General features: G+C 47.1%; 51 protein-coding genes and 1 tRNA gene (2 of these 52 only partly in view). 9 read left to right on the plus strand and 43 right to left on the minus strand.

What is annotated here, in order from left to right:
* From KNQ04_RS01150 to KNQ04_RS01290, 29 genes are all read right to left on the minus strand, one after another.
* Positions 1 to 1,976: the 5' portion of a DUF5057 domain-containing protein gene (locus KNQ04_RS01150; protein WP_214846746.1), read on the minus strand. It extends 1,627 nt beyond the left edge of the window; only the first 1,976 of its 3,603 coding nucleotides appear in the window; it begins with the start codon at positions 1,974 to 1,976; its stop codon lies off the left edge, out of view.
* A 73-nt stretch (positions 1,977 to 2,049) separates the two neighbouring features.
* Complete coding sequence (locus KNQ04_RS01155) at positions 2,050 to 3,300, minus strand: bifunctional folylpolyglutamate synthase/dihydrofolate synthase (protein WP_214846747.1); 1,251 nt, start codon at positions 3,298 to 3,300, stop codon at positions 2,050 to 2,052.
* 56 nt (positions 3,301 to 3,356) lie between these two features.
* Positions 3,357 to 5,993 (minus strand): valine--tRNA ligase, encoded by a 2,637-nt coding sequence (locus KNQ04_RS01160; RefSeq protein ID WP_214846749.1) that lies wholly within the window; start codon positions 5,991 to 5,993, stop codon positions 3,357 to 3,359.
* Between the two features lie 334 nt (positions 5,994 to 6,327).
* Positions 6,328 to 7,638 carry a glutamate-1-semialdehyde 2,1-aminomutase gene (gene hemL / locus KNQ04_RS01165; RefSeq protein ID WP_214846751.1) on the minus strand — a complete coding sequence of 437 codons (1,311 nt, stop codon included), beginning with the start codon at positions 7,636 to 7,638 and terminating at the stop codon, positions 6,328 to 6,330.
* Positions 7,635 to 8,624, minus strand: a complete 990-nt coding sequence (gene hemB / locus KNQ04_RS01170; protein ID WP_214846753.1) for a porphobilinogen synthase — start codon at positions 8,622 to 8,624, stop codon at positions 7,635 to 7,637. Before hemB ends, hemL begins: the two co-directional genes overlap by 4 nt.
* A complete protein-coding gene (locus KNQ04_RS01175; protein WP_214846754.1) occupies positions 8,621 to 9,307 on the minus strand; it encodes a uroporphyrinogen-III synthase in 687 nt (228 codons plus the stop codon). Before KNQ04_RS01175 ends, hemB begins: the two co-directional genes overlap by 4 nt.
* Positions 9,297 to 10,223: a hydroxymethylbilane synthase gene (gene hemC, locus KNQ04_RS01180; RefSeq protein WP_214846756.1), complete on the minus strand. Its 927-nt coding sequence runs from the start codon at positions 10,221 to 10,223 to the stop codon at positions 9,297 to 9,299. The genes KNQ04_RS01175 and hemC overlap by 11 nt, the downstream gene beginning before the upstream one ends.
* 82 nt (positions 10,224 to 10,305) lie before the next feature.
* Positions 10,306 to 11,646, minus strand: coding sequence for a glutamyl-tRNA reductase (gene hemA, locus KNQ04_RS01185; protein ID WP_214846758.1), 1,341 nt, complete (start codon positions 11,644 to 11,646; stop codon positions 10,306 to 10,308).
* A 200-nt stretch (positions 11,647 to 11,846) separates the two neighbouring features.
* Positions 11,847 to 12,998: an AI-2E family transporter gene (locus tag KNQ04_RS01190; protein ID WP_214846759.1), complete on the minus strand. Its 1,152-nt coding sequence runs from the start codon at positions 12,996 to 12,998 to the stop codon at positions 11,847 to 11,849.
* A 33-nt stretch (positions 12,999 to 13,031) separates the two neighbouring features.
* Positions 13,032 to 14,468: a glycosyltransferase family 2 protein gene (locus KNQ04_RS01195; RefSeq protein ID WP_214846760.1), complete on the minus strand. Its 1,437-nt coding sequence runs from the start codon at positions 14,466 to 14,468 to the stop codon at positions 13,032 to 13,034.
* A complete protein-coding gene (locus KNQ04_RS01200; protein ID WP_214846761.1) occupies positions 14,458 to 15,477 on the minus strand; it encodes a HEAT repeat domain-containing protein in 1,020 nt (339 codons plus the stop codon). The genes KNQ04_RS01195 and KNQ04_RS01200 overlap by 11 nt, the downstream gene beginning before the upstream one ends.
* A complete protein-coding gene (locus KNQ04_RS01205) occupies positions 15,474 to 16,223 on the minus strand; it encodes a DNA-binding transcriptional response regulator (protein ID WP_214846762.1) in 750 nt (249 codons plus the stop codon). The genes KNQ04_RS01200 and KNQ04_RS01205 overlap by 4 nt, the downstream gene beginning before the upstream one ends.
* Positions 16,224 to 19,271, minus strand: coding sequence for a hypothetical protein (locus tag KNQ04_RS01210; RefSeq protein WP_353049700.1), 3,048 nt, complete (start codon positions 19,269 to 19,271; stop codon positions 16,224 to 16,226).
* 223 nt (positions 19,272 to 19,494) lie between these two features.
* On the minus strand, positions 19,495 to 20,076 hold the full coding sequence (gene yihA / locus KNQ04_RS01215; RefSeq protein ID WP_029331083.1) for a ribosome biogenesis GTP-binding protein YihA/YsxC: 582 nt from the start codon (positions 20,074 to 20,076) through the stop codon (positions 19,495 to 19,497).
* A 1-nt stretch (position 20,077) separates the two neighbouring features.
* The gene (gene lon, locus KNQ04_RS01220) at positions 20,078 to 22,387 is read right to left on the minus strand and encodes an endopeptidase La (protein ID WP_214846763.1); all 2,310 of its coding nucleotides are present in this window, start codon (positions 22,385 to 22,387) and stop codon (positions 20,078 to 20,080) included.
* Positions 22,388 to 22,457: 70 nt separating this feature from the next.
* Positions 22,458 to 23,723, minus strand: a complete 1,266-nt coding sequence (gene clpX, locus KNQ04_RS01225) for an ATP-dependent protease ATP-binding subunit ClpX (protein WP_029331085.1) — start codon at positions 23,721 to 23,723, stop codon at positions 22,458 to 22,460.
* A gap of 233 nt (positions 23,724 to 23,956) precedes the next feature.
* Entirely contained in the window at positions 23,957 to 25,249 is a 1,293-nt protein-coding gene (gene tig / locus KNQ04_RS01230) for a trigger factor (RefSeq protein ID WP_214846765.1), read from the minus strand.
* A 112-nt stretch (positions 25,250 to 25,361) separates the two neighbouring features.
* On the minus strand, positions 25,362 to 26,369 hold the full coding sequence (locus KNQ04_RS01235; RefSeq protein ID WP_214846767.1) for a hypothetical protein: 1,008 nt from the start codon (positions 26,367 to 26,369) through the stop codon (positions 25,362 to 25,364).
* Positions 26,370 to 26,397: 28 nt separating this feature from the next.
* Positions 26,398 to 26,922 carry a hypothetical protein gene (locus KNQ04_RS01240; protein ID WP_214846769.1) on the minus strand — a complete coding sequence of 175 codons (525 nt, stop codon included), beginning with the start codon at positions 26,920 to 26,922 and terminating at the stop codon, positions 26,398 to 26,400.
* Between the two features lie 103 nt (positions 26,923 to 27,025).
* A tRNA-Arg gene (locus tag KNQ04_RS01245) sits at positions 27,026 to 27,099 on the minus strand.
* A gap of 66 nt (positions 27,100 to 27,165) precedes the next feature.
* A complete protein-coding gene (locus KNQ04_RS01250; RefSeq protein ID WP_214847379.1) occupies positions 27,166 to 27,672 on the minus strand; it encodes a metallophosphoesterase family protein in 507 nt (168 codons plus the stop codon).
* Positions 27,673 to 27,678: 6 nt separating this feature from the next.
* Positions 27,679 to 28,275, minus strand: a complete 597-nt coding sequence (locus KNQ04_RS01255) for an XTP/dITP diphosphatase (protein ID WP_214846771.1) — start codon at positions 28,273 to 28,275, stop codon at positions 27,679 to 27,681.
* Positions 28,272 to 29,027, minus strand: a complete 756-nt coding sequence (gene rph, locus KNQ04_RS01260; RefSeq protein WP_214846773.1) for a ribonuclease PH — start codon at positions 29,025 to 29,027, stop codon at positions 28,272 to 28,274. Before rph ends, KNQ04_RS01255 begins: the two co-directional genes overlap by 4 nt.
* A complete protein-coding gene (gene racE / locus KNQ04_RS01265) occupies positions 29,024 to 29,833 on the minus strand; it encodes a glutamate racemase (RefSeq protein WP_214846775.1) in 810 nt (269 codons plus the stop codon). Before racE ends, rph begins: the two co-directional genes overlap by 4 nt.
* Before the next feature lie 83 nt (positions 29,834 to 29,916).
* Positions 29,917 to 30,180, minus strand: coding sequence for a phosphocarrier protein HPr (locus tag KNQ04_RS01270; RefSeq protein WP_012371023.1), 264 nt, complete (start codon positions 30,178 to 30,180; stop codon positions 29,917 to 29,919).
* A 65-nt stretch (positions 30,181 to 30,245) separates the two neighbouring features.
* Positions 30,246 to 30,701, minus strand: coding sequence for an acyl-CoA thioesterase (locus tag KNQ04_RS01275; RefSeq protein ID WP_214846777.1), 456 nt, complete (start codon positions 30,699 to 30,701; stop codon positions 30,246 to 30,248).
* 55 nt (positions 30,702 to 30,756) lie between these two features.
* Positions 30,757 to 31,563 (minus strand): succinate dehydrogenase iron-sulfur subunit, encoded by an 807-nt coding sequence (sdhB, locus tag KNQ04_RS01280; protein WP_088837567.1) that lies wholly within the window; start codon positions 31,561 to 31,563, stop codon positions 30,757 to 30,759.
* Complete coding sequence (gene sdhA / locus KNQ04_RS01285) at positions 31,563 to 33,326, minus strand: succinate dehydrogenase flavoprotein subunit (protein ID WP_159173051.1); 1,764 nt, start codon at positions 33,324 to 33,326, stop codon at positions 31,563 to 31,565. The genes sdhB and sdhA overlap by 1 nt, the downstream gene beginning before the upstream one ends.
* Before the next feature lie 19 nt (positions 33,327 to 33,345).
* Entirely contained in the window at positions 33,346 to 33,963 is a 618-nt protein-coding gene (locus KNQ04_RS01290) for a succinate dehydrogenase cytochrome b558 subunit (protein WP_214846779.1), read from the minus strand.
* Positions 33,964 to 34,177: 214 nt separating this feature from the next.
* On the opposite strand from KNQ04_RS01290, the gene KNQ04_RS01295 reads away from it, so the two are divergent.
* Both KNQ04_RS01295 and KNQ04_RS01300 read left to right on the plus strand, forming a co-directional pair.
* The gene (locus KNQ04_RS01295) at positions 34,178 to 34,597 is read left to right on the plus strand and encodes a YslB family protein (RefSeq protein ID WP_214846782.1); all 420 of its coding nucleotides are present in this window, start codon (positions 34,178 to 34,180) and stop codon (positions 34,595 to 34,597) included.
* A 113-nt stretch (positions 34,598 to 34,710) separates the two neighbouring features.
* Positions 34,711 to 35,325, plus strand: a complete 615-nt coding sequence (locus KNQ04_RS01300; RefSeq protein WP_214846784.1) for a PH domain-containing protein — start codon at positions 34,711 to 34,713, stop codon at positions 35,323 to 35,325.
* Positions 35,326 to 35,675: 350 nt separating this feature from the next.
* On the opposite strand, the gene uvrC is transcribed toward KNQ04_RS01300, so the two are convergent.
* A complete protein-coding gene (uvrC, locus tag KNQ04_RS01305; protein ID WP_214846786.1) occupies positions 35,676 to 37,460 on the minus strand; it encodes an excinuclease ABC subunit UvrC in 1,785 nt (594 codons plus the stop codon).
* A gap of 82 nt (positions 37,461 to 37,542) precedes the next feature.
* Between uvrC and KNQ04_RS01310 the strand changes: the two genes are divergently transcribed.
* Together KNQ04_RS01310 and KNQ04_RS01315 are read left to right on the plus strand one after the other, a co-directional pair.
* Complete coding sequence (locus tag KNQ04_RS01310; protein ID WP_214846788.1) at positions 37,543 to 38,865, plus strand: dihydrolipoyl dehydrogenase family protein; 1,323 nt, start codon at positions 37,543 to 37,545, stop codon at positions 38,863 to 38,865.
* A 20-nt stretch (positions 38,866 to 38,885) separates the two neighbouring features.
* Positions 38,886 to 39,263, plus strand: a complete 378-nt coding sequence (locus KNQ04_RS01315) for a VOC family protein (RefSeq protein ID WP_214846790.1) — start codon at positions 38,886 to 38,888, stop codon at positions 39,261 to 39,263.
* A 440-nt stretch (positions 39,264 to 39,703) separates the two neighbouring features.
* Here the strand turns inward: KNQ04_RS01315 and trxA are convergent, their stop codons facing one another.
* From trxA to zapA, 11 genes are all read right to left on the minus strand, one after another.
* Positions 39,704 to 40,012, minus strand: coding sequence for a thioredoxin (gene trxA, locus KNQ04_RS01320; RefSeq protein ID WP_029331102.1), 309 nt, complete (start codon positions 40,010 to 40,012; stop codon positions 39,704 to 39,706).
* 189 nt (positions 40,013 to 40,201) lie between these two features.
* Positions 40,202 to 41,164, minus strand: a complete 963-nt coding sequence (locus KNQ04_RS01325; RefSeq protein ID WP_029331103.1) for an electron transfer flavoprotein subunit alpha/FixB family protein — start codon at positions 41,162 to 41,164, stop codon at positions 40,202 to 40,204.
* A 15-nt stretch (positions 41,165 to 41,179) separates the two neighbouring features.
* The gene (locus tag KNQ04_RS01330) at positions 41,180 to 41,953 is read right to left on the minus strand and encodes an electron transfer flavoprotein subunit beta/FixA family protein (protein WP_214846792.1); all 774 of its coding nucleotides are present in this window, start codon (positions 41,951 to 41,953) and stop codon (positions 41,180 to 41,182) included.
* 77 nt (positions 41,954 to 42,030) lie between these two features.
* On the minus strand, positions 42,031 to 42,609 hold the full coding sequence (locus tag KNQ04_RS01335; RefSeq protein WP_214846794.1) for a fatty acid metabolism transcriptional regulator FadR: 579 nt from the start codon (positions 42,607 to 42,609) through the stop codon (positions 42,031 to 42,033).
* A 71-nt stretch (positions 42,610 to 42,680) separates the two neighbouring features.
* Entirely contained in the window at positions 42,681 to 44,354 is a 1,674-nt protein-coding gene (locus tag KNQ04_RS01340; protein WP_214846796.1) for an AMP-binding protein, read from the minus strand.
* A gap of 203 nt (positions 44,355 to 44,557) precedes the next feature.
* Positions 44,558 to 45,451, minus strand: a complete 894-nt coding sequence (locus tag KNQ04_RS01345; protein WP_214846797.1) for a YitT family protein — start codon at positions 45,449 to 45,451, stop codon at positions 44,558 to 44,560.
* A gap of 184 nt (positions 45,452 to 45,635) precedes the next feature.
* Positions 45,636 to 46,043, minus strand: a complete 408-nt coding sequence (locus KNQ04_RS01350; RefSeq protein ID WP_214846799.1) for a DUF350 domain-containing protein — start codon at positions 46,041 to 46,043, stop codon at positions 45,636 to 45,638.
* A gap of 10 nt (positions 46,044 to 46,053) precedes the next feature.
* Positions 46,054 to 48,420 carry an endonuclease MutS2 gene (locus tag KNQ04_RS01355; protein WP_214846801.1) on the minus strand — a complete coding sequence of 789 codons (2,367 nt, stop codon included), beginning with the start codon at positions 48,418 to 48,420 and terminating at the stop codon, positions 46,054 to 46,056.
* The gene (polX, locus tag KNQ04_RS01360; RefSeq protein WP_214846803.1) at positions 48,421 to 50,136 is read right to left on the minus strand and encodes a DNA polymerase/3'-5' exonuclease PolX; all 1,716 of its coding nucleotides are present in this window, start codon (positions 50,134 to 50,136) and stop codon (positions 48,421 to 48,423) included.
* A 46-nt stretch (positions 50,137 to 50,182) separates the two neighbouring features.
* The gene (locus KNQ04_RS01365; RefSeq protein ID WP_214846805.1) at positions 50,183 to 50,731 is read right to left on the minus strand and encodes a CvpA family protein; all 549 of its coding nucleotides are present in this window, start codon (positions 50,729 to 50,731) and stop codon (positions 50,183 to 50,185) included.
* A 3-nt stretch (positions 50,732 to 50,734) separates the two neighbouring features.
* Positions 50,735 to 50,971: a cell division protein ZapA gene (zapA, locus tag KNQ04_RS01370; protein ID WP_012371043.1), complete on the minus strand. Its 237-nt coding sequence runs from the start codon at positions 50,969 to 50,971 to the stop codon at positions 50,735 to 50,737.
* 120 nt (positions 50,972 to 51,091) lie between these two features.
* Between zapA and rnhC the strand changes: the two genes are divergently transcribed.
* Complete coding sequence (gene rnhC, locus KNQ04_RS01375) at positions 51,092 to 52,012, plus strand: ribonuclease HIII (protein WP_214846807.1); 921 nt, start codon at positions 51,092 to 51,094, stop codon at positions 52,010 to 52,012.
* 20 nt (positions 52,013 to 52,032) lie between these two features.
* On the opposite strand, the gene KNQ04_RS01380 is transcribed toward rnhC, so the two are convergent.
* Positions 52,033 to 53,502, minus strand: a complete 1,470-nt coding sequence (locus KNQ04_RS01380; protein ID WP_214846808.1) for a UDP-N-acetylmuramoyl-L-alanyl-D-glutamate--2,6-diaminopimelate ligase — start codon at positions 53,500 to 53,502, stop codon at positions 52,033 to 52,035.
* A gap of 133 nt (positions 53,503 to 53,635) precedes the next feature.
* Here KNQ04_RS01380 and KNQ04_RS01385 point away from each other — a divergent pair, with 133 nt between their 5' ends.
* The 4 genes from KNQ04_RS01385 (at position 53,636) to KNQ04_RS01400 (ending at position 57,363) form a co-directional block, all read left to right on the plus strand.
* Complete coding sequence (locus KNQ04_RS01385; RefSeq protein WP_214846811.1) at positions 53,636 to 54,298, plus strand: response regulator transcription factor; 663 nt, start codon at positions 53,636 to 53,638, stop codon at positions 54,296 to 54,298.
* Entirely contained in the window at positions 54,282 to 55,670 is a 1,389-nt protein-coding gene (locus KNQ04_RS01390) for a HAMP domain-containing sensor histidine kinase (RefSeq protein ID WP_214846812.1), read from the plus strand. Before KNQ04_RS01385 ends, KNQ04_RS01390 begins: the two co-directional genes overlap by 17 nt.
* Positions 55,671 to 55,747: 77 nt before the next feature.
* A complete protein-coding gene (locus KNQ04_RS01395) occupies positions 55,748 to 56,185 on the plus strand; it encodes a MarR family winged helix-turn-helix transcriptional regulator (RefSeq protein ID WP_214846813.1) in 438 nt (145 codons plus the stop codon).
* The gene (locus tag KNQ04_RS01400; RefSeq protein ID WP_353049701.1) at positions 56,182 to 57,363 is read left to right on the plus strand and encodes an MFS transporter; all 1,182 of its coding nucleotides are present in this window, start codon (positions 56,182 to 56,184) and stop codon (positions 57,361 to 57,363) included. Before KNQ04_RS01395 ends, KNQ04_RS01400 begins: the two co-directional genes overlap by 4 nt.
* Before the next feature lie 49 nt (positions 57,364 to 57,412).
* Here KNQ04_RS01400 and KNQ04_RS01405 read toward each other — a convergent pair whose 3' ends face one another.
* Positions 57,413 to 57,671, minus strand: the 3' end of a protein-coding gene (locus KNQ04_RS01405; protein WP_214846814.1) for an ABC transporter ATP-binding protein. Its footprint extends 446 nt past the window's final position; the window shows 259 of its 705 coding nt (coding positions 447-705); its start codon lies off the right edge, out of view; the stop codon is at positions 57,413 to 57,415.

A 57,671-nucleotide genomic window follows, 5' to 3' on the forward strand; every position in this document is an offset into this window, starting at 1 on the left:
GATAACGTAAACGGTGCTGAAGATGACGGCTGGACGACTTGGATGGTCCGTGTCTCAATCGTTTTAGCACCCCGTTGATCCTCGGCCTCGATTCGGATCGTTGCCGTCGTTTTGCCTGTTAGTTTCGCATCAAATGTTTGGCTGACGAATGAATTGTTTTTTAGTTTGTTGTTTTCATAGACTTTTTCATCATCGATATAAATCCGGGTTTTTAATTCTCGGTCCCGTAAATCATAATCGTTGACCTTATAAGATACCGTGATCGGTTCATTGTCTAAATAACTTGCTCGGCTGTCCGGCAAGACATTTTTAATGAGCGGTTTATGGTTGGCACCGATGAAAGCACGGTACATCGTATTCGAAAACAGCTCTTTTTCCTGCTGTTGATTAAAACTTGTCGTATGACCTGCACCGGAGTAGGTAACATTGCCCTTTGTATACATGTAGTAATGATTACGGGCATCGCCGATGGTACGACCCGCGTTTTGAGTCGTCGTATCGACGTCCACTTTGTTTTCCCGAATGTTATACCACGGAATCAAATCGGGCTGCTCTAAATCGAGACCGAAATATTGGTCATGTGTCGTTGCGATTGAGACTTCATCCGCTAACATAAACGGATAGGATGTCATGACACCGGCATTTTGTTTGACTGCTTTAGTCGATGTCCGTTTCGCCCCGTACCCCATGTTCGTAAAGTTCTTTTGTCCGGCGAGACCGGCGAACTTTTCTTCCCAAAAGAGTTCCGATTTTGATGACTTATTCGGACGGAAAATCGTATCGTGTGACAGCATCAATCCTTGTCCCGTGTTCGTGAAATCAAGGATGGCGTTTGCCGCATCGTTACTTAATGATGCTGCTCCATATGAATCCTGAAATCCAAAAATCAGCAGGTCATACGCTGTATTTAATTTTTTCGAAGCATAGTCACTATTAAATTGAGCTGCCGTCATGACTTCGACGTTAAAGTCATAATAGCCGGTCTCTGTCAATAACGTACCTGTATTCATGAAGCCATTGATTGATCCTGTCGAACCTGTTCGCGTTACTTGTAAAACTTTTGCTTCCGCGACCTGATCCTTCATTAAAAAACTGCCCGTTTTATAGTCGGTCAGTCCGTCACTGCTCTTGACGCGAATCATCCAGTTCCGCGGCCCTGTATAACTCGGGGCGTCAAAATTATAGCTTAATGTACCGGTCTTTGCCGCCGGTTTCTCATCGACTTTTTCCGACTCTTCGAACTGATCATTACTATCAAAATCGATGTAGAGTTGGGCTAACTGGTTCGTATTTTCAAGCGTCGTCGTATAGGCAAAATTAACGGGAACGTTTGGTACGGCCGTCTTTCCTTTATCGATACCTGTCAACGCTGTCCCATTTTGATTGACCGTAACGGTCTCAAGCCGTGGACGAATGATTTTTTGTCCATTTAATTTCGTGACGACCGTTTGGCTGTCCGTATAGGCAATCAACGCATTGGATTTGATATTTTTGAAGATCGCATTAAAATTACTACCTGTCTGCGTCAATACGTCCGGATGAAAAAAGACTGGCAGCCCTTTGTTAATGAAGCCACTGACGATTTCATTTCCTTTTAACTTCGTGATATCGTTTTCGATTTTGCTCGTATTGTGATTTTGTGATGTATCCGATACAGCCATCGCATATCGGTCCGTTCCGGAAAAGACTGATGGATCAAAGACAACGGCATCAAAAGCGCCATCTAACGGGAAGCGTGACGCGTTCAGTTCTTTGACGGTCATCATCTTGATTTCGTAACGGCTCAAATCGAGCCCGGTCAAAAGCGACGTCACTACGGTATTCGGATCAATCCGGTTCGTCGTCGACCAATCGTCGCGAATCTCAAGAATCTTGAATTTTTCTCCGGTCGCGGCGTTCGTATGTGTTTCTTGTATATAACTAAAACTTGTAAAGATTAATACACTGACTAAAAACAGACGTAACCAACGCTTCATCTTCCATCGTCTCCTCGTTGTAAGGTCATAAAAGCTAGGACTATATTACCCCACTTTTAGTATACAAGGACTTTCACGGTTTTCCCTTTTTTGTAAAACGTTGTCCGATTAATTTTTCACGGACTGTACTGATGAAGTAGAGCGATCCCGTCACGACGAGTACCTGATCCGTACCCTCATATTCGGACAAAAACGAATCGAGCTCCGTGACTTGTGCACCGTCTGCCTGCAGTTCGTTAAGCGACCGGGCACGCGGAAAATCAAACGTCGTCTCATAAATTGTCGGTGTCACTTCCTGAAATTGTCTAATCATCGCAAGGCGATCCTTATCCCGCAGGATGGAACAAAGGATGACGATGGGCAACGTTTCCTGTTTTAGGCGGTCGACGAGCGCTTTAACCCCTTCCGGATTATGGGCACCGTCTAAAATAATCCGTGGTTTGCGGGAAATGATTTCAAAGCGTCCCGGATGTTTGGCGTTGCGGAGACCCCGGCGAATCGCCTTATTTGACCAACCGAGTTTCTTTGCACAGACGACGGCGTTCGCTGCATTTTCGACTTGATGATGCCCTTCGAGCCCGAGTCGTGTTTCCGGAATCCCTTCATATGTCGCCCATGTCCCGGTCGCATTCAGCCGGTAAGAGAGGATGGCTTCCTGGCTCCATTTCAACGTCGCCGCCCGGTCGCCGCAATAGGCCATCAACGGCACCGTCAGTTCCTCTTGCAGTTTCCCGGCGATGACCGACGTCCCTTGTTTGATGATGCCGAACTTCTGTAAGGCAATCTCTTGGAGCGTATCTCCGAGAATCGCTTGATGATCGTGACCAATCGAGGTGATGATGGCAGCAATCGGTTGCTTCAGTACGTTCGTCGAGTCATAAAGTCCTCCGAGTCCGACCTCGTAAATGACGAAATCAGGACGGATCTGATTAAAATGATAGAAGGCAAGTGCCGTCAATGCTTCGAATTCCGTCACTGTACCAATCGTCGAATCGACCTTCGTCATTGCTTGCTTCACTGCATTAGCTGCACTGACAAGATCTACTTCACCAATCGGCACTCCGTTCAGCATGATTCGTTCCTCGAACTGAATGATATACGGGGATGTAAACGTCCCAATCCGTAAGCCTTCTGCCATTCCCATCTCTCGCAGGAAAGCAACCGTCGATCCTTTTCCATTCGTTCCGGCGACATGGATTGTCGGGACGGCGTCCGAATCAATCTGCAACGCGGCAAGCAATGCTTCCATCCGACTTAGTCCCGGTTTGATACCAAATGCTAACAATTGCGATAACCATTCTAATACGTCTTCTCTCGTCTTCACGCTGTCCTCGCCCCTTTAAAAAAAGTGGCTCAAGGAAACTTGAGCCACTGTTGGAATTATTGAGATAGTTCGTTGATCCGTGCTTCGACTGCTGCACGTTTTTCATTGTAGTCTTGTGCTTTCGCTTGTTCTTCTTCGATGACATGTGCCGGTGCTTTTCCGACGAAACCAGGGTTGTTGAGTTTTTTCTCGACCCGTTCGACTTCTTTCGTATACTTGACGAGTTCTTTGTTCAAGCGGGCTATTTCTTCTTCGATGTTGATTAAGTCAGCCAACGGAATGAACAATTCTGCGCCGGTCACGATGGCACTGAGTGCTTTTTCCGGTGCCGCCATGCTACGTTCGACAAGTAATTCGGAAGCATTCGTAAACTTCTTCAAGTACGAGATATTCGTCTCTAAATCATGTTGCACCTGGTCGTCACTCGTCGAAATCATCAATTGAATTTGTTTTGACATCGGTGCGTTCACTTCGGCACGAATGTTCCGGACCGACCGGATGACGTTTTGGACAGCTTCGAACGCAGGAACTGCTTGCGGGAAGTCGAGTGTCTCGTTACGTGTCGGCCAAGCGGCACGCGTGATCGTCTCCCCTTGATGCGGCAAGTGCTGCCAAATCTCTTCCGTGATGAACGGCATGAACGGGTGCATCAGACGCATGATTTGGTCGAGCGTGTACGCAAGAATTGAACGCGTCGTCAATTTAGCGGCCTCGTTTTCACCGTTGAGCGGTAACTTCGCCATCTCGATGTACCAGTTACAGAAATCTTCCCAGATGAAGTGGTAAAGGATCCGACCAGCTTCACCGAACTCATACTTATCGGATAAGCGCGTTACGTCGTCAATCGTCGTATTCAGACGTGTCAAAATCCACTGATCGGCAAGTGATTTTTCGCCCGTCAGATCGATTTCTTCATACGTCAGACCGTCCATGTTCATCAGTGCAAAACGACTCGCGTTCCACAATTTATTTGAGAAGTTCCACGTCGCTTCGATTTTTTCCCAGTAGAAGCGTAAATCGTTCCCTGGAGTCGATCCTGTCGTCAAGAACCAACGGAGTGAATCGGCACCATATTTTTCGATGACATCCATCGGATCGATTCCGTTACCGAGTGATTTCGACATCTTACGGCCTTCCGAGTCACGAATCAGACCATGAATCAACACATCGTTGAATGGACGTTCGCCTGTAAACTCATACGATTGAAAAATCATCCGTGACACCCAGAAAGCGATGATGTCGTAACCCGTAACGAGTGTCGACGTCGGGAAGTACTTTTGGTAATCCGCAGCATCCGTATTCGGCCAGCCCATCGTCGAGAACGGCCAAAGCGCTGATGAGAACCACGTATCGAGGACATCGTTGTCTTGCTCCCAGTTTTCGATGTCGGCAGGTGCTTCTTTCCCAACGAACACTTCGCCTGTTTCTTTATGGTACCAGGCTGGAATCCGGTGTCCCCACCAAAGTTGACGGCTGACACACCAGTCACGGATATTCTCCATCCAGCGGACATAGGTGTTTTCGAACCGTTGTGGGACGAAGTTGATTTTATCGTCGCCTTGTTGTTCAGCAAGTGCTTTTTCAGCGAGTGGCTCCATCTTAACGAACCATTGCAGTGACAAATACGGTTCAACGACTGCATCCGACCGTTCCGAGTGACCGACCGAGTGTAAGTGAGGCTCGACTTTAATCAAGACACCAGAAGCTTTTAAATCCTCAACGATTTGTTTCCGGCAGTCGAACCGGTCCATGCCTTCATATTTCCCGGCATTTTCGTTCATCGTTCCGTCTTCATTCATGACGAGGACACGTGGTAAATCATGCCGGTTTCCGACTTCAAAGTCGTTCGGGTCATGGGCTGGCGTGATTTTAACAACACCTGTTCCGAATTCCATATCGACATATTCGTCAGCGACGATCGGGATTTCTCGTTCGACGATCGGTAACGTGATCGTTTTCCCGACGAGGTGAGCGTAACGCTCATCTTTCGGATTGACGGCGATTGCCGTATCCCCAAGCATCGTCTCCGGGCGCGTCGTCGCGAGTTCGACGTGACCTGTTCCGTCCGTCAATGGATAACTGAGGTGGTAAAAAGCACCTTCGATATCTTTATAGATGACTTCGATATCGGAAATCGCTGTTTTCGTCGCCGGGTCCCAGTTGACGATGTATTCGCCACGGTAAATCAAACCTTTTTCATACAGTTTAACAAAGACTTCCTGGACCGCTTCAGATAATCCTTCATCGAGCGTAAAACGCTCACGTGAGTAATCCAGACCAAGTCCGAGTTTCGACCATTGCGCACGGATTGTTGAAGCATATTCTTCTTTCCACGCCCATGATTGTTCGAGGAACTTCTCACGTCCCATTTCAAGACGTGACTTTCCTTCCGCTCGGAGCTTCTGTTCGACTTTTGCTTGTGTCGCGATTCCCGCGTGATCCATTCCCGGCAAGTACAGGACGTCGAACCCTTGCATCCGCTTCATCCGTGTCAGCATGTCCTGTAACGTCGTATCCCAAGCATGACCGAGATGAAGTTTCCCTGTCACGTTCGGTGGTGGGATGACGATCGTGTACGGTGCTTTCTCTGGATCTTGATCAGCTTTGAAATACTCCCCTTCCAGCCAAAAGTCGTACCATTTTTCTTCCGTCGCCTGCGGATCATATTTCGTCGGCATTGATAATTCCTGCATCTAAATCGCTCCTTTTACCCATAATAAAAACGGCTACTCTCGTCCTCATCTAAGGACGAAAGAAGCCGTTGCTCTTCCGCGGTACCACCTTAGTTCACCCCGATAACGGGAGTGCCCTCTAGCCCGCGTAACGTGCGGAATCCGGATATCGCTCGCTCGCGCTTACGATACCAGCTCGTGGGGTGACCTTCACGCGGACACACTGTCACATCTCTCAGCCGGTGGATGTGTTCTCTCATACAGTCTGTGATCACGCTACTCTTCCCGTCATCGCTGTTTCCAAATTATTCTTCCCTTATTTTATCCGAGACGTCCATCGCCCGTCAAGAACTCCTTAACGGTTAAATTCGACCTGGAGTTCTTTAAATGTCAGTTCGACCGCTTCGATCGTCCGTTCGATATCGTCTTCCGAGTGGACCGTCGACAAGAAGAGTCCTTCGAATTGTGACGGTGGAAGGAAGATTCCGCGCGCCGCCATCTTTTGATAGTACGAACGGAACATCTCAAGATTCGATGTTTTCGCTTGTTCGAAATTCGTCACGGGCTGATCCGTGAAGAAGACACCGAACATCGCGCCGGCCCGGTTCGTCGTCAATGGAATGTTGTATTTCGCAGCAGCCTGTAAATAGCCCTCCGCGAGACGGTTCGCTTTTCGGTCAAATTCTTCGTAGTGTTCCGGTTTTAACTGCGTTAATGTCGCGAGACCTGCCGCCATTGCGAGCGGATTTCCGGACAACGTACCCGCTTGGTAGATCGGACCTTGCGGCGCGATTTGCTCCATGATGTCACGGCGTCCACCGTAAGCACCGACCGGCATACCACCACCGATGACTTTACCGAGACATGTGATGTCTGGTGTGACACCGAAGTATCCTTGGGCACAGTTGAAACCGACGCGGAACCCGGTCATGACTTCGTCGAAGATCAGCAACGTACCGTGTGCTTCCGTGATTTCACGAAGCCCCTCGAGGAATCCAGCTGCCGGCGGGACGAAGCCCATGTTCCCAGCTGCTGGTTCGACGATGACACCTGCAATGTCGTCGCCATGTTTTTCAAAGGCGGTCCGGACAGCATCCATGTCGTTATAAGGAACCGTCAACGTCATACTGGCGATTTGTGCCGGAACTCCCGGTGAGTCTGGAAGGCCAAGCGTCGCGACGCCTGAACCGGCTTTAATCAACAAGGAATCGCCGTGTCCGTGGTAACAGCCTTCAAACTTCAGGATTTTCGTTTTGCCTGTATACCCACGCGCAAGACGTAATGCTGCCATCGTTGCTTCCGTCCCCGAGTTGACCATTCGGACGACTTCGACCGACGGGACACGGCTGATGACAAGTTCCGCCATCGCCGACTCGATTTCAGTCGGTGTCCCGTAACTCCAACCACGTGTCGCTTGTTCTTGAATTGCCGCCGTTACGATTGGATCGGCGTGACCTAAAATCATCGGTCCCCATGATAATACGTAATCGATGTATTCTTTGCCATCGATATCATATAATTTCGAACCACTTGCCCGTTCTGCAAAAATCGGTGTCATGCCAACTGATTTATAGGCACGGACCGGACTGTTCACACCGCCCGGCATGAGTGGTAATGCCCGTTCGAAAGCGGCTTTTGATTTTGAGTTTTGATTGGTTAAGCTCATTTCGACCCCTCCAAGTAACGACAGATGTCTTTCGCGAAATAGGTGATGATTAAATCTGCTCCAGCCCGTTTAAAGCCAAGCATCGTCTCCATGACAATCCGTTCTTCATCAATCCAACCGTTGAGTGCTGCTGCTTTGACCATCGCATACTCCCCGGAAACATTATAGGCGACAATCGGTAGGTCGATTCGTTCGCGTACGTCACGGATGATATCCATGAAGGCAAGTGCCGGTTTGACAATCATGAAGTCAGCCCCCTGCTCCACATCCGCTGTCGCTTCCCGGAAGGCTTCGCGACGGTTCGCCGGGTCCATTTGATATCCTTTACGGTCCCCTTCACCTGGTGCTGAATTGGCCGCGTCACGGAAAGGACCGTAATACGCAGATGCATATTTGACGCCGTAGCTCATGACCGGGATATGGCTGAAACCATTCTCATCGAGCCCTTGACGGATCGCAGCAACAAATCCGTCCATCATCGAGGATGGGGCAATGATATCTGCACCAGCCCGTGCTTGAGAGACGGCTGTTTGGACGTGCAGGGGAAGTGAGGCATCATTATCGACCGTACCGTCCGCGACGATACCGCAATGGCCTGTCGAAGTATATTCACAGAGACACGTATCCGCGATGACCGTCAGTTGCGGTGCAATCTTTTTAACGAGACGTGTCGCTTCCTGGACAATCCCGTGATCGTGGAACGCCCCTGTGCCCTGTTCATCTTTTAAATGGTCATGCGGAACACCGAACAAGATGACGGACTCGATACCGAGCGAGACAACTTCTTTGATTTCCGCTTCAAGATGATCAAGCGATAAATTGAACACACCAGGCATCGAACTGACTTCACGCTTAATGTCTTCTCCTTCTGCGATAAACAGTGGATAAATCAAGTCTGATTTATGCAAATGATTTTCTCGTACGAGCGAGCGAAGTGAAGCCGTATTTCGTAAACGGCGGTGGCGTGCGAATTCTAATGTGTTCATTCCAGTTCCTCCTCTAAAATGCAGTCAATCAATCCGTCGAGCGTAAACGTCTTTGCGCTACGTAGAGGTCTCAGTCCTGCGCGTCGTGCAGCTTGTTCTGTGACGGGGCCAATCGCGACATACGTCGCAGACGTTTCAAGTGCTAACGAAGCGAGTGCTTCGACGGCAGATGGACTTTGTAATCCGATATACGTTGCGCCAGACAAACGTTCTCGCGGAATCTGGCGTATGTTCGTTTCATACGTCACGACTTCGAGGACGTCAGCTGCGACTACTTGTTTTAATCGTTCAAGCGGTTCCTGCCGCGACCGGTTTCCACGGGCAAAACAAATCCGCTGGTTCGGTAACAGTTGATGCTGTAACTCGTCAACGAGAACATCCCCTGTAAAAGCAGACGGAATGAAATCGGCGCTTCGACCTGCCCGTTCAAGGACTCGTGCCGTTTTTGTACCGACGACGGCAATCTTCGTCGCACGTAACTGCGGTAAATGCGGCACAATTCGTTCGACACCGGTCGGACTCGTCACGACTAACCAATCGAGTGCTGGTGGCAATTCGAATGCCACGGGTACTGTCACGATACTCGGTTCGTAAATGACGTCAATCTGTCGTTCCGCTAACCGCTGCACTTGCGCCGCGTTCGGCGGACGACTCCCGGTCAAGACCAGTCGCTTATAAGTCATCCGGCAACGCCGCGAGAATTTCGCGACCACCGGCATCGAGTAACCGATCAGCGACGAGCTGACCGAGTTGCATCGGGTCGAGCGAAGTTTCGCGTTCGAGTAAGATTTGTGTCCCGTCGACCGAACCGATGAAACCGACGAGTGTCGTCGATAAATCTTCGTTGATTGTCGCAAAACCACCAACCGGGACGTGACAGCTTCCTTCGATGGCAGATAAGAATGACCGCTCGGCAAACGCCACTTTCTCTGTCATTTGATCATGAATTAAATTTAAGAGATCACGAATTTCTTGGTCTTGATCACGGCATTCGATTGCCAAGATGCCTTGACCGACAGCAGGAATCATCGCGTCCGTCGAAATGTATTCTGAGACGATCTCATCTGACCACCCCATCCGTTGCAGACCGGCTGCTGCGAGTAAAATCCCGTCGAATGGTCCCGTCTTCAACTTTTCGAGGCGTGTATCAATATTTCCGCGAATCGATTCAATCTTTAAATCCGGGCGCAATTTGAGCAACTGTGACCCACGGCGCAAGCTGCTTGTCCCGACCGTCGCGCCTTCAGGCAGTGTCTCAAGCCCGCCGCCTGTTTTCGTAATGAGCGCATCGCGTGCATCGACACGTGCAGGTGTCGCACCGATGATTAGACCTGCCGGGAGTTCTGAAGGAAGATCTTTCATGCTATGGACGGCGAAATCGATTTCTTCATCCAGCATCTGTTGTTCGATTTCCTTGACGAACAATCCTTTTCCGCCGACTTTAGACAAGGTCACATCAAGGATGCGGTCCCCTTTTGTGATGATATTTTTGATTTCGAAGTCATATGGTGCACCCGCTTGTTTTAATTGCTCGATGACCCATTTCGTCTGTGTCATCGCTAATTTCGAACTGCGTGAACCTACTATGATTTTTCGCATGCTAAAATCCCCCTGTACAATAATAAAGGGGCGGCACAAGTCCGCCCCATGCTTTTCTATTGTAACACAATTCCCGCTTTGTTCATCGATTCACAGCTTTGCGTGGTTTAGAAGTTTCGTCTTGTAAAACGACTTCTTCGACAGAAGCATCAAATAAGTCCTCATCAAGTGCAAACGTGTCCATGAACTGGGCAATGCGTTGTTCTGCGTCCGGTTTTGCCGCCGCGTCTTTAATATAGGAGAGCGGCTCCCGCAGTAATTGATTGATGATCGATTTCATGTGTTTTCCGATGACGGCTTTTTCGCGCGCCGACATATCCGGTAATTTTCGTTCGAGGCTCAACATCGTATCTTGTTGAATTTTCAGCGATTGGTCACGCAGTTCCGTGATGATTGGTACGACACCAAGCGTCGTCAACCAACCTTCGAACTCAGCGATTGCCGCTTCAATCCGTAACTCGATTTTAGCCGCCTCTTTCATCCGCTCCGCCATATTTTGCTGGACGATTGACGTTAAATCATCGACGTCATATAAATGAACGCCCGGTAAATCACCTGCTGTCGGCTCGATATCCCGTGGTACGGCGATATCAATCAACAAAAACGGACGGTCACTGCGGAACAGTTGGGCTGCCGCGATGTCTTCCCGCTTGATGATGGCACGTTTCGCACCGGTAGAAGAAATGACGATATCAGCCCGAAGGAGGCCACATTGCATTTCGTTAATCGAATGTGCAGACCCTTCGAAACGATTCGCAACTTCTTCTGCTTTCGCCAGTGTCCGGTTAAAGACCGTGATGTCCCGTGCACCCGCTTCATACAGGTTGAGCGTTGTCAATTCACCCGTCTCACCTGCACCAATGACGACGATTGATTTGTCTTCAAGTGACCCGAGTAACTGTTCTGCAAGTGTCACGGCAGCAGCACTGACCGATACGGCACTTTCACCAATTCCTGTTTCAGCGTGGGCCCGTTTCGCAAGCGTCACCGCTTCTTTGAATAACTTATTGAAGACCGTTCCTGTCGTCTCGAGTTTTTGCGCCGTAAAGAAACTTGTCTTCACCTGACCTAAAATTTGTGTTTCCCCAACGATCATCGAATCCAGTCCACTCGTTACCCGGAACAAGTGCTTCATTGCATCAAACCCCTCGTGAATAAACAAATAAGGCTCTAGTTCCTCCATCGTCAAGCCGAACCAGTTCGCGAGAAAACGTTTTGTATAATAACGTCCTGTGTGTGGTTGATCCGTCACGACATATAATTCCGTTCGGTTACAAGTCGACACGATGACGCTCTCAAAAATACTCTTTTCATCTCGTAGCGCCACGACCGCTCCCTTCATCTCATGTTCCCCAAATGAGACTTGTTCGCGGATTGATACAGGCGCCGTCTTATTATTTAAACCGACAACTACGATATGCATGCGCTCTACCCCTTACGTCCAAAGATTTCATTCTCATCTATCTTTTCTTCTCTACTCTACATTATAACCATTATAAAAAAGATTCCAATCAATTTATAAACTAAAATGAGTCGAAGTTGTGAAATGTATCCTTTCATCCTATCCCTCTCTGTCACAAATCACAAACCCTCTGCTTGAATGGTTCGGCAGAGGGCGGATTGTTATGATTTTGAAGAATCGGTGATGATCGGTGAGTGTTCCGTCTGTAAGTCAAACTGTTGCTGACGCAAACGATAAATCCGGGCAATGTTTTGAATGACGACTTTTGATACCGCATACGTCGGGACCGCCAAAATGACACCGATGATTCCGGCGATTTTCCCGGCGACGAGCAAGACGATGATGATCGTCAACGGATGGACTTTCAACGTCTTACCTTGCACGTATGGCGAAATCAGATTCGATTCAATTTGTTGGGCGACGACAATCGTGATGATGGCATACAGTGCCTTAATCGGATCATCGATGAATCCGACGATGACGGCAGGCACCGCTCCGATGTAAGGACCGAGGTACGGAATGATGTTCGTGACGGTACAGAACAACGCAAGCAGTAAGGCATACTGGATGTCTGCGATAAAGAAACCAATCAATGACATCAAGCCGACACAAAGCGAGACGATGATTTGACCGTTGACATAGTGTTTGACGGTCACATGCATATCATGCAGGATGTTGCGCGTCTCTTTTTCGTAGCCTTTTGGTAACAGTTTGACGACCGAATCGGGGAACTTATATCCGTCAAGCAACATGTAAACTAAAATGAACGGGACGAGAACGATGACGAGCACTGTTGATGAAATCACACCAAAAATCGTTCCGACAGACGCCGTGACAGACTTAAAGACGGTTCCGATATACGAGGTCGCTTCATTCGTCCATTCGTCAAACAGTTCCGTATTGTGTTGAACCCAGTTCGAGATGAAACGATTCCCCATCAGCTGGTCACGCAGATTCAACGTTTGGTCACGTAACTCGATTACGAGGTCCGGAATACTTGTGACGAATTCCGTCACCTGCTTGACAAGGATTGGTCCGAGTAACGTAATGACCAGCGTCAGGATACTAATAAATGCAAGTAAAACAATCAAGACGGCAAGACCCCGTTTCTTGACCCGTTTTTGCAGCGTATCGACGATTCCAAGCGTAAAGTAATAAAAGATTCCCGCAATGATCAGCGGTGGAAAAATCAACGCGAGCATGACTTTAATCGGTTGGAACAAAAACGAAATCTTCGTCCCGACCCAGATGACTAAGAAAATCGTCAAGATCCAAAGTAATGCTTTAAACCATTTGTTTCGAAGTAAGTCCACGAACAATCCTCCTACATGTTGTCATTTCAAACATTAACTCGTTTTTTCTTCTTGTACGACTTCGTCCAGTCGCTGCCGTTCCATTTTACCCCACTGACCGCGTCCCGTCATGAATTGAATTAATCCCCCGAGCTTAAAGAAGACGAGAATCGGGCGGTACCAAAACGATTCCGTCAATGACCACAAGTACAGTCGAATCAATTCTTTTACGTTCTTAAACCGGTGCATCGTCCACTCTTCGAGTAAGACAGCGCCAGCAGACAGGAGTGAACCATATAACAAGGCGACCGTTAACAGGACGATTCCGAACTCAAAGTTCAGCGTCCCGACAAGTAAGTTGAGCGGAATGATGAAGTAACCGATTAATTCGACGATCGGACCAAGTAACTCAATCAAGAAAAAATATAACATCGAGATGCTACCGACGAATCCGTAACGCGGATTCCCGATCATTCGTTTGTGGGTCCATAACGTTTCCGCAAGACCACGATGCCAGCGCGTACGCTGCGAACGTAACACGTCCATCGTTTCTGGTGCTTGCGTCCAACAAACGGGTGACGGAACATATTCGATGCGCTTGTTCAATTTATTTTCCTTCATGTACCGGTGAAGACGGACGACGAGCTCCATGTCTTCTCCGACCAGTCCCTCCTTATATCCGCCCGCCTTGACGACGATATCTTTTTGGAAAAGACCAAATGCCCCGGACACGATCAACAACAAGTTAAATCGGCTGAGTCCGAGTCGCCCGAACAAAAAGGCACGGAAATATTCAATCATCTGCATCAAGACGATTCGTTGTTTCGGCGTTCTAATTTCAACGATTTCCCCGCCTTCGATCGTACAGCCATTCACGAGGAAAATCGATCCGCATGTCGCGACGACTTCCTCATCTGATTCGACGATTGGTTTCATGACCTTCAATAACGCATCTCGTTCCAATACAGAATCCGCATCGAGGGAACAAAAGTACGGATAACTCGAATAATCGATACCGGCGTTCAACGCATCTGCCTTCCCGCCGTTTTCTTTATCGATGACGATGAGACGGGCATCGATTCGCGAACGATAGACTGCTTTGACCGGTTTTGAACCAATCAAGATCCGAGGGAAGCGTAATTCTTTTTCAAGTTCATAGGTTTTAAACAATTGATCGATTGTTCCGTCACTCGAACCATCGTTAATGACGATGACTTCATGCTCCGGATAATCGATTGCAAGCAACGCTTGAACACTCGTGACAATCGTGTACTCCTCATTGTAGGCTGGGACCAAAATACTGACCGGCCGTGTGTAGAGTGACCGCATTAACGGCAGATACGAACTTTCCTTCCGACGAAAGCGTTGCTTCCGAACCATCTGTGCGGAAATCAGATAAAGTGACGAATAAAATAAAATGACGAGAATCATATAGATGAGAACGGTCCAGGATAGGACATTGATGACCGATTGTATGGTTTCAGATGACATGTTGTTTCATCTCCTTCGCTAAGCGTTCCGTCGCTTTTTGTTTCGCATAACGGTCTGGATGCGACTGTGCGACAAGTGCGAGTTGCTCCAGTCCTCCACAAGCGAGTAACGCATCAAAGGCAGCCGTCCGAACCCACCAGGAGCGACTCCCGACGAAAGGCAGAATCGATGTGACATTATCTTTTCGTCCGACATTTTCTAGAAAGCGAAGGGCTAACATCTGTTCGACCCAACTCGATTCTTCTTCAAGATACGGGAGGTAGAGTGCCCAATCTTCTTCAAGCCCGATCCGCGTCAAGGCGCGTAACGCGCGTTTTCGAACTTCTGGATGATCATCCATCGTCTTATTACGAACGAGTTCCAAGTACTCCGTCTGATCTCGGTCATGAATCAATTGGAGAATCGCCATTTGAAACGACAAGGTCAACTCATCAAACGATTGAATCCACAGTGATAAATCTGTACTTCGTCCAACTGCGAGTACAGCTCCAAAAAAACTGATTTCCTGGTTCGTTTTTGCCGCTTCGATTGCAAACGATGGAGAAATTGAAACCAGTGTCCGAATGATGACATCGACTTCTTCTTTTGAGATATCCGTAGCCAATCGTTGTTTAAGTGACTCAGCAACAGGACTTAGTCGAAATTGGGCAATCGCCTCGTAGGCATTGAGTCGACGGTCAATCCGCCGATGATTAACTTGTTTTGCGTAGTACGGTAACAAACTCACTTCAACAAACTGATAAATACGCTCTAAATGATGTTCGGTTGCCGTCAAATTAGAAAATGCGAATAATTCAAGCTCGACTAAATCTTCATGTCCTTTTTTGACAGCTGGCATCTCACTTTGTTCTTCAGTCGCATATGCATACAGTTCTTCCCGAAACTGCATTTGCCAATCAAGACGTGATTGTTCTTGTTTTCCTCGTTTACGCTTTTGAATGACGAGATATAAAAGTGCTCCTACTTGCAACACGACAAGTAGGAAAATGAAGAACAAAATCCATCTCATGACCTCACCTCTTCGATACGTCGAATCCAAGCCCGGAACTCCTCTACTTTCAGCGGTAACGTCATGATGCCGTCGACACCTCGCTCGATTGCTAGGACGTGATCACGTTCGCGGTTGTACATCGAAATCATGATTGAATGAAACGGCACGATACTCTGTTGTTTCGCACGTAGCAATAGCTCTAGACCATCTGCTCGCGGTAGGGCCGAAGAAAAGACTAGCAAGAAGGGTCGGATCGCGACATGCTCTTCAAAAAAAATCTCTGCTCGTTCATACGAAATTGCCGTTTCGAAACGCTCTACTAGTTCCCGTTCAAGCATTCGTTTTAAATGTGGATCTTCCGTCACGATAACGACATCTTTGACACGTTGAACACGTTTATAGCGCATCAACCGATCAAGTATTAATGCTTTTGGAAGATTGCTCGGAATGACTTCACGGGCATTCTCTAACAAATAGAAAGTATCATCTTCATCTTGCTTCAGATAAATGACTGGAGTCCTTTCTTCATCGAATGGCTCGCTCGCGACGACGACATCCGCATACGAAATATCTGTTCGAATACATTTCCCTTCTTCAAATAAATTGTTGATTGCCTCTGGCATTACACCGACCGTATGAATAAACAAGACTGCTGAAGTCGATTGTCCGACCTCAGCCTCCCCATATTCTATCGTCGTTCCTGTCTCGTCATTCGTTGGTTCGATTGATGTATGAATCAATCGCCATATCTCTTCTCGACGCATTTATTCCACTCCTTTGCTAAATGCTTGACGCATCGTCTCATAGATTGGCTTCAATTGTTCTTTTTGTTGTGGACTTGTCCATTCAGACCAACTATAAAATCCACGGTTAACTTCAGGTATACGGGTCGTCCCGACTTGACCCGTCACTTCGATTCCTTCTGTCACCATTTTTGCTTCGAGACCCTCTTTCCAAAAATCACCGATGATTTCATGTTTACTTGGATCGCGCATGTTCAAGACCATCCACGGAATCCGAAGTTCGATTGTTGGTTTAGTTAAATCCGAAATATCCGTCAAAATGCTGTCTGCTGATCCTTCGTGCAGTACACCGGTATCCCATTTGACAGCAGGTTTGACAATTTTTTTCGTGACTGGATCACGTCTTGCATAGTCGAGCATTTGATAAATCGGGTTGAAGTTCCCACTATTTTTTTCATCACTTGGTGGAGCGACCATCTCAAAAGGCATCTTCAGTCCATAATGATAGCGGAAGATATCATAGCGTTCATCCACATCGATGCGCGCCTTCTTGTCGATTGTCAAACGATATTCCGCTCCTTCTTCGAGCGTCATGTCCCCAACTCGCTGATTTCCATCATTTGGTTTTGTTGACAAGGCAACCGTCGTCGGCTCGACTTTTTTTCGATCAATACGTAAATACAGATAAGCTTCGTCGGATGTCATATAAATTGCCTGTTGCTCGTTTTGAGCAATCGGGGCATAGCCATCCCAATCGTCCATTTTTCCATCGATGACGATGTCCGAACGTAAGAACCCAAGCATCCCGAAATGCTGTTCACTCGTCTGAACGTTCGACCAGCGTGGTCGTGTATTCGCATCGTCATAATCCATCGTGTTCCACGTCCGCTTAAACCATTCATCTTGCCAAATGAAGACGAGTCCTCCAGCCATTTTTGTATCAACAATATCTTGGTAAAGATTCGCGACTAACTCACCTTGTTTTTCTTCACTGACATGTCCTTGATCAAATCCGTTTGGTCCAAGATGCGTTTTACCTCGCGAACTCGGGATTCCGAATTCAGAGACGAGGATTGGCATTTCGTGATACGTGTTTATTTTTTTCAAATAACGACGATATGATTCAGAGCTCGTATCCGTCTTTTTCCCAAACTCTTCTTTGATGAACGAAGGATAATACGGATAAATATGATACGAGGCGAATAAACCTCCTGCAAAGTTCTTCGTCGCTTTTAAATGATTAAAATCGAGTGAGACAAGATCTTGTTCTTCCTCTGCTTCGTTCGGGTGTGAGAGCGGATCCGTCGTCGGCCAGTTCGTTGATCCAATCGGTCGTGTCGTTTTGTATTGATTGACTTCATAAGCTGTCGCCGTGTCCATTCGTCCCGCTAACCACGACTCAAAAGGAGAAGCATCTTTTGTTGTCGTGACATAGTTTCCTTCAAAACGTGTCCCTTTATTTTTTTTATTCGTTTCCACGACTGCCTCCGGCAACCACTCGATTCCGAAGACGAATGCTGAAACGTATTGCGAGACGTCCGATGTGTACGTTCCTGACGCATGCCCAACTACTTCTTTAACGACTGCATTTCCGTGAATGACATCGACCATTCGCTTCGCTTCAGTGTCGGTCATTTTTAAAAACTCAGGATTGTATGCGTTTTTGAGTTCCTCGAACGGCTTTTCTTCAACCCACATTCCTTGCATTAAATAAATCGGTTTCTTCGCCGTCTCATTGTAAGCCTTTAGGGCATCATAAAAAGCTGGTGGGTGAAGTGTATAGATTCGAATTGTATTAACTTCCATTTCCCCCATTTGTTTCAGCCAACGGTCATATTCATTACGACTGATGGCATGTTCCCCTGGGAATGCACCCGGTCGTCCGAGACCAACATTTACGCCTTTGACGAAGTATGGCTTCCATTTTCCATCCTGATACATTTCGAGCGTATCTTGTCCTTCGCGTGCTCGCGTCCGTAATGTTTGATCATTAATCGTCGTCGCGGCAAGTGGTTTTGTTTTGACTGCTACTTGCTGAACTGATTTTGTCGATTCTAGGATGTGGTGCAAAGTCGGTGCGTAAACTTTCCAAAAAAAGGCCGTTTCACTTTCTGCACCATCTAAAATGAATTGTTTGCGGAACCATTCCAGTCCACTGTAGCGGTAGTAGCGCGGGATATCCGCAACATCCGTATAGTCACCCGCAAAATAATGCGCACTTCCTTGTGTCACATATGCTGGAAATTCAAGCGGAAGCTGTCGCGCCCGTAACATCGCTTGCGTTTGTTTTGATGGTTTCCACGAGAAGTGGGCTTGTTGTTCTCCACCCTCTAGTTCCAATACCTCGAACCAGTAATTGTAGCGGACTTCATCTTTAGCAGCAGTTTGCTGTTGATCCCACTTATACAGTAACGGGGTATCATCATTTACAAAAAAAGCTTCCCCTGTCGAATCATTAATGAAGACATAACCCGGTCCCGATAATTTAAAGGTCTTTTCTTTTGCTTGAACCATTAGCTTTTCTTCGACAGTTGGATCAAGTCCTTGTAATTCTTTCAAGTCAGGGAAAAACCGGCCAATCCATCCTGTCCAAGCCGTTCCGAATAATTGATGAAACGATTTAGAACGGTCAGATGGCGTTGGGCTCGCAGCCGTATTAAACTCGGCGACAACTGTTTTTCCTTTTGAAATGGCATCGGTCGCCAGTTCTACATCCTCGGATGTCAGACCACCGCGATGTTCTTTTTTCCCGTTGACGGAATAATTTTCCCCATACGTGTCGGTAAACAACAAGACATCTGCTTGTTCCGCTTGTTTCAGCATTGCTGCACCTTGCGTTCCGTCATAGCGATTAATGTAATCGGTGTACTTGTAATCTTCTCCAGACTCTTTTCGAATTTTTAAGTGATTTAATAACCAAGTCGTTCCTGCATGCTCACGTTCATCTTTGCCGACCGTGTAATCAAATAACATGATGTTTAATGTCTTCTCTTTCTGCACAAACCACAAAGCGAGTGGCGTTAAAATAAGAACTATCAAAATAAATGCAATCCATGTATACCGTTTCACGCGTACACGTCCTTCCATGAGTACAAATTGTTCCATGAGTACAAGTTGTTCTTATCATTGTAACTCTAATTCCTAAAGTCGCATATATATGGATATTTAAAATTCAAGTAAGGAAGCAGTTTGTAAAAAGAAACAATAAAGTACAAAAAAGACTACTGTTCACATTATATGAACAGTAGTCTGATTCAATGGTTTCACTTCTATCCTACTTTGCGCCTCTTTTTTACAGATGACTGTAAATCGCTTCCCATGCTGCATCGACACCTTCACCCGTTTCAGAAGAAAACGGAATGAACGTATCTTGACCATCAAATTGCAGTTTCCGCTTGATTGCTGCAATCTGCTTATCGCGCTGACCCCGTTTGATTTTATCGAGTTTCGTCGCGACGACGATCACCGATAAGTCGTAGTACTTCAAGAAGTCGTACATGATGACATCATCTGCTGACGGTTCATGACGGATGTCGACGAGTAAGACAACACCTTTTAGTATTTCACGTGTCGTGAAATACTTTTCCATCATCTTGCCCCATGCTTCTCGCTCTGTTTTCGAGACTTTCGCATACCCGTATCCTGGTACGTCAACGAACATCAGTTCATCATTGATGTTGAAGAAGTTTAGTGTTTGTGTTTTACCTGGTTTTGAAGAAGTCCGGGCGAGTGCTTTTCGCTGGACGAGCTTGTTGATGAACGAGGATTTTCCGACGTTCGATCGCCCGGCTAACGCAACTTCCGGAAGGAGTGGTTCCGGATAATGTTCCGGATTGACACCACTTGTAATAAAATCTGCTTTATAAATTTTCATGTTACTCTCCTTTTAATGCATGTTCGAGCACTTGGTCCATCGTAGCGACCGGAATGAAACGAATTCCATTACGAACCGTTTCAGGAATCTCATCGATATCACGTGTGTTGTCTTGCGGCATTAAAATCGTCGTCAGTCCCGCACGGTGAGCTGCGAGTGACTTCTCTTTTAATCCGCCAATCGGTAAGACACGACCACGTAACGTGATTTCGCCTGTCATCCCGACGTCACGCCGGACTGGACGTTTCGTCAAAGCAGAAATCAAGGCCGTTGCAATCGTAATACCGGCTGACGGTCCGTCTTTCGGTACGGCACCCTCCGGTACGTGAATATGAACATCCTGTGTTTCATAGAAATTTGAATCGATTCCAAACGACTCAGCATTCGCACGAACGAAGCTATACGCCGTCTGTGCCGACTCTTGCATGACGTCACCAAGTTTACCCGTAAGTTGCAATTTTCCTTTACCTGGCGCAAGACTGACTTCAATCGTCAGTGTGTCGCCCCCAAATGCAGTATACGCTAAACCGGTCACCGCGCCAATCGTATCTTCTAATTCACCTTGTCCATACCGATAAATCGGTTTTCCTAAGAAATCCGTTAAGTTTCGTTTTGAGACCGTGACACGTTTCTTTTCCCCCATCGCGATCTGCTTCGCCGCTTTACGGCAGAGCGAACCTAATACACGTTCAAGGTTCCGGACTCCGGCTTCCCGTGTATACCGACGGACAACTTCTTCGAGCGCATCCGGTTTGACGGTCAATTGACTTTTTTTCAAGCCATGTTCTTTAATCTGTTTCGATAGGAGGTGACGCACTGCGATTTCGGCTTTCTCTTGCTCCGTATACCCACCAATCTGAATCAATTCCATCCGGTCCAGTAAAGGACCCGGGATATTCGAGACGTCATTCGCCGTTGCGATGAAGAGAACGTTCGATAAGTCGAATGGTTCTTCGATATAGTGATCGGAAAAACTATTGTTTTGTTCCGGATCAAGAACTTCAAGCATCGCAGATGAAGGATCGCCACGGAAATCATTGGACATCTTATCGATTTCGTCGAGTAGGAAGACTGGATTATTAGTACCAGCTTGTTTCAATCCACGGATGATGCGTCCCGGCATCGCCCCAATGTATGTCCGGCGATGTCCCCGGATTTCTGCTTCGTCTCGTACTCCACCAAGCGAGACCCGGACAAATTTGCGTTCCAGTGCTGTCGCGATGGAACGGGCGAGTGATGTTTTCCCGACCCCTGGAGGTCCTGCTAGACATAAAATCGGTCCACGTAACGAATCCGTCAATTGACGAACCGCCAAATACTCGAGAATCCGTTCTTTGACTTTTTCGAGTCCATAGTGATCTTCATCCAATTGTTCAGAAGCCGCCTCGACATTTAAGAAGTCGTCTGTCGCTTCATTCCAAGGAAGTGAGAAGAACCATTCCAAATAATTTCGGATGACACCATGTTCCGGACTCGTCGCCGGTACGATGGCTAACCGATTGATTTCTTTTTCGATGTTCGCGACTGCCGTTTCCGACAAATCGAGCATCGCCAATTGTTCCTTATACTTCACGGCGTCACTTTCAGCAGAGATGGCTTCCCCTCCGAGTTCTTGTTGAATCGTCTTCAACTGTTCCCGAAGGTAGTAGTCACGTTGCGACTGCTCAATCGTTTTTTTCGTCCGCTCCCGCATTTCTCGTTCAAGCTCAACGACTTCATATTCATGTTTCATGACATCAAGTAACATCAAGCCACGTTCGACAGGGTCATTTTCTTCTAAGAATTCCTGTTTCTTCGCGATCTCGATTGGTAATTTCGATGTGATGTAATCCGTCAGGGAATCCAAACGTTCATACGTTTCGAAACGACGCCGTTCATCTGTGCCGATTCCTTTGATTCGAGAAACGAGTTGTCCGAACTGCTCTTTGATGAGACGGACGAGTGCCTCTTGTTTTGCCCCTTTGATATCGAGTTTCTCAATCGGTTCGATGACAGCTTGATAGCCCTCATCCGTTTCGTTGACTTGTTCGATTCGGACACGTTCTTTTCCAATGACACGGACACGGACGGTATCGTTCCCGAGTTCACTCATTTTCGCGATTTGAACGAGTGTACCGACCGCATGCAATCCATCGACGGATGGTTCTGCTTCCGGATCCCGTTGTGTCACGACGACTAAATCAATTTCATGCTCCTTTGAAGCAAGCAATGCTTTTAGCGAAACGGGTCGCCCGACATCAATCGTCAGACCGATTAATGGATAGGCGACGACGCCCCGAAGTGGTAAAAGTGGATATTGTTTGGTTTTCATCGAATTCCTCCTAAACAAAAAGACTCGGGAAAGGCGTACAAGTAGCCTCCCGAGTCGATTTATCACGGTGTTACGCCGTTTCTTTTTCTTTCCCTTGTTCAATTGTACCATCTTTCAACTCAAGCGTCGGACCGCGCTTACCAGTCAACGTTTCAGCTGTAATGATGACTTTTGCGATATCTTCACGTGATGGTATTTCGAACATGATTTCAAGCATCGTTTCCTCGATGATCGAACGTAAACCACGTGCACCGGTTTTCCGTTTGATAGCGAGTTTCGCGATTTCAATCAACGCCTCATCTGTGAAGTCGAGTTCGACGTCATCAAGTTGAAGCATTTTTTTGTATTGTTTGACTAATGCATTTTTTGGTTTCGTCAAGATTTGGACAAGTGCATCCTCATCGAGTGGTTCGAGTGTCGCCATGACTGGCAACCGACCGATGAACTCAGGGATGAGTCCGAATTTTTGAAGATCCTCTGGTAATGCGGCAGCAAGAATTTCTTTTTGCGTAAAGTTACGGTTTTCAGAATCATTTCCGAATCCAATAACTTTTTTACCAAGACGGCGTTTAATCGATTGATCGATTCCATCAAATGCGCCACCGACGATGAAAAGAATATTCGTCGTATCGATTTGAATGAATTCTTGATGCGGATGTTTACGTCCACCTTGTGGCGGAACACTCGCGACAGTACCTTCTAAGATTTTAAGAAGTGCTTGTTGGACACCTTCTCCTGACACATCACGTGTAATGGAAGGATTCTCAGATTTACGGGCGATTTTATCGATTTCATCGATATAGATGATCCCTTTTTCTGCTTTTTCGACATCGTAATCAGCAGCTTGAATAAGTTTTAAGAGGATGTTTTCGACATCTTCCCCGACATATCCAGCTTCCGTCAAGCTTGTCGCATCCGCAATCGCGAACGGTACGTTTAAGATACGCGCCATTGTTTGGGCAAGAAGTGTCTTACCACTACCTGTTGGTCCAATCATGACGATGTTTGATTTAGAAAGTTCAACATCATCTGCCCGACCACCGGCATTGATTCGTTTGTAATGATTGTACATGGCGACAGACAACGACTTTTTAGCCTTTTCTTGACCGATGACATAATCATTTAATGTCTCACGAATTTCATGCGGCTTTGGTACATTCTTTAGTTCGACTTCTTCTTCTGTACCAAGTTCCTCTTCAACGATTTCGTTGCAAAGTTCGATACATTCATCGCAAATGTAAACGCCAGGTCCAGCAACAAGTTTGCGCACTTGCTCTTGTGTCTTTCCACAGAAAGAACATTTTAGCTGACCTTTCTCTTCGTTAAATTTAAACATAAAGGTCCACCCCTTTAACGCGGAAGTTGTATAGATACGTTTCGCATCCAATCTCACGTTTTACTATTAATGATTGTAGCATGAACAAGGAAAGTCTTTCAAATCCTGGACAACCGTTTTACAGTTTGATTTGAAGATTTCAATATTGTTTGTCCTTGTTTGACCTATCGTACAAAAAAAACGACTCCAAGACCAGAAATAGGTCTTGAAATCGTTTTGTTCAGTTCGCGAACTTATTTCGTTTTTGCGTTATCAACGAGAACGTCGATTGCTTTACGGAATTGAAGATCACCTTTAAGCGTATCAAGACCGCCTTGTGGTGCAAGCATTGTTTCAAGTTGATCAGCAGGAATGTTGTAGAGTTCAGACATCGATTGAAGTTCAGCTTGCGCTTCTTCTTCGTTAACTTCGATGTTTTCGTCTGCAACGATTTGCTTGAGAACGAGACGTGCTTTAACACGTTCTTCTGCTTGCTCTTTCATTTCAGTACGCATCGCTTCTTCAGTCGTCCCAGTTAACTGGAAGTACATGTCGAGGTCGATACCTTGTGATTGAATGCGTTGTGTGAATTCTTGGACCATACGTTCAACTTCGTTGTCGACCATAACTGCCGGAAGATCAACTGTTGCGTTTTTAGTCGCTGCTTCAACCAACTCATCACGCATTGAAGCGTCTGCTTCTTGTTTGCGTGTGTTTTCAAGGCGTGTACGAATTTTTGTTTTCAACTCATCAAGAGAAGCAACTTCTTCGTCCATTTCTTTTGCGAACTCATCTGTCAATTCAGGAAGTTCTTGTGCTTTCACTTCGTGGATTGTCACTTTGAACACGACTGGTTTACCAGCGAGTGATGCTTCATGGTACTCTTCTGGGAAAGTAACGTCGATGTCTTTTTGTTCGCCAGTTTTTAGACCGACCATTTGCTCTTCGAATCCTGGAATGAAGTTTCCTGAACCGATGACGAGTGAATAGTTTTCAGCAGTTCCGCCGTCGAATTGGTTGTCCCCATCAAAACCTGCGAAGTCGAATACGACTGTGTCGCCATTTTCGATGACGCCGTCTTCTTTTACGACGAGCTCTGCTCCACGTTCTTGCATTGTTTTGAGTTCTGCATCGACATCTTCGTCAGTAACGTCTGTTTCGACAGCAGTGTACTCAAGACCTTTGTACTCACCAAGAGTTGCTTCAGGTTCGATGACGAACGTGATTTTGAACTCAACCGGTTTTCCTTTTTCGAGTGTTTCAACGTCGATGTTTTCAAGCGCGATTGGCTCGATACCTGATTCAACGACAGCACCCTCGATTGTATCTTGATACAAGATATCAAGAGCATCTTGATAAAGTGCTTCTTCACCGTACATTTTGTTAAACATTGCGCGTGGCATTTTTCCTTTACGGAAACCAGGTGTGTTCAAAGTCTTAACGACTTTTTTGAACGCTTGGTCTACCGCTTTATCAAATGCTTCAGCAGGCGCTTCATACGTGAGAACGCCGAGGCTACCTGATTGTTTTTCCCATTTTGCAGTCATGCTGAGTCCCTCCAAAATTGTCAATTAGCGTACATGTGTGTACAACAAGTCACATTATAGCACAACCATTCCGAGCATTACCACTGTTGAGCGAATGGAATCCCTGCATTTCCTATATCGCTGTCTTCTCGTACGCTTTTCCTTCTTCTAACATTCGGTGTGCACTGTCGTATAACATGCGCGCGAGTGGCCCGATGTTCTTTCCAGGCTCCCTTTGTTCGAACGTCAAGCCGGCTAGTTCGTCCAGTGCATCAACCGTCTCGGCTGGATTCGGTTCGAACAGATCAATCGATTGTTCGAGATGGAGCATTTGGTGCCACGATAAAATCAACAAGGCTCGGAAAGGATCGAGATGCTTTAAACTAAATAATAAATCTTGTCTCGCTTCGAGCTGCCCCTGCTGTTTGGTCAACAGTACGTTCAGCTGTCGCGCCGATTCGAACGTTACATCGATGTGCAAACGCTCGATGCACATACGGAGCGGAAAACACGCATCATCCGCCACGAGTTGTCCGAGTACCGTATGCATGACGATTAGACTTTGATGCGTCACGTCTCGTCCGACTGCATACGATGTACAAAAGTAATTTTTTAATTCAGGTATATCGTCAAGTATCACTCCACGTAACTTCCCGAACTGTTGTTCATACGTTCCGGACCGAAAAAGAGTTAACCAGTCCACATCCGTCTGTCCGACTGTTTCTGGTGTCAAAATAGACTCTTCTGCAGCTGTACGAGTATGTTGCGTCGTTTGTCGTGCAAGCACCGTAGCGGCTTCGTCTAACTTGACCGCTAGACCATACGGCAAGTATGGGGATGCCGTCCGCAATGCGAGATAGAGCGGATAGGACTGTCCCTGTTCAAAAAGAAACAGTGCAAGGACTTGTTCGACGCCTTCAACCGTCAAAAAAGATCCTGCCAGTTTGACGAACCGCTCCCGTTCTTCTTCATTTCTCGAAAAGGCATCCTGAATCGTATACAACGTATAGAGAACCTCATCTTCACTCATCGTCCGGTCATTAAGCCGCCTGATCTGCTCATCCCGTTCCGCTTTCGTCATGAAAGCAAGACGCGTCCGTTCGTCCTCAAGCGGGCGTTCCATCCACCGTGATTCCTTCATGCTTCATCTCTCCTCGGCAAATCCGTCGTTACTTCGTAAAGGGATCGAGTCGTGTCGTCCAATCAGAAATCGCCCCTTGCAGGCGTTCTGCCTGTTCGACCCCGACTTGATTCAACTTCTCGAGTGAAACGTCTGTTTCAAGAAGACGTGTCATCTCTTCCGATTGCTTGACGTATTGTGTTAAGTTGTCACTTAAGTTTTTCAGTTCAGCCGGTGGATTGTCGAGATTCGTGAGCCGTTGATCGATTTGATCAAGTTCTTGATTGAGCCGTTGAACCGTTTCATCCTGTTTCAGTTTTTCCATCTGTTGGTCAAGCGTTTGTTCCGGGTCCGCTGATTCGCGCGCCTTCGTTGCCGCCTGGTCGAGCTTAGCTGAGAGTTCTGACGTCACTCTCGCCGTATCTTTTGCGATTGCTTGCAGTTCTGCTGCATAGTCCACATTATTTTTCACTTCGGTCACTTGTTGTTTGGCGTCATTGACGGTATTTGACACTTCACTGCAACCCGCTAATGCAACCGTCAAAAGGAGGATTCCACCTAATTGTTTCTTCATTGTTCCCGTCCCCTTTTAAGTTCATGATACCTTGATTATAATCGAAATTCACAATAAAAAAAAGAGACCACCCTCGTAAGGGCAGTCTCTATTTTAATTATAGCGTCCCAAGAGGGATTCGAACCCCCGACCGACGCCTTAGAAGGGCGTTGCTCTATCCAGCTGAGCTATTGGGACGTGTCAACACGAATAAACTATACTAAAACAATTCTTTCGTGTCAATCACAATCCAAGAAATTCTTTTTAAAGCGTGCCGTCTAAGTGTAAAGCATTAATCCGTTCACCTGTCAGATCATAAAAATCGACTGAAAACTCACGATTATCGAGCGTCAACACGGCATATGTTTTTTCCGGACGATGACGCGGCATGCGAATGGAGCCCGGATTGATGAAAAGTTTCCCTTCTTTCAACTCCGCTTTTGCGACGTGCGAATGACCATACAAGACGATTTGTGCTGCTTTTTGATCCGCATGATGGACTAATTGATCGAGGCTGTATTTCACGTCTTGACGATGCCCATGGACACATAATAGTTTGACTGCACCAAACGACTCGAGTACCTCATCGGCAAAATCGTTACCATAATCACAATTCCCTTTGACAACACGATAGGGATATAATGATTCGTCTGTCCGTGTTAACTGTGAATCACCACAATGATACGCAACCTCTGCTTCCGGATGCCGTTCGACGATCGTCAGAAGTTCTGACTCAAGACCATGACTATCACTCACGATTAAAGCTTTCATCATTGATCACTCTCCTAAAAAAGTAGTCAGTGCTAATTCAAGTTTTTTCAATGCATTTCCACGATGACTGATTGCTGCTTTTTCCTCTTTCGTCAATTCAGCCGCTGTTTGGTTCCGCGATGGGACGATAAATAGTGGATCGTATCCAAAACCATGCGCGCCTTTTGCTTCGAATCCGATGAATCCTTCCATCGTACCACGGACCGTCAACGTCTCCCCGGAAGGTTTCGCAAGTGACAATGCACAGACGAAACGTGCTGTCCGTTCACTTTCCGGTCGGTCGGCTAATTTCTTAAGTAATAAGGCATTGTTTGCCGCATCCGACTTCTCAAGTCCTGCAAAACGCGCTGAATAGACACCAGGCGCCCCGTCGAGCGCATCGACTTCGAGCCCGGAGTCGTCGGCAAGAACGGCGTGACCGAAGTAAGCAGCCGCTTCTTTCGCTTTCAATTCAGCATTTTCTTCAAAGGTCACACCCGTTTCATCCGTCTCGGGTGCCGCTTCATAATCTAGTAATGACGAGACGGTATACCCTAACTTTCCGAGCATCGCTTCGAGTTCTTTCACTTTCCCGGCATTGCGTGTCGCAACGATAATCTTCATTGGTGTCCCCCCACTTCTTCTCCGACATACCACCACGAGGCACCTAAAGCATCTTGACCAGCACGAAGTAACTGTTCAATCCCCTTTTCCCCAAGTTCAAGCATATCGAGCATCTCACGCTTCGAAAAGGTTGCTTCTTCACCTGTTGCTTGCATTTCGACGATTTTTCCGGAAGATGTCATGACTAAGTTTAAGTCGACATCGGCTGCAGCATCCTCTTCATAACAGAGATCGAGGAGCAACTCTTGACCTACTTTCCCGATCGAGACGGCTGCAATTCCTTCTTTAATTGGTGTATCCGTCAGTTTGCCACTTTGAATCAGACCGTCTACCGCGAGGACGAGTGCAAGAAATCCTCCTGTGATGGCCGCTGTTCTCGTTCCACCATCTGCTTGAATGACGTCGCAATCAATCCAGACTGTCCGCTCGCCTAATTTTTCTAAATCGACGACGGCACGTAACGCCCGGCTGATTAAACGCTGGATTTCCATTGTCCGCCCCGTCTGCTTGCCCCGCACTGCTTCACGCGCTGTCCGTTGTGCTGTCGCGCGCGGTAACATCGCATATTCTGCATTAATCCATCCATGGCGTTTCCCCCGTAAAAAGGGTGGGACTTTCTCTTCGACCGTTGCCGTACACAAGACCCGCGTGTCTCCGACTGCGATCATGATTGAACCTTCCGCATGTTTATTAACGTTCGTCTCAAACGAAATCGCTCGCATCATCGTAGATTCTCGTTGATCGATTCTCATGTCGTTTCCTCCGTTCCGAGTACTAATCGTTTTGCTTGGATTGGCTGACTCAACCAATCGGTCGCGATCCGTTCAAAGGAACGCGTGTCACCTGTCGCATGATAAATATGCTCCGGGATAAAGTCATTGCCTGCTGCGATTCCATTGTAATCGAGGAGAGCTGCGACTTCGAGTGCCGTCTCGTCCCCAGAAGAAATCAATTGGACGTCTGGTCCGATGACTCGTCCAATGACATCTGCGAGCAGCGGGTAATGGGTACACCCTAAAATCAACGTGTCCATATCGTACGAAAGCAACGGACGTAATGTATTCGCGACGACTCGTTCGACGTAAGCACCTGTTGTCTGTGATGACTCGACGAGCGGGACGAACGGTGGACAAGCGAGTGACTCGACGACGACTTGGCCCTCGACGTGCCGCAATGCCTTTTCGTAGGAGTTACTCTCGACCGTCATTTTCGTCCCGATGACACCGATTCGTTTCGAACGTGTTACTTTTACTGCCGCCCGTGCTCCTGGGTCGATGACGCCAATGACTGGAATCGTCAATTTTTCCCGTGCTTCTTTCAGTACGACTGCCGTCGCTGTATTACAGGCGATGACGATCAGTTTGACATCCTGCGCGACAAGATAATCAATCATCTCCCATGTAAATTGCCGGATTTCTTGTTCCGGTCGTGGTCCATAGGGACAGCGTAATGTATCCCCGACATATATGATTTGTTCATGAGGGAGCTGCCGCATCAGCTCACGCGCGACCGTCAAGCCGCCGACCCCAGAATCTAATACTCCAATTGGTTTATTCACGTCATATCTCACCTTCCTATCCTCTATGGTAACAAAAAAGGACGACGGTGCAAGACCGGCGTCCGAGAATGTAGATAAAAGGATTACTGAGCAAGACCTTCGCTTGTGAGCATGTCTGAAAGAGTCGTGATTGCTTCAGAAGCATCGTCACCGTTTGCTACGATTTTGATGTCTGAATCTTTAGCGATACCGAGTGAAAGAACACCCATGATCGACTTAAGGTTGACAGTCTTTCCGTTGTACTCCAAGTTGATGTCTGATTGGAATTTAGAAGCTGTGTTGACAAGTTGTGTTGCAGGACGAGCATGAATGCCTGAATCTGCGATGACTTTGAATGTTTTTTCCATGATTAAGAAATCTCCCTCCACTAATAACGTACTAGTGAGTCGTTTTCGAATATGTGAACTCATTATCAAATGATAACGGATTCGAATCGATTCTGCAAGGAATTTTTATAGTCCTCGTTCCAGGGAAACGCATTCCCGGCACGATCAATTTGTACCATTGAGGTTCGTCCCGTGAACATCAGTTGCTCTTGGTCGTCGAATGCCGCGTAGTGGACGTCACACGAGGCTTTTCCGACTTGGACTGGGTACGCATAAACGGCAAGCCGCGTCCGCGGATAGACTTGACGGATGTAGTTGCACTGCGCATCGGCGACGACGACGATTCCATCGTCCGCTAGCGAATATCCCGTCTCTTCAAGCATCAACGTCCGGACATCCTCAAAATAAACAAATGGGACACGATTGTTCATATGACCGTAGGCATCCGTCTCGGCGAAACGAACCGCAACATCGAGTCGCGTTCCATGTTTCATCTGATTCAACCATCCATCTAAATCCTCGATATAACTAGGTACACGCACGTAAGTTCCCTCCTGAATATAAAAAGAAGGAGCAGCGCCCCTTCTTTTTTATGAATTAGTTACTAACCGCTTCTCCCGTACGACCTTCATCGCTACCGAAGAATTTTTTGAACGAGTGTAATGTCGTCTGACGGTTCATCGCTGCGATTGATGTCGTCAGCGGAATCCCTTTCGGACAAACTTCAACACAGTTTTGTGCGTTACCACATTGCATGATGCCGCCATCTTCCATTAACGCTTCCAGACGCTCTTCTTTATGATACGCACCTGTCGGGTGTGAGTTGAAGAGACGAACTTGTGAGATTGACGCCGGTCCGATGAAGTTCGAACGGTCGTTGACGTTCGGACATGCTTCAAGACAAACGCCACACGTCATACATTTTGAAAGCTCATACGCCCATTGCCGTTTGTTCTCTGGCATCCGTGGTCCTGGACCAAGGTCATACGTACCATCGATCGGCACCCACGCTTTGACTTTTTTGAGTGCGTCAAACATCCGTTGACGGTCAACTTGTAAGTCACGCACAATCGGGAACGTCTGCATCGGTTGCAAACGAATCGGTTGTTCGAGTTTATCCACGAGTGCTGTACAGGATTGACGTGGCGTGCCGTTGATGACCATCGAACACGCTCCACATACTTCTTCAAGACAACCCATGTCCCAGTTGATCGGTGTCGTTTTTTCGCCTGCCGCATTCACAGGATTCCGGCGAATCTCCATCAATGCTGAAATGACGTTCATGTTCGGACGGTATGGGACTTCGAAAGCTTCATCATAGGCTTTCCCGTCTGGTCCATCCTGACGTTGCACGATGAACTGAACCGGTTTTTGTTTTGTTTCTTGTTCGAGTGGTGTCGCCATTATGCTTTCACCTCTTTCTTCGACTTCTTGCTGTAGTCGCGTTTGCGTGGTGGAATCAGTGATGTATCGACTTCTTCGTAATAGATTTCCGGATGACCGTTTGTATAACGCGCCATCGTCGTTTTTAAGAAGCGTTCATCGTCACGCTCTGGGAAGTCTGGCTTGTAGTGTGCCCCACGACTCTCGTCACGTTGAAGTGCGCCGAGTGTGATCGCTTCCGCTAAATCGAGCATGTGATCGAGCTGACGGATGAATGATGCACCTTGGTTACTCCAACGCGCCGTATCCGTCGCTGAGATCCGTGTGAACCGTTCCCGTAATTCTTTAATCTTCGTTAACGTCTGTTCGAGCTTATCGTTATACCGGACAACGGTTACGTTATCCGTCATGACTTCGCCGAGCTCACGGTGGATTTGATACGCATTTTCTGTACCTTCCATCGCCAAGATGTCATTGAACCGGTCGATTTCAGCGATTTTATGTGCTTCGACGACCTCTTCCGGCATATCGTGGACAGATGTCTCGAGTTCGTTCATATAGGCAATCGCTGCTGGACCGGCAACCATTCCGCCATAAACGGCAGAGAGCAGTGAGTTCGCACCGAGACGGTTTCCACCGTGCATCGAGTAATCACACTCACCAGACGCAAACAATCCTGGGATATTCGTCATCTGATCGTAATCGACCCATAATCCACCCATCGAGTAATGGACGGCCGGGAAGATTTTCATCGGTACTTTCCGTGGATCGTCACCAACGAACTTCTCATAAATTTCTAAGATACCGCCGAGTTTGACGTCAAGCTCTTTGGCGTCCTTATGCGAGAGATCAAGATAGACCATGTTCTCCCCATTGACACCAAGCTTTTGATTGACACAGACATCAAAGATTTCACGTGTCGCGATATCGCGTGGTACGAGGTTTCCGTACGCCGGATATTTTTCTTCAAGGAAGTACCACGGTTTCCCGTCTTTATACGTCCAGACACGTCCACCTTCACCACGTGCCGATTCGCTCATCAGACGGAGTTTGTCATCCCCAGGAATGGCTGTCGGGTGGATTTGGATGAACTCACCGTTCGCATAAATCGCGCCTTGGCGATAGACCGCTGCAGCTGCCTGACCTGTATTGATGACCGAGTTCGTTGATTTACCGAAGATGACACCTGGGCCACCCGTCGCTAGGATAACGGAGTCCGCTGCAAATGCTTCGATTTCCATCGACCGTAGATTTTGACACACCGCACCACGACAAATCCCTTCTTCATCAATGACTGCGCGAAGGAATTCCCATCCTTCATATTTTTCTACCAAACCTTGCGCTTCAAACTTACGTACTTGCTCGTCAAGTGCGTACAGTAATTGTTGTCCTGTCGTTGCTCCCGCATAAGCCGTCCGGTGATGGAGTGTTCCTCCGAAACGACGGAAGTCGAGTAAACCTTCTGGTGTCCGGTTGAACATGACGCCCATTCGGTCGAACATATGAATGATTTTCGGAGCCGCTTCTGTCATTTTTTGAACAGGCGGTTGGTTCGCGAGGAAGTCGCCACCATATACCGTATCATCTAAATGCTGGTAGGGTGAGTCACCCTCCCCTTTTGTATTGACCGCACCGTTGATGCCACCTTGGGCACAAACCGAATGTGATCGTTTAACGGGTACAAGTGAGAATAACTTTACTGGTACACCTTGTTCTGCTGCTTTTATCGTAGCCATCAACCCGGCAAGCCCTCCACCGATGATGACAAGATTTTTGTTCGCCATGTTGTCAGTTCCCCTTTCCTTACAACACGCCTGCAAACGTTAAAATCGAGCGTACGCCTACAAACGATAAACCGATGAATACAAGGGCTGCCACATAAGACATCGCGCGTTGAGACGCTGGTGACTGTGTGATTCCCCATGTGATGCAGAACGTCCAAAGTCCGTTCGCAAGGTGGAACGTCGTCGCTAGGATCCCGACGATATAAAACGTGAGCATGAAACCGTTATCGACGATGTTTTGCATCATGTTTGCATTAACTTCTGTTCCCATTGCTGCTGCAATCCGTGTTTCCCAGACATGCCACGTGATGAAGATGACGAGGAAGACACCTGTGAAGCGTTGTAAGACATACATCCAGTTCCGGAAGTATGTATAACGACCTGTGTTCGCGGAACCTGTGAATGCGATGTAGACACCGTAGACACCATGCAGAATGATGGGTATGAAGATGACAAACACTTCTAGAAACAGTCGATACGGAACACTCCCCACGAATTCCGCTGCCTTATTGAAGTCTTCTTCTCCTCGAACGATGAAATAGTTCGTCGTAAGATGAGAAAGTAAAAATAACCCGATTGGAATGACGCCGAGCAGTGAGTGTATTTTACGACTCACGAAATCACGATGATTCGCCATCCAAATCCCCCCTTTTGTTTGCCAATCAAACGTTGGCGCATTTTGGTAGAAAAGCGCTTTCATAAGGAAATTCGTCTTTTCATCACTTATTCTACTCCTGTCCTTTTTATAAGACAACCCGAGCCGTTGCATTTAACTGCAAATTTTTTCAGGAAAACAATGACCCTCGAGAATTAGCTCGCTATAATAGTTTCAGAGATAGGAGTGAATTATGATGGAATCAACACCAAACACCACGTCGACATTCGGTATCGAACTGATTCGGGACTATGTTTTGAACGACTTACTCGGTAACGATTATCGCCAAGTCATCTACTGGGCAGGCAAGCGACTCGCACGTCAATTCCCTGTCTTGAGTGAAGATGAACTCGCCCCCTTTTTCCAAGAAGCTGGGTGGGGATCACTCTCCCTGATCAAAAAGAAGGGAACAACGTTTTCTTTTGTACTCCTCCCTCCAGAATCGACACGGACGGAGCGGCCTGCGGGATATTTTCAGCTCGAAGCAGGGTTTTTAGCGGAACAAGTCGCAAAATTGACGGGATTCGTCGCTGAAGGGTATGCCGAACTTACAAAAGAACGCGTCCAAATCACGATTCAATTCGATGCAAAAGATCCAGTCAACGCTACTACCTAACGAGCTGATTGATGTAGGAGATTGCTGCACAGACAGAGAAGATAACATCGTGAAACCTTTTGCAGAAAGATTGCGTAGAAAGTAGTCGAATACACATTCGAGGAGGAATTAGGATGTTCAAGAAATTAGCAGCAGACTTAACAGGATTCAGTGACATCGGTCAAGTCATTCACCCGGACGATTTTGATAAGGCCGCGGCCGATGATTATGTGCTCCATGAAGACGGAGAAAAAATTTATTTTTTGATTAAATCAAAAAGTGATGAGTACTGCTTTACGAACTTAGCATTGGTCCACCTCGATGGTGAAAGTGCCATCAGTTCAAAGCGTGTCCTCTACCGCTATCCATACGCCCATTATCCGATTCGCCATGTCATGTTCGAAACAGCCGGTACGGTCGATTTAGATGTCGAGATTAAATTTGAAATCGGCGGCAAACACTACTCGATTGATGTCGATAAAAAGCAACTCGAGCATGTCAAAGATCTTTATAAAGCGTTGCTTGCAATCGCCGAAAAACAATACGAAGGTCAAAAGATGATGGAGTTCGCGAACAGTTCACTCAATCATTCCGTAACGATCCTCGGCGGTATCCGTCAAGCTGAAATGAATGTCCCGCAAGCATTCAAGGACTTGTCCCAAGAGTCATTTGACTGGTTGCAAGGCCATTATTACAGATGGAACCAAAAAGACTTCGGGGCGTTTTACGAAAAATATATTAATAATTAAATGCAGATCATCAGACACACGGAGTGATCCATGTGTCTCTGTCTGTAGACAACGTGCGATTGGGACATCCAGGCATGCTTACGGTTTAGAACGCAATCCGCATTGAATCGCTTCTGTAGCAGGACAGGGAAGCACAAACTGCCTCTCGATATCGCAGTTCACGCTTCATAAGAATTTGTCTACACGCTGAAACAGTATGTGGTTCAAGTGATTTTTAACCACCATAATCTTTTTCTTAACCTGGTGGTTCACAAACTAACGACATACACTTTTTCCGGATTGAATCCTGACGCCAAAAAATGCGAACCTGCGGGTTCGCATTTTTTATCCCATGATTTTGGAATCAACATCTATTCTTCATTCGCCTGACTGAGATATTCCGCAACCGTTTCCGCTAATTTGACGGGTAACCCCGCTTCCGTCAGCTGTTCGATGTTCGCTTTCTTTAAACTGCGCATCGAACCAAAATGGCGAATCAACTGTTGGCGGCGTTTTGGACCGACACCCGGTATTTCATCAAGCACCGAGCGTGTCATCCCTTTCGAACGCAATGACCGGTGGAAGGTAATCGCAAAGCGGTGAACCTCATCTTGCATGCGCTGGAGAAGATAAAAGGCACTCGAGCGCGGATGGAGTTCAATCAGTTGACCGCCTTCCCCGAATAACAGTTGACTCGTTCGGTGTTTGTCATCCTTTTTGAGCGATCCAACCGGTAAAGCCAAACCGAGTTCATCTTGAATGACTTCTAACGCGGCATTCAATTGTCCGAGTCCTCCATCAATCAACACTAAATCCGGTAGCCGCGCCCCTTCAAGTAACAGACGACGATAGCGGCGACGGACGATTTCACGCATCGACTCATAATCATCAGGTCCTTTGACCGTCTTGATTTTAAATTTACGATACTCTTTTTTTAATGGCTTCCCGTCTTCGAACACGACGAGGGCCGAGACCGCATCCGCTCCTTGGATGTTGGCGTTATCGATGATTTCGATTCGAGATAACGGATGAACATCAATCGCGTCAGCCAGTTCCTGGACTGCTTGGACCGTTTTCTTTTCGTCGCGGGCAATCAGCTCAAAGCGCTCTCCGATTGCATTTTCTGCGTTCTTCGTCGCTAAATCAAGCAGCTTCCGCTTCGAACCACGGACCGGTACATGGACCCGAATCCCGATTGCTTCTTTCAATAACAGTTGGTTGACGAGCGGTGGGACATAGATTTCACTCGGCTTGATGTTTTTCTCATAGAACTGAACGATGAAACTTTCAAGTTCTTCCGCCGGTGTCCCGTAGATTGGGAACAACGAGACATCACGTTCAATCATTTTACCGCCACGTAAGAAGAAGACTTGTACACACATCCACCCCTTATCGACATAAATCCCAAAGACATCCCGGGACGTCAAATCGGCCGTGATCATGTTCTGTTTGTTCATGATGGAATCGATGGCGCGGACTTGGTCACGTAATTCGCCTGCCCGTTCAAACTCCATCGCCTCCGCCGCTTCGCCCATTTTCGTTTTCAACGATTCAACGAGTTCTTTCGTTTCTCCGGACAGAAAACGCCGGATTTCCGAGACGAGTTCTTTTTGTTCATTTTCTAAGTCCGGAATCTCACACGGTCCGAGACATTGACCGATGTGGTAATACAGGCACAGTTTTTTCGGCATCGGTTGACACTTACGTAGTGGATAAAGGCGGTCTAAGAGACGTTTCGTTTCATTCGCGGCATATGCGTTCGGATACGGCCCGAAATAATGCCCCCCGTCTTTTTTTAACTTCCGCGTCGTAATCAGCCGTGGATATGTCTCATTCGTGATTTTGAGGTACGGATACGATTTATCATCTTTTAACATGATGTTATATTTCGGATCATGTTTTTTAATTAGCGTCATTTCAAGCAGTAACGCCTCGAGTTCGCTTGCCGTGATGATGTATTCAAAGTCACGGATATCCGCGACGAGCCGTTCTGTTTTTAGGTCATGTGCTCCCGTAAAATAGGACCGGACCCGATTCTTTAAATTTTTTGCTTTTCCGACGTAAATGACTTCTCCAAATTCATTTTTATGCAAATAACAACCTGGTTCGTCAGGTAAGAGGGATAGTTTCGCCTTAATATGTTCTTGATGGCTCACAAAAATGTCTCCTTCCACCGTTTTTAGTTTTGCGTTATAGGGTAAACATGTTACATCGATTATGACACATGGAGGATGAAATATGCGTACATATGATTGCATTGTAATTGGAACAGGGTCAGCCGGAAACCAAGCTGCCTATAAATTTGCGGAGAAAGGTCTTCGCGTTGCGATAATTGAAAATTTCACACCAGGTGGAACATGCGCTCAACGTGGTTGTGATGCAAAAAAAATCTTATTGACGGGCAGCGAAACGAAAGATGCCGTCGAACGGTTGCTTGGCTATGGTTTAAAAGGACTCGTTTCCATTGATTGGCGACAGCTGATGGAGCGAAAAAATGAATACACACGCGCCATCCCGGAACAAACACGTGAAAAGTATGATCAAGTCGGTATCGATTACTTTCATGGTGAACCCCGCTTCCTCTCGAAGGAGCGTTTGTTAGTCGACGATATAGAACTCGAAGCCAAACAGTTCTTGATCGCAACCGGTTTGCGCCCACGCGAGTTGTCGATTCCAGGAAGCGAACGCTTCTTGACGAGCAATGAATTTTTAGAACTGCGTGACGTCCCACGCCGGCTCGTTTGTATCGGTGGTGGGTACATCTCGTTCGAGTTCGCTCATCTCGCTCGCATCGCAGGAGCAGAAGTTACGATCGTCTTACGGTCGCGTCCCTTAAAACAATTTGAACAAGAGCTCGTTGAAGTCCTTCTTGAAGCGACACAAGCACTCGGAATTAAAATCGTCCACGGAGCGGAAGCCATCGCTTATCACGGAACGACATTACAACTCTCAAACGACACGAAGGTCGAAGCAGATATTGTCTTAAACGCGACCGGTCGCGTCGCGAGTATCGACCAGCTTAATCTTGACAAAGCTGGTGTCGTGTTCGAAGAAAAAGGTATCCGTGTGAATGATTACCTGCAGTCATCTACCCCGACAATTTTTGCGGCTGGGGACGTCGCACTGAGTGGCAATCCTGCGTTGACGCCATTCGCGGGAACAGAAGGCAGTCTCGCAGCACATAACATGCTTGAAGGTCCATCACGGAAACTGGAGTTATTACCGGTTCCAAGCGTTGTCTTCACTGCACCGAACGTAACGCAAGTCGGACAAACAGAAGCGGCTTTGAAAAAAGCTAACACTTCATATCGCGGTCAATTGATTGATACATCGTCTTGGCAAACAAACGTCCGGATTAAGGATCCCTTTGCACGGGCGAAAGTATTGATTGGCGACGACGATCAAATTCTTGGTGCTCATTTCATTGGTGTTCATGCTGCGGAACTCGCAAACTATTTTTCATTCGCCATGCAACACCGCATCCCGAGTTCTGCCCTGCAGCAAACGAGTTTTGCTTATCCAACACCTGCTTCTGATATTTCTTCGTTACTCGTCGATTAATTTTTGGTTAGGAGGTCCCGATGATTCGTTACGGCTATACGATTTTGTATGTACATGACCCGAAACAGACGTTGATGTTTTATCATGATTTGTTAGGTCTACCGATTAAAGCGCAACATGGGAGTTACGTCGAATTTGAAACGGACAGCACGATTCTTGCCTTCAATACGAAAGCGGATGTCCGGACACTCATTCCGTATGACATTCCGGAAGTAACCGGGCCACAATCGCTCGAAATCGGCTTCGTCACGGACGATGTTAACGGAGTCTACGAACGGATTGTCACAGCAGGACATACTTCCGTTCTCCCCCCGACCGTCAAGCCATGGGGGCAAACCGTCGCTTATGTGCTCGACCCGGACGGTCACCTCGTCGAGCTTTGTTCACCGATGCCTTGACTATGCGCCGTTAGACAATCGTCAGCGAGATCTTTCGGCGGGACGTCCAGTCTGTTTAAACGAACGACCAAAAGAGTGCCTCCATAGTTCAGGAGGCACTCTCTTTGCGGCGTATGGACAAACTCTTATGAAGCTACAGAAAGCTACAGGGTCGCGACAGCTTGCAATCTAAAGCGTCTCTATGCCTGAGTTTCCTTCACGGTATGACCTAAAAAGCGTCACGTTTCGTTGACTCCTACGGGAAAACGTGCGTGTTCAACGCACGTTCAGAGGCAGGCAAGACCCTGCTCGTTGTCCGTGAGGACCAAGGAGCAACGGCTTGCGCCTCGCCCGAGGAAAGCAACGAAAAAAGATGCTTGATATCACGTTGTTTACAGTCTGAAAAGAGAGTGCCTCCATAGTTCAGGAGGCACTCTCTTTTTTATGAAACATTCAACGAATTAGTTTGATTCAACGAATTCTTTTAATGCATCTTTCGGCATGAAGCCCATTGTTTTATTAACCGGCTCACCGTCTTTGAAGAGAACGAGTGTCGGGATACTTTGTACTTGGAACGCGCCAGCGATTTCTGGGTTAGCGTCGACATCCACTTTAACGATTGTTACATCTTGCATATCTGCATCAAGTTCTTCAAGAACTGGAGCGAGCATACGACAAGGTCCGCACCAAGTTGCCCAAAAGTCAACGAGGACGAGTCCTTTTTGTGTATCTTCTTTAAATGATTGGCTAGTTGCGTGTACGATTGCCATGAAATATTACCCCCTAAATTTTAGATTCATTTCATGTTTGCTTCAGCAAAAGTGAAATCAACCTGTTTACTGATTTGAGTATAGCACAGCGATGTCGTTCGATAAAAGAAACTGCTCACGACGATTTTACGCCGCTCGCCGTGCAGAAAAAGAGGAGCAGAGGATGATTCCTCCGCCCCACTTTTTAAATTAATGAACGAGCATTTTCTTGAATTCTGCTGTCAGTAATGGCACGACATCAAACAAATCTCCGACGATGCCATAATCTGCGACCGAGAAGATATTCGCTTCCGGATCTTTATTGATGGCGACGATGACTTTTGCATTCGACATGCCTGCCAAATGCTGAATCGCTCCAGAAATCCCACAGGCGATGTAGAGATCCGGTGTGACGACTTTCCCCGTCTGTCCAATCTGTAACGCATAGTCACAGTAATCGGCGTCACAGGCGCCACGTGAAGCCCCGACCGCCCCGCCAAGTAAATCTGCTAATTCTTGTAACGGTGCAAACCCGTCAGCACTCTTGACACCACGTCCACCGGCGACGATGATTTTCGCCTCTGATAAATCGACCCCACCCGTTGCTTTACGCACGACTTCAGAAACGATTGTCCGTAAATCTTTTAGTTCGACCGTTACTGCTTCAATCGATCCGTCCGAACTGCCTTCCGCTAACGGTTCAATGTTATTTGGTCGGACCGTAAACAGTGTTTTACCTTCCGTGACTTTCACCTTTTCAAATGCTTTCCCTGAGTAAATCGGTCGGATGAACAATGCATCCGCTCCGCTTCCCTCGATTGATGTGACGTCACTGATTAAGCCCGCTTCGAGCTTCGCTGCGATTTTTGGTGACAAATCTTTCCCGAGTGACGTGTGACCGAAGACGAGTACATCCGGTGACACACGGTCAATCAGTTGCATGAAGACTTGTCCATAACCGTCCGGTGTATAGTGAAGAAGACGTGCGTCTTCTACGACGAGAACTTGGTTCGCCCCACGCGTCGCGAGTTGCGCCGCATCTTTTGCTACGTTTTCCCCAATCAAGGCGACGACGACTTCATCTGCTACAAGTTTCGCTGCCGCAATTGCTTCAAACGAAACATTTCGTAAATTACCATCACGTGATTCTGCAAGTACAAGTGCTTTTGACATATCGTTCATTCCCCCTTAGACTACTTTTGCTTCGTTTCGTAATAGCGCAGCGAGTTCTTCGACTTGTGTCGCGATCTCCCCTTCGAGCACTTTACCAGCAGCTTTGTTCGGTGGTAAAAAGCGTTCGACTGTCTCGAGACGTGGCGCCAGTTCATCTTCATCTAAATCAAGATCTGAGAGATCTAATTCTTCGAGTGGTTTCTTTTTCGCTTTCATGATGCCAGGAAGACTTGGATAACGGGGTTCGTTCAACCCTTGTTGTGCCGTGACGAGTAACGGTAACGACGTTTTGATGACTTCCGTGTCCCCTTCAGAATCACGTGTGACGACAGCATCCGTTCCGTCGATTTCTAACTTCGTGATCGTCGTGACGTATGGTATGTCAAGCAACTGTGCGACACGTGGTGCGACTTGTCCACTTCCACCATCAACCGCTACGTTCCCGGCAATGATTAAGTCAACGTCTTGTTCTTTTAGATAACCAGCGAGGACTTCAGAAACCGAGAAATGATCCGCTTCTTCGACATCGTCCTCAATCGAAATACGAACTGCTTTGTCAGCCCCCATCGCAAGTGCCGTCCGTAATTCTTTGTCCGCGTCTTCCGGTCCTACTGTTAAGACGGTTACGACTCCCCCTTGTGCATCACGCACCCGAATCGCTTCCTCGACCGCATACTCATCATATGGATTGATGATGAACTCTGCTCCGTCTTCCTCAATCTTACCGTTTTCGAGCTGGATTGCTTCTTCCGTATCAAACGTCCGTTTTAACAACACATAGATTTCCATCACTAGCTCCCCCTTGTCAACTTCTATTCACCATCATTCGTTGTATCCGCTTACAAAAAGCATGTCAGGAAAAGGGCTTAACTCAGCCCTTTAATCAGCATTCGATGCACACCATGCCGTGTTTCCAGCAAATCATATTTAAAACCACTCGCCATCCAACTCGTAACGACTTCGTCAATCGTCCCGAACACCATCTGTCTTGCCAAACGGTGATCGAGTTCCGTCGTAAATTCTCCGGACTCAATCCCGTTGTGAATGACGCGATCAATTAAATGGAGATAAGGTTTGAGGACGGTCGCAATCTTTTGCCGCATCTCCTGATTCGACTGCCGTAACTCGATTTGTGTGACGACGGCCAAATCATAATCGACGGACAGTTGTTCCAAATGCGCCTCAATCAATGCAGCGAGTTGTTCTGTCGCTGATTGATGATGTGCGATTTGTGCTTCCGAATACTCGATGAAGCTACCCATCTTCGCTTCGAACAAAGAGATTAACAGGTGCTCTTTGTTTTTGAAGTAAAGGTAAATCGTTCCGTCCGCGACACCTGCTTCTTTCGCAATGGCTGTCACCTTCGCGCCATGATAACCGTTCTTCGCAATCACTTTGACTGCTGCATCAATGATGCGATCGCTCTTAGACATTGTTCTTTTCATAAAGGTATCTCCTAACAAATAAAATGAATGATGGTTCATTCATATTTATTCTACCATGTCTTTCCCTTCTGTCAACTGCTTTCTTCAAGCTGTTTTGCCCGTTCTTCCTCGACCAGGACACGGCGGAGAATTTTCCCGACAAACGTCTTCGGTAACTCATCTCTAAACTCATAACGTCTCGGTACTTTGAATGAAGCTAAATTTTCCCGACAGAACTGATCAAGTTCTTCCTCGGTCACGGTCATGTCATCTTTCAGGACGATAAAGGCTTTAACCGTCTCACCGCGGTAAGCATCAGGTACACCGATGACGACCGCTTCTTTGACTGCCGGATGTTCATATAAAATTTCTTCGACCTCGCGCGGATAAATGTTGAACCCGGAGGCGATGATTAAATCTTTTTTCCGGTCAACGATACGGAAATAATGATCTTCCCCGATGTAACCTAAATCACCCGTGTGAAGCCAACCGTCGCGTAACACTGCCTGTGTGTCCTCTGGACGCTTCCAGTATCCCTTCATGACTTGTGGACCTCGGACAAGAATTTCTCCGATTTCGCCTGGTGCCGCCGCTGTTTCACCGTCTGCTTGGACGATTTTCGCAATCGTATCTGGAACTGGAATCCCAACCGACCCCGGAACTCGTTTATCCCAGATGCAGTTCGTATGAGTCACAGGGCTCGTCTCTGACAGACCATATCCTTCGACGATTCGACCACCCGTCACGCGTTCAAATTTTTCTTGAACTTCGACCGGAAGTGGCGCTGAACCGGAAATGCACGCTTCGATGGACGAGAGATCATATTTTTTCAGTTTCGGATGATTTAACAGACCAACATACATCGTCGGTGCACCCGGGAACAAGTTTGGCTTTTCTTTATCAATCGTTTTCAGAACTTGCTCGATTTCGAACTTCGGTAAGATGATTTGCTCATACGCATTAAAGATGCCGAAGTTTAAGTTACACGTCATCCCGTAGACATGGAAATAAGGAACGACCGCTAACAATTTTCGTCCGTCACCTCGTGAATATTTGTAAAACCAATGTCCAATCTGTTCGACGTTTGCACTTAAATTAAAATGTGTCAGCATGACGCCTTTTGGCGCTCCTGTCGTGCCGCCCGTATATTGTAAAACAGCGATATCTTCTTTTGGGTCGATGAGGACCGGTTCGATTGATGGGTGGTTCCGGTGCGATACGAAGGGAATCGATCCTGTCGTATCGACGATGATGTTGTTATCTTTACGTGATTTGATTGGATACAGTTTGTTTTTCGGGAACGGCAAGTAGTCGGCGACACTTGTCGTCACAATCGTCGTCAGCGTCGTCGACGCTTTGACACGCGTCGCTTTTGGATAGAGCAGATCGAGGGTAATGAGCATTTTTGCGGAAGAATCGACTAAAATTTGTTCAAGCTCCCGATCCGTGTACAGTGGGTTGACTTGAACGACTGTTCCTCCAGCATACAATACGGCATAATAACTGATCATATACTGCGGACAATTCGGTAACATCAACCCAACGCGGTCACCTTTTTCGAGACCTGCCTCTTGTAAGACGTGTGCTAAGCTTCGCGCCTCTTGCCGCACTTCTTGAAACGTCATTCGTTTTCCGAGGAAACTGAGTGCGCGTCGCTCCGGAAAATCATCTGCTGCCTCATCTAAAGCTTGGTACAACGGAATCTCACGATAGTCGATTGATGCGGGTACTTGCTCTGGATAATCCTTTAACCATACTGAATCCATTCAAATCCCTCCCTATGACTGAATTACTATTCATTTTTATTATACGTGTAATTCCCCCTTTACGGCTAGCATTGACTAAAAAAAGTTAAAATCTCCCTCTTTTACTTGTTCCCGCTCTCCATAAAAAAAGCCTACTGTTCACACATTGTGGACAATAGGCTTGATGAGACACATTTAATTTTGAGAAGTAGCTGCCCTTCCGTTCATCGTGAAGGATATGTGAATCCTTCTCCGATGACTTCCCGTACTTTGTGAATGACGACGAATGCCCGTGGGTCTGCCGCTTCGACGATTTGTTTGAGTGGTGCAAGTTGACGCTTGTCGACAATCATATAGAGCATGTCATTTTTTTGTTTTGTAAAGTGACCATGACTATGGATGACGGTCGCACTTCTGCCGAGCGTTTCTGTCAAGACCGTAGCGATTTCTTCCTGACGGTGGCTGATAATCGTCACTGCTTCACGAACGTTTAAGCCTTCGCTGACGAGATCAATCAAATAAGAACCGATGATGATCGCGATCAATGTATATAACATCGTTTCTTCACCAAACAAGAAGCCTGATGCACCAACGACGATGACATCGATGATGAACATCGAGACCGCGATGCTGATATTCAAGTACTTATTCATCAAACGGGCGATGATGACGCCACCACCGGTCGTCCCGCCCGCTCGGATGACTAAGCCAATTCCGACACCAATCAGGATACCGGCATAAACCGTCCCGATCAACCGACTATCTGACGAGGTCGCGAGTGATGCTGTCGAAGACAGGACAAATGATGTGACGGCGACGGAAATGACGGAATAAATCATCGTTTTCCGACTCAAGAAGCGATAGCCGATGATGAAGAGGAGCGCGTTCGCAAGAAGCGACACAAGACCCGGATCCCAGCCATACAGGTAATAAAAGATGACCGTAATCCCAATCAATCCACCTTCCGATAAATCGTTCGGAATCGTAAAGTAATTGACGCCGAATGATAAAATCGCAGAACCGACGATAATCCAAAAGATATCTTTCCAAGAGATGGCTTGCATCGCCTCGAATGCGCGCCGTCTCGTTTCATTTGTTGTTGTTTTTCTGACATTCATTCCGTTTTCCTCCTTCATGTGAAAGTCGTCACTCCATAAAAATTCCGTACTGAATGAAGTTCAGTACGGAATGATCACTTAGCAAAGCCAGTTCTTTTAATTCATGAAAATCCAAATCAGTCCGACGACTAAAAAAGCGATCGAAACACCAAACATGATTTTTGCTAACCGTTCTAACACAGCCTCACCCCACTAACGCAGAACCGATGACGAATGACATCCCGATGGAGAGTGCACATGCGATGATACCGACTGCGATGTTTCCTTTTTCGATTTCTCGGTCTACCGGGAGATTCGGTGTCAAGAACTCAAAAATCCAATAGGTCGAGATCAATAATAAAAATCCAAAGGCACTCTCTAAAAAGATGGCTCCGACACGTTCTTCACTTTGGACAGCGAAATGAACGATATTGGCGAGCCCGATGATTTTCCCGCCTGTCGCTAAGGCGACAGAAATGTTTCCGCTCTTGATATGTTCCCAGTTCCGATACCGAGTTGTCAACTCAAACAGCGCAAGTCCCATGATAATCAAGAGTCCGGCAACTGAATAAAGTGCAGTCGTGTAGACATACACGTTCTCAAAAATGTTCATCTGTGCCTCCTTATTTTAGTTCGATGATCGTCACGCCATGTCCACCTTCACCTTGACCACCGAGTCGAGACGTCTTCACGTGACGGTTGCCACGCAAGTATTCTTGCACTCCTTGACGCATCGCACCCGTCCCCAGTCCATGAATGACACGGATATGATCATAGTTCGACAATAACGCCTGATCCATGAAACGTTCGAGTTTTGATAGACCTTCCTCTACCCGCACGCCTCGTAAATCGAGTTCGGCTGACGGAGACGATTGTTTTGTGATGCTTGAACTCCCTGACCGTTTCGCCGTCTTTTGGGTCGGTTTGGCCGCTCCGATTTTAGCGAGATCACCAGGCTTGACGTTCACTTTCATGATGCCGACTTGAACCGTGTAGTCGCCGTTCGAGTTTTGATTGATGATGTACCCTTTTTGGTTGAAGGTCGTTACTTTGACTTCTTCACCTTTAGCGAACGTCGGTGTTTTATCATGTTTTGCTTTGACTTTTGCAATCCGTTGATCTTGTAAGGTCGGTTTTGCCTGTTCGAGCTGCTTGCGTGCTTCAATCAATTCATGTTCTTTGACGGCACCTGCATCACGAAGCTCTTTCAGGCGCTTGATGACGGCCTCTGCCTCTTTTTGAGCACGTTCGACGGCACGCGTCGCTTTTTCTTCAGCTTTCGCTAAAATGTCATTTTTCTCTTCAAAGATTTCAGCTTGTTCCTGCTCGAACTGTTCACGTTCCAACGCCAGTCGTTCTTTTTCTTGTTGTAGTTCTTGCTCGAGTGATTCGGCACGTTGTTTCGCTTCCTCGAGTCGACCAATCATCGTTTCGACAGACTGAGCGTCGCTTCCGACTTGACCCCGTGCCGCCTCGATGACCATGTCTGATAATCCAAGTCGTTTCGAAATTTCAAAGGCATTCGAACGCCCCGGAACACCAATCAATAAACGATAGGTGGGGCTGAGTGATTCGACATCAAATTCCATCGAGGCATTGACGACCCCTTCACGATTGTAGCCGTAGGCTTTCAGTTCAGAATAATGGGTCGTCGCTGCGACACGTGCGCCGCGCCGTTTCACTTCATCGAGAATCGCAATCGCAAGTGCCGCCCCTTCCGTCGGATCGGTCCCGGCTCCAAGCTCATCAAACAGGACGAGGCTCATGAAGTCGATTTTTCCCATCATCGAGACGATGTTCGTCATGTGCGAACTAAACGTCGAGAGATTTTGTTCAATCGATTGTTCGTCCCCGATGTCGGCATAAATCGCGTCAAAGACACTGAGTTCCGTTTCATCGGCTGCCGGCACATATAATCCAGACTGGACCATCAGTTGCAGAAGACCAATCGTCTTTAACGTGACCGTTTTCCCACCGGTGTTTGGTCCCGTGATGACGAGTGATGTAAACTCGCCACCTAACGAAACGGTAATCGGAACGACATCTTCATCCGCAATGAATGGATGACGTGCTTCTTTTAAGACGATACGACGCTCTTCATTCAACCGTGGTTCGACGGCACGGATTTGATGACCATACAACGCTTTCGCCATGATGAAATCGAGTTCTGCCAACACATCAAGATTGATTCGTAACGAATCCCCGACGGCGCCGACAAGTGCCGATAACTGGGCTAAAATTCGTTCGATTTCGGCACGTTCTTTAAGACGTGCTTCTTGAATTTCGTTATTTGCCGCAACGACGGCTTGGGGTTCGATGAACAACGTTGCTCCGGATGCTGATTGGTCATGGACGATTCCACCAAATGCTTGACGGTATTCCTGTTTGACCGGGACACAATAACGATCGTTTCGCATCGTGACGATGGCGTCCGATAACATCTTCGATTTACTGCGTAAGACACCGTCGATTTTCGAACGGACTTGTCCTTCAAGTGAGCGCAGCTGACTTCTTAACGACCGTAGTTTGTCACTCGCAGAGTCTTGGACGATTCCTTGATCATCAATCGCATGACGAATCCCCTGTTCGATTTCGACGAGCTTCGTAATTTGCTCGATTCGGCTATCGAGTGCCGGCAAGTGTAAGTCAGGATTGTCTTCATGAAGTCTTTCTTGAAAGGCCTTGACTTGACGGCCTGAGTAGACGACATCTGCGACCGCTAACAATTCACTTGTCGAGAGGATTGAACCAATCTCCGACCGCTTGACTTCACTGCGAACATCCGTCAAACCACCGAACGGATAACGGTCACGTAGACGATAGACCGTCGTCGCTTCCGTCGTCACGGCTAAGAGTGCTTTGACCTGTTCATAATCTTCGGACGGTTGCATGTTTTTGACGAACTGTGCCCCAAGGGAACTTGCGGTTTGTTTGGCGAGTAAGTCTTTTAATTTATCATATTCTAAGACGCGTAAAGCGTTAGCATTCATTTAATCCACTCCTAGGCGTTTTCGGTCAAAGAAAGCACGCGCTTCTTCGGCCGACCACGTATTGATGACATCCGCTGGCTCCAAGTATGCTTTACGGGCATGAAGGACACCAAGTTTCATATCTTCTAACATTTCTGGACGGTGTGTGTCCGTATTAATCATGATTTTGACACCGGCTGCTTTTGCTTTCGCGAGCGACGCCGCCGTTAAATCAAAACGTGCCGGGTTCGCATTCATTTCAAGCGCTGTCCCGGTCTCTGCCGCCAGTTCAATCAGGCGATCAACATTGACGGCGTAACCTTCGCGCCGACCGATGATTCGTCCTGTCGGATGGGCAATCAATGAGACATACGGGTTGCGACAGGCATTTTCTAGCCGTTGCATGATTTCTTCTTCCGTTTGATCGAACTTCGAATGAATCGAGGCGATGACGTAGTCCATCTCCTGCAAGAACTCATCCTCATAATCAAGGGAACCGTCCGGCAGGATATCCATCTCGACACCACATAAGATTGTCATGTCGGGATGTTTCTTACGTGCGGCTTCAATCTCAACACGTTGTTTGCGTAAGCGATCTATCGTCAATCCGTTGACGAACTTCATATATTGGCTGTGATCCGTAATCGCCATCCACGAGTAGCCGCGTGCAGCACAGGCATCGACAAGTTCTTCGACCGATAAGGTTCCGTCCGACCACGTCGTATGCATATGGACATCCGCTTGAATGTCTTTTTCCGTGATCAGACGCGACAAATCTTGTTCAAACTCGTGGCGCCCACTCCGTAACTCTGGCGGTATGAACGGCAAGTCATATCGGGCAAACAATTCTTGTTCGGTTTGCGGTTGGAACAATCCGTCTTTTGTTTCGACCCCGTACTCAGAGATGCTTTCCCCCCGCTCTTTCGCCAATTGACGCATCCGGACATTATGATCTTTTGACCCTGTGAAATGATGCAGCGTCGAGGCGAATGCAGCATCGTCGACTAACCGGAAGTCGACCGCAATGTAGTTAGTATCTCGTTTTAAGACGACCGACACTTTCGTCTCACCTGCCGCAATGATTTCATCGATTTGTTCGAGCTCGAGCAACTGTTCTTTGACGACTTTTGCTTGATCCGTCGACAGGATAAAATCAAGGTCTTTACACGTCTCTTCAGCACGGCGGAAACTCCCACCAACTGCGAACCGGATGATTCCTTCAAATGTCGCCAATGTCTGTTCAAGTTCACTGACGATGTTCCGCATGACGCCATACGGCAAACGTTCTGGTCGTGTTTCGAATGTTTCAAGTGCTTTCAAATATTTCTCGACCGTCTTTTTTCCGAATCCTGCCATCGCTTCGACTGTACCATCCTCGAGTTTTTCAGCAAAGGATTGTGCATCGATGACACCGACATCATGGAGTTTTGCCAACTTTTTCCCGCCAAGACCCGGAATCTTCAGGAGCGCAATCAGACCTTCCGGCACTTCTTGTTCCAGTTCCGAAAGCGCCGTACTCGTTCCTGTCGTCCGGAATTCTTCGAGGACCGCTGCCGTTCCTTTTCCGATTCCTTTCATTGCCGTGAAATCTTCGATGTCCATGAAATCAAGTTCTGCTGCTTCTAAAATACTCGCCGCCTTACGGAAGGCATTAATTTTAAACGGGTTTTCACCTTTTACTTCGAGATACACAGAAATCCGTTCTAAATGTCGGATTGCATCTTGCGTTGTCCGCATTGTCAATTCTCCCCTCAAAAAAAGCCCCCAGTGAACGGGAGCGCGTTTATTTTATCAAACCGACTTTCGTCATGAGCCAATCCGCTAAGATCGGCGTATGTTGAATCATAAATGTCGCTAAACTTGAATTTGCAATCGCATCTTGAATTGATTGTACCGGTGCAAATGCTGCCAAAAATAGAATCAAGAACACGAAGATATACATCTCGATAAAACCAAAAATACCGCCGAGTAAGCTTTTAACTTGTTTTAGAATCGGAATGTTCGTCAAGGAATCGAACATCGATAAAATCATCGCTAAAATGATTTTTGTCCCGAAGAACAAGACGATGAACCAAAATGCTTTATAAAATACTTCATCTAGTCCGACAGAGCTTGGAATCGAAAACATCGTCAAATCGATTCCTGCATCGTCCAGTGTTGACGGATAAGGGACCCATAATTTAAATTTTTTAGCTAAATCATCATAAAACGTGAGTGCGACGATGAACGAGATGAATAGGCTGACTAAATGTCCCGCTTGCAGCACGACACCTCGTCGGACACCTGTCATCGTCCCTAATGCGAGCAACAATAAAATAACAAACGTAATCATAGTTTATAGTTCACCCAAATTCTTTTTGATTTTTACATAATCGCTACCAATATTGAGAGCCGCTAAAACGGCAATTTGACGAACGTCCAGTTGTGGTGCTTGGTCTCGAATTTCCCGAATCTTCGTATCGACGAGGAGACCCACTTCACGTACGTGTTCTGGCGACTCCGTTCCGACAATCGTATAATCGTTACCTGCGATATGAATCGTCGTCCGGTTCAACCCTTCTGAATCAGCCATTTTTCTGTCCTCCTCATACTTTGCTTCTTTCATATAGTACCATCATTTTTGAAATAGGAAAAGAAGTCCACCATCGGTCTTGAGGATGGTATGCTTATTGACGGAAAGGATGATCATGTTATGGGAACCGTCGTTTTAAAGTTATCGAAAGAAAATCAAGAACAGGTCATTTCTAATTTTCAAGCTTCACGTATTTCTCCACCGCCCTATTCACGTTTCGCCGCCCGTACGAAGACCTGTGTCGTCACCATCTATAACTCCGGAAAAGTCATGTTTCAAGGTAGTGACGCGGAGACGATCGCTGGGCGTTATGGGCTGCCGCTCGCTAAAAAGGGACCCTCGACACCGAGCGGGGCACTCCCGCCGGACTTTTCGACATGGTCAGTCGTCGGCAGTGATGAAGTCGGGAAGGGTGATTTTTTCGGTCCGCTCGTCGTAGTCGCCGCCTATGTAGAGACGAGTCAAATCAAACTCGTCCAAGAGCTCGGTGTGCGTGATTCGAAACATGTATCGGATACGGAAATCCGGAAAATCGCCCGTGATCTACATGCCGTCATTCCGTACGAATACCGAATCTTACACAATCCTGATTATAATGTCATGCAACGGACGATGACACAAGGAAAGATGACGGCACTCTTACACAATGCAGCACTCAGTGGTCTCTTAGAAAAACTTCCCGAGAAACCGCAAGCGATTCTCATCGACCAGTTTGCTGAAAAAGCGACCTACTACAAACATTTGTCAGGTGAAGCAAAACAAGTCAAAGAGGACGTCTATTTTTCAACGAAAGCGGAAGGTCTCCATGTCGCTGTCGCTGCAGCATCAATTCTTGCCCGCGCCATCTTTTTAAAAGAGATGGATGCACTCAGTCAGCGTGCCGGAACTACGATTCCAAAAGGGGCTGGAGCAAAAGTCGATCAGGTTGCAGCCGCGCTTCTCTTAAAATATGGTCCGGATCAAGTAAAGGATTGGACCAAATTTCATTTCGCCAATACAAAAAAAGCAACACAATTAGCAGAAAAACGAAACCGGCCATAATCCTAGGATTGGTCGGTTTTTTAGATGGCCGACTCTTTTCCGGTCAAGCGTCTCAATTCTTCGATCAGAATCTTCGTTTCATCAAAAGGAACGGCCTGATTACCAATTTGCTCAGTCTGTTCATGCCCTTTCCCGACGATGATGATCCGCTTCCCGTCACTTGCCACTTTGGCTGCTGCGAGTAATGCCTCCTTTCGGCTCGGGTGAGACGAGAGGATTTTTTCAGGTGCGACACTGACCGTTAATTCTTCAATGATTCTGCCGGGATCTTCCCGCCTCGTATCATGTACCGTCACGATGATGCCCGCACAATACCGAGAAGCAATCCGCCCCATCTCTTGTCGCTTCGTCCGGTCACGTTCACCGGCTGCACTTAAGACGACATATAACGGTTCGTCCTTAAGGGATAACGCCTGCAAACATTTTTCTAATCCGTCCGGTGTGTGCGCGTAGTCGATATAGATGTCTGTCCCGTCGAACGGAATCCGCTCTAAACGTCCTTTCGGTAAACGGAGTGATGGAATATGTCGGATCAGATTGTACAGATTAACCTCTCCCGTTTTCATCAGACCAATCGCCGCGGCTAAATTGGCTGCATTAAAATTACCAAGTAAGGAAATCGGTACCTCGGTCGTCGTCCCATCAATCCGGACATTAACAGTCTCTTCTTTCCATTCGATGACGACTGATGCTTTCGAAGTGATGTCCGTCGAATACCAGACGACCGGAACGCCCTCGCCCGCTCGTTGCATGACATGACTCGCCGCATCCTCCTCATTTAAGACGAGTCCCTTCCCGTCATTCCTCGCTACTTGCTGAAACAACAAGGCTTTTGCTTCTGCGTAATCTGCCATCGATGCATGGTAATCTAAATGATCGTGTGAAAGGTTCGTAAAAGCTGCGGCGTGAAACGATACGCCTTCGATCCGCCCTTCGACTAACGCATGGGAAGAGACTTCGAGCATGCAGTCTGCTACCCCTTGGTCGACCATCTCATAAAGTAACCGGTGCAAAATGACAGCTTCCGGCGTCGTATTCGGCGTCTCGACACGCTGACCATCAATTAACGCACCAACCGTACTGACCATTCCCGTCCGCCGTCCGGCAGCACGAAATAAATCATATGCGAGTTGTGTCGTCGTCGTTTTCCCATTTGTCCCCGTGATGCCATAGACACGCATTTTCTGACTCGGATGATCGTAAAAGAAATCGGCGACTTTTCCTGCTGTTGTTTTCGTATTTGCAATGATAATCACGGGGACAGTCAATCCGTCTAATGTTTCTTCCGCTAAGATCGCAACAGCTCCATTCTGTTCCGCCTCTCTTGCGTAGCGGTGACCGTCGACCGTGTAGCCCCGGACACAAATGAACAGACTTCCTGGCGTCACTTTCCGGGAGTCGGTTTCGATACTTGTAATCATCGGGTTACGATCGGTCTGTAAGCTGAAAAGCGATAATAATGCTGACAGTGGTTTGTGATGACGATTCATGATGTTCGCTTCCCTTCTCTATTTCAAGATTCACTTAAAGTGTACTGCATTCGACGATTGTCCAAATCCTCTTTCGTCCATCTTCAGTTAAACTTCAGGTAAGTATGCTACAACTAAGTGTGAGGTGAAATGTATGACACATATATTAATCGCGGAAGATGATTTTGACATTCGCGAATTGTTAACGGAATTACTAGAATCGAGTGGTTATCAAGTGTCGAGTGCAGCAAATGGAATGGAAGCTTTACAACTGTACCGATCAAGTTCATTCGATTTAATCATATTAGATATCATGATGCCGTTCTTTGATGGGTTCGAAGTCGCGCGAAACATACGAAAACAATCACAAACACCCATCATCTTTTTAACAGCCTTACAAGATGAGGAAAGTCAAGTGAAAGGGTTTGATCTCGGAATCGACGATTATATCGCCAAACCGTTTTCGCTCCGAATCTTACTAAGGCGAATCGAAGCCATTATTCGACGGATCCAATCAAATGAAGACGAGTGTCTCTCCTTTCGAGAGATTACCCTCTTTCCGTCGAGCTATAACGTTTTAATTTCAGGAAATCCGACGACGCTGACGCTTAAAGAATTTCAAATCTTACATCTCTTACTTGAACACCCAGGTCGCGTCCTCGAACGTGAACAGTTGATTCAACAACTATGGGGGTTCGATGCCTTAGGGGATACTCGTTTCCTAGATACCCATATCAAAAACTTACGTAAGAAAATTGATTTACCGTACATTCAAACGGTGAAGGGAGTCGGCTACAAACTTGAGACACCTAATTAAACGTCAACGCATTACCGGGAAGTTATTTTTTTTGACGATGAGCTTACTTATCGTCGCCGTCCTCTCAACGGTCGTTTTTTTATATGCGACACTGCCTTCCTATTATCAAAGTTATCGGGAAGATCAATTTCATTCGACGATGGATGCAATTGCGCAGGAAAGCAGGCAACTTTCGAGTGAAAACCTGTTGCCTTTACTCGACCAGCTGACGGCCAAAGGAATCCGCTTTTCCTTATGGACAGAAGACGATCAACTGTTATATGCACCCGGCTTCGGTCGTGGGCCGGTTCGCCGGACGGTCAATAACTCACCTGAAGGAATGATTCAAGACTCCATTCCGCTTCAATTAACAGATCGGACTGTCACGCTCGATGCCGACCAAATGATTCAACCGATTGACGAAGTGAAAGCTGTCATCTTAAAGCTCGCCCCTTATATCGTCTTCCCGTTACTTTTGTTAGCAGGACTCGCGGCTTATCTTTATTCGCGTACCATCTCCCGTCCACTGCTCTCCATCAATCAAGCGACGGAAGAACTGGCGAACTTAAATTTTTCTGTCCGAACAAACCATACCTCGATGGATGAGTTAGGTGACTTATCCCGAAACATCAATCAACTCGCAACTAAACTCAAGCTGACGATGGATTCCTTACACACTTCAAACGAGCAACTCCGTTTAGAAGCCGAAAAGGATCGGCAACGTGATACCGAACGCCGGCAGTTATTTCTAGCCATTTCGCACGAACTAAAAACCCCTATCACGATCGTCAAAGGTCAAATTGAAGGCATGCTCTTGAACCTCGGTGTATATCGGGACCGTGATCGCTACTTGGAGCGGGCCGGTCAGGTCATCGAAAACATGGAACAACTCATTTCTGAACTGCTCGAAGTGGCACGGATCGAACAACTGGAATTACAACTTGAGGAGACGAATCCACTCGCATTAATCAGACAGCAGCTTCACCAATTCGATCAACTCATTCATGACCGCAACTTGCACGTCACGCTCCCAGATGAGGAATGGACTGTCACAACAGATCGCCACCTGTTAGAGCGCGCCCTACACAACCTGTTGATGAATGCGATTTCGTATACAGCTCCCGGTGGCATGATTCAAATCAAAATGACGGGTGTACAAGATGACGGGACGTTAACAATCACCAATACGCCTACTGTAAACGATTCAAGTGATACGGCCGCCTGGTTCCATCCCTTGGCCCGTGCTGAACAATCGCGTAACCGGATCCATGGCGGGAGTGGTCTTGGCCTCTACTTAGTGCATCAAATCATGGAGCGGTTAAATCTCGACGCTACGCTGACGGGAACTGCCGACGCTGTTCAATTTACGGCACGATTCAAATCACTTTCTTAAATTTCCTACTTGCCAGACAAGCGCTTTATTCGCTATACTCTTTTAAGTTAACTAGTTAACTTAAAGGAGGTTTTTTTATGTCATCCCAACAGGAAGATATTCTTGGTCAACTTTCAAAAGTCGCCCGGCTTGTCAAACGGGACATTGATCTCGTATTGTCCCAGCATTCTTTACACACGGGTCAATGGGCCTTGCTAAAAGCTGTATCGTTACTCGAACCTGTTTCGCAAATCACGCTCTCGAAATACTTAGTCATCGAAAAACCAGCCGTCACAAAAACGGTCGCCCGCTTAGAAGAATTAGGTTTTGTCTCGCGGCAATCCGTCGGACGTCACCGCCTTGTGAAATTGACACCACAAGCACGCGATTCATTCGATACGATTGACGCAGCGGTCCAGGCAGCTCATCAAACGTTCCTCGCCGGTTTATCAATCGAAGAACAATCAGTCTTGGAAACCTTGATGACCCGATTGCTGACGACCCACCGCCCTGTCGAACAGGAGGAATTGTCGTGAACCGCTTATTCCATCGTCACTACTTGACGACACTTCTCGTCAATCTGTTATTGTTCATCACGTTTTACCTGTTAAACGCCTCTTTGCCCTTACTTGCCGCAAAACAGTTCGACGTCTCGCAAAGTGCGCTCGGTTGGGTTGTGACAGCATTTATCTTGGCGACGGTCTGTTCACGCCCGTTGATCGGACATTGGCTCGATCGTTATGAACTGAAACGGATGTTACTGCTGTCTGCTAGCCTCTTTACAGTTGTCAGTTGTTTGTATCTCATCGTCTTACCGCTCGAATCATTCAGTCTGTTACTCATCATTCGCCTCTTACACGGCTTTAGTTTCGGAATGATTTCTTCCTCACTGAGCTTAAGTGTGACGACCTTGATTCCAAAACCGCGTCAAGGCGAAGGAATGGGCTACTTTGTCCTGTCGATGAACCTCGCCTCCGTCCTTGGCCCTGTCATCGGATTGACGTTGATTGCACACGATGCACTCGTCTGGTATTTCATCACGATTGCCTTACTTGCGATTTGTTCATTCCTTTTGATGGTACGGTTACCCTTAACAAGCAGTCACGTGACGACCTCTTCACCGTTTCGTTTACGCCAATCGCTTTTCTTGGCAAGTCCTGTCCTGCTCCTTGCCACCGTCCTTGCGGGAATCGCGATTTCAAGTACATCCGCCTTCATCTCTCTTTATGCGGATACGATGCATCATGTCACCTATGCCTCTTACTTTTATGGGCTCGCCGCCCTCGGTATGGTTGCTATTCGGCCTTTTGCCGGCAAACGTTTTGATCAAAGAGGCCCTGCCTCGGTATTGGTTCCGTCTTACGGACTGTATGCCACTGGATTTTTAATACTTGGTCTTTTCCCAACCCTTCCAGGTTTATTACTTGCTGCCCTCATCATCGGTGTCGGTTCTGCTTCGATTTTCCCGGGGTTGCAGACGGTCATGTTGACGTATGCCGCACCCGAACAAAAAGGGAAGGCGATTTCGACCTTTTTCCTTGCTTACGACAGCGGCTTCGGAATTGGGGCCTTTCTGTTGTCGGGTATTGCTGCGAAAGTGGGGTACTCGAACATGTTTTTGATGTGTAGCCTCGTCGTTGTCAGCAGCGGTCTTTTGTATGGGTATTTCCGTCGATCGGCGTCATCTTCAGCCAAACAAGATATCGCTTCTTAAAGTGTCCAAGAAAAAGCTCTCCCGTCCAAGGACGCGAGAGCTTTTTTGATTAACGAGCAGGAAGGACCTCGCCCTCTCTGACACGTTTTTTCTCTATAAAACATTGTTTCTTCAATTCAATGATATGATCGGCAGCGCGGGCGACTTCTGCCGAGTGTGTCACTGCGATGATGCAGCGGTTCGCATTATGCGCCAGTTGTTGAAATAGACGAATGATGTCTGTCGCTGTTTTTTCATCAAGTGCCCCGGTCGGCTCATCTGCCAGAATGATTGGCGCTTCCGTCGCAAGAGCCCGGGCGATGGCGACC

The organism is Exiguobacterium sp. s193 (assembly GCF_018618755.1).
Lineage (GTDB): Bacteria > Bacillota > Bacilli > Exiguobacteriales > Exiguobacteriaceae > Exiguobacterium_A.

What these genes read in the sequence shown, in the direction of transcription:
- KNQ04_RS01160 (WP_214846749.1), bottom strand. Translation starts at nt 5,993, where the DNA reads ATGCAGGAATTATCAATGCCGACGAAATATGATCCGCAGGCGACGGAA.
- hemL (WP_214846751.1), bottom strand. Translation starts at nt 7,638, where the DNA reads ATGAGCTTAACCAATCAAAACTCAAAATCAAAAGCCGCTTTCGAACGG.
- hemB (WP_214846753.1), bottom strand. Translation starts at nt 8,624, where the DNA reads ATGAACACATTAGAATTCGCACGCCACCGCCGTTTACGAAATACGGCT.
- KNQ04_RS01175 (WP_214846754.1), bottom strand. Translation starts at nt 9,307, where the DNA reads ATGACTTATAAGCGACTGGTCTTGACCGGGAGTCGTCCGCCGAACGCG.
- hemC (WP_214846756.1), bottom strand. Translation starts at nt 10,223, where the DNA reads ATGCGAAAAATCATAGTAGGTTCACGCAGTTCGAAATTAGCGATGACA.
- hemA (WP_214846758.1), bottom strand. Translation starts at nt 11,646, where the DNA reads ATGCATATCGTAGTTGTCGGTTTAAATAATAAGACGGCGCCTGTATCA.
- KNQ04_RS01195 (WP_214846760.1), bottom strand. Translation starts at nt 14,468, where the DNA reads ATGTCATCTGAAACCATACAATCGGTCATCAATGTCCTATCCTGGACC.
- KNQ04_RS01200 (WP_214846761.1), bottom strand. Translation starts at nt 15,477, where the DNA reads ATGAGATGGATTTTGTTCTTCATTTTCCTACTTGTCGTGTTGCAAGTA.
- KNQ04_RS01205 (WP_214846762.1), bottom strand. Translation starts at nt 16,223, where the DNA reads ATGCGTCGAGAAGAGATATGGCGATTGATTCATACATCAATCGAACCA.
- yihA (WP_029331083.1), bottom strand. Translation starts at nt 20,076, where the DNA reads ATGAAAATTTATAAAGCAGATTTTATTACAAGTGGTGTCAATCCGGAA.
- lon (WP_214846763.1), bottom strand. Translation starts at nt 22,387, where the DNA reads ATGAAAACCAAACAATATCCACTTTTACCACTTCGGGGCGTCGTCGCC.
- clpX (WP_029331085.1), bottom strand. Translation starts at nt 23,723, where the DNA reads ATGTTTAAATTTAACGAAGAGAAAGGTCAGCTAAAATGTTCTTTCTGT.
- tig (WP_214846765.1), bottom strand. Translation starts at nt 25,249, where the DNA reads ATGACTGCAAAATGGGAAAAACAATCAGGTAGCCTCGGCGTTCTCACG.
- KNQ04_RS01235 (WP_214846767.1), bottom strand. Translation starts at nt 26,369, where the DNA reads ATGAAGGAATCACGGTGGATGGAACGCCCGCTTGAGGACGAACGGACG.
- KNQ04_RS01240 (WP_214846769.1), bottom strand. Translation starts at nt 26,922, where the DNA reads ATGAAGAAACAATTAGGTGGAATCCTCCTTTTGACGGTTGCATTAGCG.
- KNQ04_RS01250 (WP_214847379.1), bottom strand. Translation starts at nt 27,672, where the DNA reads ATGAAAGCTTTAATCGTGAGTGATAGTCATGGTCTTGAGTCAGAACTT.
- KNQ04_RS01255 (WP_214846771.1), bottom strand. Translation starts at nt 28,275, where the DNA reads ATGAAGATTATCGTTGCGACACGCAATGCCGGGAAAGTGAAAGAACTC.
- rph (WP_214846773.1), bottom strand. Translation starts at nt 29,027, where the DNA reads ATGAGAATCGATCAACGAGAATCTACGATGATGCGAGCGATTTCGTTT.
- KNQ04_RS01270 (WP_012371023.1), bottom strand. Translation starts at nt 30,180, where the DNA reads ATGGAAAAAACATTCAAAGTCATCGCAGATTCAGGCATTCATGCTCGT.
- sdhB (WP_088837567.1), bottom strand. Translation starts at nt 31,563, where the DNA reads ATGGCGACACCACTCGAACAAGAAACAAAACAAAAACCGGTTCAGTTC.
- sdhA (WP_159173051.1), bottom strand. Translation starts at nt 33,326, where the DNA reads ATGGCGAACAAAAATCTTGTCATCATCGGTGGAGGGCTTGCCGGGTTG.
- KNQ04_RS01290 (WP_214846779.1), bottom strand. Translation starts at nt 33,963, where the DNA reads ATGGCGAATCATCGTGATTTCGTGAGTCGTAAAATACACTCACTGCTC.
- KNQ04_RS01295 (WP_214846782.1), top strand. Translation starts at nt 34,178, where the DNA reads ATGGAATCAACACCAAACACCACGTCGACATTCGGTATCGAACTGATT.
- KNQ04_RS01300 (WP_214846784.1), top strand. Translation starts at nt 34,711, where the DNA reads ATGTTCAAGAAATTAGCAGCAGACTTAACAGGATTCAGTGACATCGGT.
- KNQ04_RS01310 (WP_214846788.1), top strand. Translation starts at nt 37,543, where the DNA reads ATGCGTACATATGATTGCATTGTAATTGGAACAGGGTCAGCCGGAAAC.
- KNQ04_RS01315 (WP_214846790.1), top strand. Translation starts at nt 38,886, where the DNA reads ATGATTCGTTACGGCTATACGATTTTGTATGTACATGACCCGAAACAG.
- trxA (WP_029331102.1), bottom strand. Translation starts at nt 40,012, where the DNA reads ATGGCAATCGTACACGCAACTAGCCAATCATTTAAAGAAGATACACAA.
- KNQ04_RS01325 (WP_029331103.1), bottom strand. Translation starts at nt 41,164, where the DNA reads ATGTCAAAAGCACTTGTACTTGCAGAATCACGTGATGGTAATTTACGA.
- KNQ04_RS01330 (WP_214846792.1), bottom strand. Translation starts at nt 41,953, where the DNA reads ATGGAAATCTATGTGTTGTTAAAACGGACGTTTGATACGGAAGAAGCA.
- KNQ04_RS01335 (WP_214846794.1), bottom strand. Translation starts at nt 42,609, where the DNA reads ATGAAAAGAACAATGTCTAAGAGCGATCGCATCATTGATGCAGCAGTC.
- KNQ04_RS01340 (WP_214846796.1), bottom strand. Translation starts at nt 44,354, where the DNA reads ATGGATTCAGTATGGTTAAAGGATTATCCAGAGCAAGTACCCGCATCA.
- KNQ04_RS01345 (WP_214846797.1), bottom strand. Translation starts at nt 45,451, where the DNA reads ATGAATGTCAGAAAAACAACAACAAATGAAACGAGACGGCGCGCATTC.
- KNQ04_RS01350 (WP_214846799.1), bottom strand. Translation starts at nt 46,043, where the DNA reads ATGAACATTTTTGAGAACGTGTATGTCTACACGACTGCACTTTATTCA.
- KNQ04_RS01355 (WP_214846801.1), bottom strand. Translation starts at nt 48,420, where the DNA reads ATGAATGCTAACGCTTTACGCGTCTTAGAATATGATAAATTAAAAGAC.
- polX (WP_214846803.1), bottom strand. Translation starts at nt 50,136, where the DNA reads ATGCGGACAACGCAAGATGCAATCCGACATTTAGAACGGATTTCTGTG.
- KNQ04_RS01365 (WP_214846805.1), bottom strand. Translation starts at nt 50,731, where the DNA reads ATGATTACGTTTGTTATTTTATTGTTGCTCGCATTAGGGACGATGACA.
- zapA (WP_012371043.1), bottom strand. Translation starts at nt 50,971, where the DNA reads ATGGCTGATTCAGAAGGGTTGAACCGGACGACGATTCATATCGCAGGT.
- rnhC (WP_214846807.1), top strand. Translation starts at nt 51,092, where the DNA reads ATGGGAACCGTCGTTTTAAAGTTATCGAAAGAAAATCAAGAACAGGTC.
- KNQ04_RS01380 (WP_214846808.1), bottom strand. Translation starts at nt 53,502, where the DNA reads ATGAATCGTCATCACAAACCACTGTCAGCATTATTATCGCTTTTCAGC.
- KNQ04_RS01385 (WP_214846811.1), top strand. Translation starts at nt 53,636, where the DNA reads ATGACACATATATTAATCGCGGAAGATGATTTTGACATTCGCGAATTG.
- KNQ04_RS01395 (WP_214846813.1), top strand. Translation starts at nt 55,748, where the DNA reads ATGTCATCCCAACAGGAAGATATTCTTGGTCAACTTTCAAAAGTCGCC.